At 49.0% G+C, this 57,671-nt stretch carries 53 protein-coding genes (2 of these 53 cut by a window edge); 48 read left to right on the top strand and 5 right to left on the bottom strand.

Annotation, left to right across the window (positions count from 1 at the left end):
* From pnp to EDM55_RS01250, 38 genes are all read left to right on the top strand, one after another.
* Positions 1-1,152: the 3' portion of a polyribonucleotide nucleotidyltransferase gene (pnp, locus tag EDM55_RS01430; RefSeq protein ID WP_122959452.1), read on the top strand. Its footprint begins 996 nt before the window's first position; the window shows 1,152 of its 2,148 coding nt (coding positions 997-2,148); its start codon lies off the left edge, out of view; the stop codon is at positions 1,150-1,152.
* A gap of 135 nt (positions 1,153-1,287) precedes the next feature.
* Positions 1,288-2,265, top strand: coding sequence for a polysaccharide deacetylase family protein (locus EDM55_RS01425; RefSeq protein ID WP_122959451.1), 978 nt, complete (start codon positions 1,288-1,290; stop codon positions 2,263-2,265).
* 113 nt (positions 2,266-2,378) lie between these two features.
* Positions 2,379-3,632, top strand: a complete 1,254-nt coding sequence (locus EDM55_RS01420) for a M16 family metallopeptidase (RefSeq protein WP_092266710.1) — start codon at positions 2,379-2,381, stop codon at positions 3,630-3,632.
* An 84-nt stretch (positions 3,633-3,716) separates the two neighbouring features.
* On the top strand, positions 3,717-3,977 hold the full coding sequence (locus EDM55_RS01415; RefSeq protein WP_092266711.1) for a YlmC/YmxH family sporulation protein: 261 nt from the start codon (positions 3,717-3,719) through the stop codon (positions 3,975-3,977).
* A gap of 137 nt (positions 3,978-4,114) precedes the next feature.
* Positions 4,115-5,014: a dipicolinate synthase subunit DpsA gene (gene dpsA, locus EDM55_RS01410; RefSeq protein ID WP_092266712.1), complete on the top strand. Its 900-nt coding sequence runs from the start codon at positions 4,115-4,117 to the stop codon at positions 5,012-5,014.
* Positions 5,011-5,607, top strand: a complete 597-nt coding sequence (locus EDM55_RS01405) for a dipicolinate synthase subunit B (protein WP_092266713.1) — start codon at positions 5,011-5,013, stop codon at positions 5,605-5,607. Before dpsA ends, EDM55_RS01405 begins: the two co-directional genes overlap by 4 nt.
* A gap of 66 nt (positions 5,608-5,673) precedes the next feature.
* A complete protein-coding gene (locus tag EDM55_RS01400) occupies positions 5,674-6,714 on the top strand; it encodes an aspartate-semialdehyde dehydrogenase (RefSeq protein ID WP_092266714.1) in 1,041 nt (346 codons plus the stop codon).
* Between the two features lie 11 nt (positions 6,715-6,725).
* Positions 6,726-7,952 carry an aspartate kinase gene (gene dapG, locus EDM55_RS01395; protein ID WP_092266715.1) on the top strand — a complete coding sequence of 409 codons (1,227 nt, stop codon included), beginning with the start codon at positions 6,726-6,728 and terminating at the stop codon, positions 7,950-7,952.
* Between the two features lie 32 nt (positions 7,953-7,984).
* Positions 7,985-8,851, top strand: coding sequence for a 4-hydroxy-tetrahydrodipicolinate synthase (gene dapA, locus EDM55_RS01390; protein ID WP_092266716.1), 867 nt, complete (start codon positions 7,985-7,987; stop codon positions 8,849-8,851).
* 227 nt (positions 8,852-9,078) lie between these two features.
* The gene (locus tag EDM55_RS01385) at positions 9,079-10,755 is read left to right on the top strand and encodes a ribonuclease J (RefSeq protein WP_092266717.1); all 1,677 of its coding nucleotides are present in this window, start codon (positions 9,079-9,081) and stop codon (positions 10,753-10,755) included.
* Positions 10,756-10,885: 130 nt separating this feature from the next.
* Complete coding sequence (locus EDM55_RS01380) at positions 10,886-11,713, top strand: ClpP family protease (protein ID WP_092266718.1); 828 nt, start codon at positions 10,886-10,888, stop codon at positions 11,711-11,713.
* The gene (locus EDM55_RS01375) at positions 11,710-11,940 is read left to right on the top strand and encodes a YlzJ-like family protein (protein ID WP_092266719.1); all 231 of its coding nucleotides are present in this window, start codon (positions 11,710-11,712) and stop codon (positions 11,938-11,940) included. The genes EDM55_RS01380 and EDM55_RS01375 overlap by 4 nt, the downstream gene beginning before the upstream one ends.
* Positions 11,941-12,068: 128 nt before the next feature.
* Positions 12,069-14,423: an FtsK/SpoIIIE family DNA translocase gene (locus tag EDM55_RS01370; protein ID WP_122959450.1), complete on the top strand. Its 2,355-nt coding sequence runs from the start codon at positions 12,069-12,071 to the stop codon at positions 14,421-14,423.
* Between the two features lie 223 nt (positions 14,424-14,646).
* Positions 14,647-15,372, top strand: a complete 726-nt coding sequence (locus EDM55_RS01365) for a GntR family transcriptional regulator (protein WP_092266721.1) — start codon at positions 14,647-14,649, stop codon at positions 15,370-15,372.
* A gap of 58 nt (positions 15,373-15,430) precedes the next feature.
* Positions 15,431-16,486 carry a BMP family lipoprotein gene (locus EDM55_RS01360; RefSeq protein WP_092266722.1) on the top strand — a complete coding sequence of 352 codons (1,056 nt, stop codon included), beginning with the start codon at positions 15,431-15,433 and terminating at the stop codon, positions 16,484-16,486.
* Between the two features lie 120 nt (positions 16,487-16,606).
* Positions 16,607-18,121 carry an ABC transporter ATP-binding protein gene (locus EDM55_RS01355; protein WP_174769244.1) on the top strand — a complete coding sequence of 505 codons (1,515 nt, stop codon included), beginning with the start codon at positions 16,607-16,609 and terminating at the stop codon, positions 18,119-18,121.
* Entirely contained in the window at positions 18,114-19,187 is a 1,074-nt protein-coding gene (locus EDM55_RS01350; RefSeq protein WP_122959448.1) for an ABC transporter permease, read from the top strand. The genes EDM55_RS01355 and EDM55_RS01350 overlap by 8 nt, the downstream gene beginning before the upstream one ends.
* On the top strand, positions 19,187-20,146 hold the full coding sequence (locus EDM55_RS01345) for an ABC transporter permease (RefSeq protein WP_092266725.1): 960 nt from the start codon (positions 19,187-19,189) through the stop codon (positions 20,144-20,146). The genes EDM55_RS01350 and EDM55_RS01345 overlap by 1 nt, the downstream gene beginning before the upstream one ends.
* An 80-nt stretch (positions 20,147-20,226) precedes the next feature.
* The gene (locus EDM55_RS01340; RefSeq protein WP_122959447.1) at positions 20,227-21,420 is read left to right on the top strand and encodes a stalk domain-containing protein; all 1,194 of its coding nucleotides are present in this window, start codon (positions 20,227-20,229) and stop codon (positions 21,418-21,420) included.
* Between the two features lie 48 nt (positions 21,421-21,468).
* Positions 21,469-21,624, top strand: a complete 156-nt coding sequence (locus EDM55_RS30085) for a hypothetical protein (RefSeq protein ID WP_170184285.1) — start codon at positions 21,469-21,471, stop codon at positions 21,622-21,624.
* A gap of 155 nt (positions 21,625-21,779) precedes the next feature.
* Positions 21,780-23,075, top strand: coding sequence for an EF-P 5-aminopentanol modification-associated protein YfmF (gene yfmF / locus EDM55_RS01335; RefSeq protein ID WP_122959583.1), 1,296 nt, complete (start codon positions 21,780-21,782; stop codon positions 23,073-23,075).
* A 3-nt stretch (positions 23,076-23,078) separates the two neighbouring features.
* Positions 23,079-24,371: an EF-P 5-aminopentanol modification-associated protein YfmH gene (gene yfmH, locus EDM55_RS01330; RefSeq protein WP_122959446.1), complete on the top strand. Its 1,293-nt coding sequence runs from the start codon at positions 23,079-23,081 to the stop codon at positions 24,369-24,371.
* A 9-nt stretch (positions 24,372-24,380) separates the two neighbouring features.
* Positions 24,381-25,115, top strand: a complete 735-nt coding sequence (gene ymfI / locus EDM55_RS01325; RefSeq protein WP_122959445.1) for an elongation factor P 5-aminopentanone reductase — start codon at positions 24,381-24,383, stop codon at positions 25,113-25,115.
* A 102-nt stretch (positions 25,116-25,217) separates the two neighbouring features.
* Positions 25,218-25,487 carry a DUF3243 domain-containing protein gene (locus EDM55_RS01320; protein ID WP_092266729.1) on the top strand — a complete coding sequence of 90 codons (270 nt, stop codon included), beginning with the start codon at positions 25,218-25,220 and terminating at the stop codon, positions 25,485-25,487.
* Positions 25,488-25,593: 106 nt separating this feature from the next.
* The gene (locus EDM55_RS01315) at positions 25,594-26,373 is read left to right on the top strand and encodes a YmfK family protein (protein ID WP_092266730.1); all 780 of its coding nucleotides are present in this window, start codon (positions 25,594-25,596) and stop codon (positions 26,371-26,373) included.
* Between the two features lie 12 nt (positions 26,374-26,385).
* On the top strand, positions 26,386-27,285 hold the full coding sequence (locus tag EDM55_RS01310; RefSeq protein ID WP_092266731.1) for a helix-turn-helix domain-containing protein: 900 nt from the start codon (positions 26,386-26,388) through the stop codon (positions 27,283-27,285).
* Between the two features lie 111 nt (positions 27,286-27,396).
* Positions 27,397-28,743, top strand: a complete 1,347-nt coding sequence (rimO, locus tag EDM55_RS01305; protein WP_122959444.1) for a 30S ribosomal protein S12 methylthiotransferase RimO — start codon at positions 27,397-27,399, stop codon at positions 28,741-28,743.
* Positions 28,744-29,319, top strand: a complete 576-nt coding sequence (gene pgsA, locus EDM55_RS01300; RefSeq protein ID WP_092266733.1) for a CDP-diacylglycerol--glycerol-3-phosphate 3-phosphatidyltransferase — start codon at positions 28,744-28,746, stop codon at positions 29,317-29,319.
* A 107-nt stretch (positions 29,320-29,426) separates the two neighbouring features.
* Positions 29,427-30,671, top strand: coding sequence for a competence/damage-inducible protein A (locus tag EDM55_RS01295; RefSeq protein ID WP_122959443.1), 1,245 nt, complete (start codon positions 29,427-29,429; stop codon positions 30,669-30,671).
* A gap of 7 nt (positions 30,672-30,678) precedes the next feature.
* Complete coding sequence (locus EDM55_RS01290; RefSeq protein WP_092266735.1) at positions 30,679-32,268, top strand: DEAD/DEAH box helicase; 1,590 nt, start codon at positions 30,679-30,681, stop codon at positions 32,266-32,268.
* 171 nt (positions 32,269-32,439) lie between these two features.
* The gene (gene recA, locus EDM55_RS01285; protein WP_092266736.1) at positions 32,440-33,498 is read left to right on the top strand and encodes a recombinase RecA; all 1,059 of its coding nucleotides are present in this window, start codon (positions 32,440-32,442) and stop codon (positions 33,496-33,498) included.
* A 107-nt stretch (positions 33,499-33,605) separates the two neighbouring features.
* Positions 33,606-34,247: a RecX family transcriptional regulator gene (locus EDM55_RS01280; RefSeq protein WP_122959442.1), complete on the top strand. Its 642-nt coding sequence runs from the start codon at positions 33,606-33,608 to the stop codon at positions 34,245-34,247.
* Between the two features lie 284 nt (positions 34,248-34,531).
* Positions 34,532-36,073 (top strand): ribonuclease Y, encoded by a 1,542-nt coding sequence (gene rny, locus EDM55_RS01275; RefSeq protein WP_122959441.1) that lies wholly within the window; start codon positions 34,532-34,534, stop codon positions 36,071-36,073.
* 148 nt (positions 36,074-36,221) lie between these two features.
* Positions 36,222-37,016, top strand: a complete 795-nt coding sequence (locus tag EDM55_RS01270) for a TIGR00282 family metallophosphoesterase (protein WP_122959440.1) — start codon at positions 36,222-36,224, stop codon at positions 37,014-37,016.
* Positions 37,017-37,133: 117 nt separating this feature from the next.
* Positions 37,134-37,394 carry a stage V sporulation protein SpoVS gene (gene spoVS / locus EDM55_RS01265; RefSeq protein WP_003385776.1) on the top strand — a complete coding sequence of 87 codons (261 nt, stop codon included), beginning with the start codon at positions 37,134-37,136 and terminating at the stop codon, positions 37,392-37,394.
* A 113-nt stretch (positions 37,395-37,507) separates the two neighbouring features.
* Positions 37,508-38,446, top strand: a complete 939-nt coding sequence (locus EDM55_RS01260; protein WP_092266740.1) for a dipeptidase — start codon at positions 37,508-37,510, stop codon at positions 38,444-38,446.
* A gap of 182 nt (positions 38,447-38,628) precedes the next feature.
* Positions 38,629-40,407: a 2-oxoacid:acceptor oxidoreductase subunit alpha gene (locus EDM55_RS01255; protein WP_092266741.1), complete on the top strand. Its 1,779-nt coding sequence runs from the start codon at positions 38,629-38,631 to the stop codon at positions 40,405-40,407.
* The gene (locus tag EDM55_RS01250; RefSeq protein ID WP_092266742.1) at positions 40,379-41,245 is read left to right on the top strand and encodes a 2-oxoacid:ferredoxin oxidoreductase subunit beta; all 867 of its coding nucleotides are present in this window, start codon (positions 40,379-40,381) and stop codon (positions 41,243-41,245) included. The genes EDM55_RS01255 and EDM55_RS01250 overlap by 29 nt, the downstream gene beginning before the upstream one ends.
* Positions 41,246-41,296: 51 nt before the next feature.
* On the opposite strand, the gene EDM55_RS01245 is transcribed toward EDM55_RS01250, so the two are convergent.
* Positions 41,297-42,337: a YkvI family membrane protein gene (locus tag EDM55_RS01245; RefSeq protein WP_122959439.1), complete on the bottom strand. Its 1,041-nt coding sequence runs from the start codon at positions 42,335-42,337 to the stop codon at positions 41,297-41,299.
* 53 nt (positions 42,338-42,390) lie between these two features.
* On the opposite strand from EDM55_RS01245, the gene EDM55_RS01240 reads away from it, so the two are divergent.
* The 3 genes from EDM55_RS01240 (at position 42,391) to EDM55_RS01230 (ending at position 44,991) form a co-directional block, all read left to right on the top strand.
* A complete protein-coding gene (locus tag EDM55_RS01240) occupies positions 42,391-43,140 on the top strand; it encodes an MBL fold metallo-hydrolase (RefSeq protein ID WP_092266744.1) in 750 nt (249 codons plus the stop codon).
* 36 nt (positions 43,141-43,176) lie between these two features.
* A complete protein-coding gene (gene mnmM, locus EDM55_RS01235; RefSeq protein ID WP_092266745.1) occupies positions 43,177-43,737 on the top strand; it encodes a tRNA 5-(aminomethyl)-2-thiouridylate-methyltransferase MnmM in 561 nt (186 codons plus the stop codon).
* Positions 43,738-43,911: 174 nt separating this feature from the next.
* Positions 43,912-44,991, top strand: a complete 1,080-nt coding sequence (locus tag EDM55_RS01230) for a YheC/YheD family endospore coat-associated protein (RefSeq protein ID WP_092266746.1) — start codon at positions 43,912-43,914, stop codon at positions 44,989-44,991.
* A gap of 52 nt (positions 44,992-45,043) precedes the next feature.
* Here EDM55_RS01230 and cbpB read toward each other — a convergent pair whose 3' ends face one another.
* The 4 genes from cbpB to EDM55_RS01210 all read right to left on the bottom strand — a co-directional run bounded on the left by cbpB (position 45,044) and on the right by EDM55_RS01210 (position 49,242).
* Complete coding sequence (gene cbpB / locus EDM55_RS01225; RefSeq protein WP_122959438.1) at positions 45,044-45,520, bottom strand: cyclic-di-AMP-binding protein CbpB; 477 nt, start codon at positions 45,518-45,520, stop codon at positions 45,044-45,046.
* Positions 45,521-45,738: 218 nt separating this feature from the next.
* Entirely contained in the window at positions 45,739-46,881 is a 1,143-nt protein-coding gene (locus EDM55_RS01220; RefSeq protein ID WP_122959437.1) for an acyltransferase, read from the bottom strand.
* A 52-nt stretch (positions 46,882-46,933) separates the two neighbouring features.
* Entirely contained in the window at positions 46,934-47,776 is an 843-nt protein-coding gene (locus EDM55_RS01215) for a lipoate--protein ligase family protein (protein WP_122959436.1), read from the bottom strand.
* A gap of 233 nt (positions 47,777-48,009) precedes the next feature.
* Positions 48,010-49,242, bottom strand: coding sequence for an S-layer homology domain-containing protein (locus EDM55_RS01210; protein ID WP_122959435.1), 1,233 nt, complete (start codon positions 49,240-49,242; stop codon positions 48,010-48,012).
* Between the two features lie 413 nt (positions 49,243-49,655).
* On the opposite strand from EDM55_RS01210, the gene EDM55_RS01205 reads away from it, so the two are divergent.
* The 7 genes from EDM55_RS01205 to mutL all read left to right on the top strand — a co-directional run.
* Positions 49,656-49,877 (top strand): DUF2642 domain-containing protein, encoded by a 222-nt coding sequence (locus EDM55_RS01205; protein WP_092266751.1) that lies wholly within the window; start codon positions 49,656-49,658, stop codon positions 49,875-49,877.
* A gap of 166 nt (positions 49,878-50,043) precedes the next feature.
* Entirely contained in the window at positions 50,044-51,555 is a 1,512-nt protein-coding gene (miaB, locus tag EDM55_RS01200) for a tRNA (N6-isopentenyl adenosine(37)-C2)-methylthiotransferase MiaB (RefSeq protein ID WP_092266752.1), read from the top strand.
* A gap of 4 nt (positions 51,556-51,559) precedes the next feature.
* Positions 51,560-52,003, top strand: a complete 444-nt coding sequence (locus EDM55_RS01195; RefSeq protein ID WP_122922336.1) for a YlbF/YmcA family competence regulator — start codon at positions 51,560-51,562, stop codon at positions 52,001-52,003.
* A gap of 115 nt (positions 52,004-52,118) precedes the next feature.
* A complete protein-coding gene (cotE, locus tag EDM55_RS01190) occupies positions 52,119-52,679 on the top strand; it encodes an outer spore coat protein CotE (protein WP_092266754.1) in 561 nt (186 codons plus the stop codon).
* Positions 52,680-52,802: 123 nt separating this feature from the next.
* Complete coding sequence (locus EDM55_RS01185; RefSeq protein WP_246070791.1) at positions 52,803-54,071, top strand: putative amidoligase domain-containing protein; 1,269 nt, start codon at positions 52,803-52,805, stop codon at positions 54,069-54,071.
* Between the two features lie 77 nt (positions 54,072-54,148).
* Entirely contained in the window at positions 54,149-56,740 is a 2,592-nt protein-coding gene (mutS, locus tag EDM55_RS01180; protein WP_092266755.1) for a DNA mismatch repair protein MutS, read from the top strand.
* Between the two features lie 24 nt (positions 56,741-56,764).
* Positions 56,765-57,671: the 5' end (the start) of a DNA mismatch repair endonuclease MutL gene (gene mutL, locus EDM55_RS01175; RefSeq protein ID WP_122959434.1), read on the top strand. It continues 1,163 nt past the right edge of the window; the window shows 907 of its 2,070 coding nt (coding positions 1-907); its start codon is at positions 56,765-56,767; the stop codon falls past the right edge of the window.

The following is a 57,671-nucleotide window of genomic DNA, read 5'->3' as shown; positions in this document are numbered from 1 at the left end:
GAAGTTGACATTTTGGCACGTACACATGGTTCTGCTATGTTTACACGTGGTCAAACCCAAGCATTGAGTGTGGCTACTCTGGGTGCACTGGGTGATGTTCAAATCCTGGATGGTCTGGGACTGGAAGAATCCAAGCGCTTCATGCACCATTACAATTTCCCGCCGTACAGCGTAGGGGAAGCACGCCCGCTTCGTCCTCCTGGTCGCCGTGAAATTGGTCACGGAGCATTGGGTGAACGTGCGATCGAGCCGATCATTCCTTCCGAGGTGGAGTTCCCATACACGATCCGATTGGTTTCTGAGGTTATCGAATCCAACGGTTCCACATCGCAGGCATCGATTTGCGCAAGCGTTCTTGCCTTGATGGATGCAGGGGTGCCGATCAAAGCTCCAGTAGCAGGTATCGCAATGGGACTGATCATGGGCAAGGACGAAAAATCGTTCTCGATCCTGACAGACATCCAAGGCATGGAAGATCACCTGGGTGATATGGACTTTAAAGTGGCAGGTACCGAAGCAGGGGTTACCGCGATCCAAATGGACATCAAGATTTCCGGTATTAACCGCGAGATTTTGGAAATGGCATTGGAACAGGCACGCATCGGACGACTGCACATCTTAAAGCACATGATGAGCACGATCTCTGCTCCGCGTGAGACTTTGTCTCCATACGCACCGAAAATCATGACGATGACCATCAATCCGGAAAAAATCCGCGATGTCATTGGTCCTCAAGGCCGTGTCATCAACAAAATTATCGAAGAGACTGGTGTCAAAATCGATATTGAGCAAGATGGCCGTGTCTTCATCGCTTCGATCAACCACGAAGCAAACCTGCGAGCCAAACAAATCATCGAAGACCTCGTGCGTGAAGTCGCTGTTGGACAGACTTACCTCGGAACTGTCAAGCGCGTAGAGAAATACGGTGCATTCGTCGAGCTGTTTGCAGGGAAAGAAGGACTGTGCCACATCTCCCAATTGGCAGAAGAGCGAGTAGCCAAAACCGAAGATGTAGTCGCCGTAGGAGATAAGATACAAGTTAAAGTAACGGAGATCGACGACCAAGGTCGTGTCAATCTCTCCCGAAAGGCTGTATTGAAGGAGCAGGGAGCTGCTCAGCAAGCAGACTCTGCACCAGCAACAGCTGAATAAACAACAAGCAAAAGGCTTCGTCACTCGAAGAAATTCGCGTACGGAAGCTTTTTTCTTTTTTCGTCTAACTCCTCCCCCGGATTCATACATTGGACAAAGAGAGACTTGTACGAACGGGAGGAGGCGCGTGCCCCAATGACGGCAGCGAAGAGGAGGTTTGTGTTTACAATCAGCTGCGCAGTTCTGTTTATGCTTCTGCTCAATTACAAGCCCATCCATCGATACATAGATGTGATGAAGAGCCAAAAGGCAATAACGGCGGATGGGCAGCTGGATGAGAGGGAGCGGCTGCGAGGCTTGATCGAGCAGTGGAAAGTCGGAGTGGAAGAGCTGCCCATCGACGCCGTTTACGATAAAAGCTGGAAGTCTGCAATTCCAGGCTACAACGGACGTATTGTAGATGTAGAGGCCTCCATTCATAAAATGACCGCTACGGGTATTGTGAGTCCTGATTCGTTGGTGTACAAAGAGGTCCCGCCTGCAGTTTCACTCGAACAGGTTGGGGTTTTACCTATTTACCGGGGAAATCCGAACAAGCCAGCGATATCGTTTATGATCAACGTAGCGTGGGGAAACGAGTACCTCGATTCCATGCTGAATACGTTAGACAAACACGGAGTGAAGACGACGTTCTTTTTAGATGGCTCCTGGGTAAAACGTTACCCGGAGGAGGCGAAAAAGATCGCCGCGAGAGGACATGAAATAGGGAATCATGCTTATTCGCACCCAGATATGAAAACGTTAGGTACACAGCGGATACAGCAGGAGATCGGCAAAACGCAAGAAGTCATTCAGAAGACGATTGGGGTGAAACCGACGCTCTTTGCACCGCCGTCCGGTTCATTCGATCAGAGGGTTGTGCAAATCGCCCAGTCCTCGTTCCAAATGAAGACGATTTTGTGGACAGCCGACACGGTGGATTGGCAAAAGCCTTCGCCAAGCTGGGTTGTGCGCAAGATCAGCCGGTTGATGGGGAATGGTGTACTCGTGCTCATGCACCCGACAGCAGCTTCGGAAGCGAGTCTCGATCAGCTATTGACGATTGCGAAGCAGAAAGGACTGGTCCCTACCACTGTTTCAGAAGTGATCTCTGCGAACCGTCTCCAGAAGTAAGTAAGCGTGATCATTTCTTGTGGAGACCAGGGAAGTTTGCTATAGTTAGACGTGTTTACAAGATTTCCCCCTAGAAAAGTGGATAGAGAGATGATCAACCGAGGAGGATTTGTGTGATACAACGTCATACGTGTGATAACGGTCTTAGAATCGTGACGGAAAGGATTCCGTCAGTTCGCTCTGTTGCGCTTGGCATCTGGGTCGGGACCGGTTCGAAATATGAAAGCGATGTAAATAACGGCATTTCACACTTTTTGGAGCACATGTTCTTCAAAGGAACGGCAACTCGCTCGGCAAAGGAAATTGCGGAAACCTTTGACGAAATTGGGGGCAATGTGAACGCCTTTACATCTAAAGAGTACACCTGCTACTACGCACGAGTGCTTGATCAGCATGCGCCGATTGCTTTGGACGTGCTCTCTGATATGTATTTCCACTCCGTCTTCGATGCAGAAGAGCTGGAGAAAGAAAAAAATGTAGTGATTGAGGAAATCAGCATGTATGAGGATACGCCAGACGACCTTGTACATGATTTGATCGCAAAAGCTTCCTATGGGAATCATCCACTGGGCTACACTATCTTAGGTACAGAGGATGTCCTGAGAAGCCTGAAGCGGGACGATTTGCAACGATATGTGGATCAACGTTATCTACCGTCGAACACGGTGATCACGGTTGCAGGGAACTTTGAGGACAGCTTGATCGAGGACATTCAAAAGCGCTTCTCTGTATTCCAGCGTTCTTCGACTTTCCCAACCCTTACGACTCCCGATTTCGCAGCCGATGTCATCTTCCAGCAGAAAAAGACAGAGCAGGCACATCTGTGCATTTCGCTTCCAGGTTTTAAAGTAGGGCATAAGGATACCTATTCGCTGATTCTGCTGAATAATGTACTGGGTGGAAGTATGAGCTCCCGCCTCTTCCAGGAAATCCGCGAAGAGCGTGGTCTAGCTTACTCCGTATACTCGTATCATTCTTCCTATAAAGAAGCAGGGACTTTTACTGTATACACGGGTACGGCTCAAGAGCAGGTCGGGCAAGTCTTTGACATCGTCTCCCAAGTGCTTAGAGATGTTGCGGATCACGGGATTACCGATAAAGAGCTCAATAAAGGAAAAGAACAATTAAAAGGAAGCCTCATGCTGAGCTTGGAGAGCACGAACAGCCGCATGAGCAGACTGGGGAAAAATGAACTGCTCCTGGAACGTCACCTCAACTTAGATGAGGTTTTGGCAAAAATCGATTCGGTAACGCACGAAACGGTATTGTCTGTAGCCCAGCAGCTCTTCCGCTCCAAATTGGCGATGGCAATGGTAAGCCCGTTGGAGGGATTCCCTTCCAATATAAAAAACGACATTCTACTATAGAAACAAATTGTACAAGAAAAATCTGGCATAGGCCGGATTTTTTTGCGTATATCAACAAGTAATCAGGACAAAGGGGTGAGCAGCATGCGGCTCAGCGATTTGGGAGGGAAAGAAATCATTGGTCTGGATACAGGCGAAAAAATGGGGGTGATCAGTGACTCAGATCTTGTCATCCACCCGGAGAGTGGACAAATCCAGTCGATTATCCTTCCAGGGGGCAGTTTTTTCGGGTTCGGGAAGAAGCGTGAGGATATTGTCATCCCCTGGAGCTCCATCGTAAAGATCGGACCAGACATGGTCATTATTCAATTAAATCAACAGGAAATACAAGTTTCTCAAAAGTAGGCCACCTGTCACCGAACCAGGGGGAAGAGAATAGGATGGGGGTAGACCGCATCGTTTTTCGTCAACTTTTTCACATGGAAAAACCTTTGCGTTTCGATCATTTAATGCAGTAAAATGTGTGGAAAGGGGAACGCAGCATGCTAACGGGCATACATGTTGCCTTCATCGGCGGAGACGCTCGCCAGTTGGAAGTAATCAAACGTTGCATACAACTGGATGCTAGCGTCACGTTAGTTGGCTTCGACAACCTGGAAAGCAATTTCACAGGGGCAACGAAGAAACCATTAACATGCGATGTGTTGAAAGACGTGGACGCCCTCATCCTTCCAATCGTTGGGACAGATGACCAAGGCTTCGTGGAAAGTATTTTTTGCTCCAAACAATTGCAACTGCAAGATGAGCACGTATCGAGCTTACCTAAGCACTGCGTGGTATACACGGGAATGGCAAAGCCCTATTTAAGAAGACTGCTCGATCCGAAGAAGATTCCACTGGTGGAGCTCTTGGAACGTGATGAAGTCGCAATCTACAACTCCATCCCTACTGTGGAGGGAGCATTGATGATGGCGATTCAAAATACGGACATCACCATTCATGGATCGCAGTCAATTGTGTTGGGACTAGGCAGAACCGGTATATCCATGGCTCGAGGACTGCATGCATTGGGAGCACGCGTCAGAGTGGGGGCTCGGCGTCAGGAACACTTGGCACGCATATATGAGATGGGAATGACTCCCTTCCATATAAGCGAACTTAGGCAACAGGTCACAAATGCTGATTTTATTTTTAATACCGTCCCGCAATTATTGCTCACTGCTGAAGTGATCGCTCAAATGCCCCAGTCGGCGTTTATTCTTGACCTGGCTTCCAAGCCGGGCGGCACAGATTTTCGCTACGCCGAAAGACGAGGCATCAAAGCGCTTCTCGCTCCCGGATTACCTGGAATCGTTGCACCTAAAACCGCAGGACAAATTCTCGCTCAAACTTTGTCTCGTCTCATTGCGGAGCAATCGAAAACCAGGAGGGAATCATCATGAGTAAGCTTCAAGGGAAGACCATCGGATTTGGGTTGTCAGGATCACATTGCACATTTGAGGAAACCATGCCTCAGATCAAGCGGTTCATCGATGCTGGAGCACGTGTGATCCCGATTGTTTCCAATACCATCATGACGACAGATACGCGATTTGGCACATCGGCTAGCTGGCAGCAGCAGCTAAAGGAACTTACAGGAGAAGAGCTGATCTCCACAATTCCCCAGGCTGAACCGTTAGGGCCTTCAAAATTACTGGACGTGATGCTCATTGCACCTTGCACCGGCAGCACAACCAGTCGTTTGGCAAATGCCATTACAGACAGTGCTGTGCTGATGGCAGCAAAAGCGACTATGCGTAATCTGCGCCCACTGGTTATCGCTATTTCAACAAACGATGGTTTGGGATTAAATGCGGCCAATATTGCCAAGCTGTTGGCTGCCAAAAACATCTATTTTGTGCCATTCGGACAGGATGCTCCGGATAAAAAGCCTAATTCGCTTGTCGCTCGCATGGACTTACTGTTGGAGACATGTGAGGCTTCCTTGGAAGGGCGACAATTGCAACCCTTGCTCATCGAACGATTCAACTATTAATTCCAACACTACAGAAAAACAAAAATCAACCAACCTGTTTTCTCGCGATTAGGAGGAGAGTAAGAGATGGCTAACCAACTGACTTTTAATGTCGCTGTAGTAGGCGCAACTGGCGCAGTCGGACAACAAATGATTCGACTTTTAGAAGAGCGCGATTTTCCAATTAAACAGCTGAAGCTGCTTGCTTCTGGGCGTTCCGCCGGTAAGACCGTAACGTTCAAGGGACAAGAAATTGTTCTGGAGGAAGCAACGCCAGAGAGCTTTGTTGGGGTGGACTTCGCTTTGTTTAGTGCAGGTGGAGGAGTAAGTAAGGAATTGGCTCCTCATGCTGTGCGCCACGGAGCTGTTGTCATCGACAACACCAGTGCTTATCGGATGGATCCAGAAGTTCCATTGGTCGTTCCGGAAGTAAACATGGAAGCTGCGCTCGCGAATAAAGGAATCATTGCGAATCCGAATTGCTCCACGATTCAGATGGTTGCTGCTCTGAAACCCTTGTATGATTGTTTTGGCATAGACCGTATTATCGTTTCTACTTATCAAGCGGTTTCCGGCGCCGGACAATCCGCTATCAACGAATTGCAAACCCAAAGCCGTGACATTTTGGATGGCAAAGAGCCAGAATGCAACGTGCTGCCAGTAGGTAAACTGCCTGTTCACCATCAAATTGCGTATAACGCGATTCCGCAAATTGATGTATTTACAGATAACGGTTTTACTTATGAAGAAATGAAAATGGTGAACGAGACCAAAAAAATCTTCGGTGATGATACAGTATTGGTGTCGGCCACATGCGTTCGCATTCCGGTCGTTTACGGACACAGCGAATCTGTCTACGTAGAGCTGAAGCAGGATTTCGATCTGGAAGAAGTAAAATCTCTGCTTGAGAATGCTCCTGGAGTCGTTCTCGTAGACGTACCGGAAGAGCAGCGCTATCCGCTTGCTACCGATGCTACAGGCAAACTGGATATCTTTGTTGGCCGTGTGCGTCGTGATCTCCATCACCCGCGGGGACTGCATATGTGGATCGTTTCTGACAACCTTCTCAAAGGTGCGGCATGGAATACAGTACAAATTGCTGAAGAACTCATCAAAGCAAGAGCATAGGGGAGAGGTTAGTGAAGATTCTCGTCCAAAAGTTCGGTGGTTCTTCCTTGACGACGGAGGATTGCCGAAACCGGGCAATCTACCATATAGAAAAAGCGATCGATGAGGGCTATGCCCTCGTCGTTGTCGTATCGGCGATGGGACGTAAGGGTGATCCTTATGCTACCGATACACTTCTGCAATTGGTTCGCAATAATGGAAACCAATTGCCAAGTCGGGAAATGGATATGCTGATGCATACGGGGGAAATCATTTCGGCTACGGTCATGTGCAGCATGCTAAACGCACGTGGAATCAAAGCCACTATTCTCACGGGCGGTCAAGCGAACATCATTACCAGCGATGATTTCAGCAATGCGCAGATCCTGACAATCGATCCCGCTCGCATCCACAAAGAACTGAAGGCAGGAAATGTCGTCATCGTACCGGGCTTTCAGGGCAGGACGGAAGAGTGGGAGATTACAACGCTGGGACGCGGTGGCAGTGATACGACCGCAACAGCGCTTGGGGTCGCCCTATCGGCGGAAATGGTGGATATTTTCACCGATGTGGAAGGAATCATGACCGCTGATCCACGCATCGTACAGGAAGCACAGCCGCTGGCGATGGTGACGTATACCGAAATTTGCAATATGGCTCATCTGGGAGCAAAAGTGATCCATCCTCGTGCAGTGGAGATTGCGATGCAGGCAAACGTGCCGATTCGCGTACGCTCCACATTTTCGGACGACCCCGGGACATTGGTCACGACCATGCTCGAAATAGGGAAGATGGGTTATACTGTTCACGACCGACTTGTCATGGGGATTGCTCACGTACCCAATATAACGCAAGTGAAGGTGGCAAATCGGGAAGGTCATTACGACACCCAGCTGCAAGTGTTTAAAACCATGGCAACCAACAATATCAGTGTAGATTTCATCAATGTGAATCCTTTAGGCGTTGCCTATACGGTTCACGATGAAATGGGTGAAAAAGCTGCGCGGTTGCTCATGGACTTGGGCTATGAACCACAGCTGTTGCCGCATTGTGCCAAAGTATCGGTCATCGGTGCGGGAATGACTGGAGTCCCTGGTGTCATGGCACAAATAGTAGAAGCGCTGACCCAAGAAGATATTCAAATTCTGCAATCAGCTGATTCCCATACGACGATTTGGGTGCTGGTACACGAAATGGATATGGTCAGAGCAGTTCGAGCACTCCACCAACAATTCAATCTGCACGCACATCATATGTAAGACTGACAAAGAGTAGAGGAGTTGGAAAGGCAGTGGCACGTTTTGGCCGATTGGTAACCGCCATGGTCACACCGTTTAACGAAAAACTGGAAGTTGACTACGGAAAAACGGAACGCCTCATTGACCATCTTCTGGCAACAGGCACTGAAGGGATTGTAGTCAGCGGAACTACAGGCGAGTCACCCACTTTGTCTCGCGCGGAAAAGCTGGATTTGTTCAAGCATGTAGTCTCTTATGCAAAAGGCAAGTGTCATATCATTGCAGGTACGGGCAGTAACGATACCGCATCTTCTGTCGAGTTTACACAAGCTGTACAGTCTGTAGGTGTCGACGCGGTAATGGTTGTGGCGCCGTACTATAGCCGACCCTCACAGGAAGGGCTATACGGGCATTTCAAGACAGTAGCGGAAGCATCAGAGCTGCCAGTTATGCTGTACAACGTACCAGGAAGAACAGCAGTGAACATGGCTGCAGAGACGACATTGCGCCTGGCAGAGCTGCCCAATGTGGTTTGCATCAAGGAAGCCTCTGGCAACCTGTCACAAATGGCGAAGATCATTGAACACGCTCCGGAGGGCTTTGAGCTGTACAGTGGGGATGACAGCTTGACGCTCCCGACGCTTTCGATTGGCGGCGTGGGGATTGTAAGTGTAGCGAGTCATGTTGTAGGCCGCCAAATGACGGAAATGATTCAGTCATTTCTCGAAGGCGACCATACAGCCGCTGCCAGCCTGCACAGAAGGCTAATGCCCGTGTTCGAAGGACTGTTTACCTACCCGAGCCCCGGACCGACGAAGGTGGCTCTGGAGAAGCTGGGTGTCGAGGCCGGCGGAGTGCGTTTGCCTTTGGTTGAGTTAAATGAGCAGGAAAAATCTTTTGTGCATTCCTTGCTTGAATAGCGATTGGAGACATTGTGGTGCCAAGATGGCAGGTGTAGTCTTGGCTGTACTTATACCGGATAGGAATGGCAGCATTCCTATCTGCAGAACAAAGAAAAAGAGCTGTTCCCTCGGGAATGGCTCTTTTTCCTTGTGTTCATGTTTTCACTTCGGGTATAATGATAACAAGTGATTTGGGGCGGTTTAATTGAGTGGACATGACAACTAAATATAGGAGGTTACACGTTTTGGCAAAGTCGAATCACTCTGTTCTCATTTTCGCCCTGGGCGGAGTCGGCGAAATTGGGAAGAACATGTACGTGGTACAAACCGAGGAAGACATCGTAGTGATTGATGCCGGTTTAAAATTCCCTGAAGAGGAAATGCTGGGAATTGATATGGTAATTCCGGATATCTCTTACCTCGAGGAGCATCGCGACAAGGTTCGGGGGATTATTGTAACGCACGGACACGAAGACCATATCGGTGGCCTCAGTTATGTACTGAAGCACCTGAATGTACCAGTCTATGCTACAAAACTTACCCTGGGACTTATTGATGCAAAATTGAAAGAAGCAGGCATCCTAAATGACACCAAGCGCGTTTTGATCAACGGTGAATCGGAGATCGTTCTCGGCAAGGTAAAAGCAACCTTTTTCCGGGTAAATCACAGTATTCCTGACTGTGTCGGGGTTTGCTTGGAAACACCGGAAGGGTATGTGGTCCACACGGGGGACTTCAAATTTGATCAAACGCCGGTTAACAATCAGACAGCCGATCTCGCAAAAATGGCGATGATTGGGGACCGTGGTGTGCTCTGTCTTCTTTCTGACAGTACGAATGCCGAGCGGCCCGGTTTTACCGGATCGGAACGTTCCGTCGGCATCGCGTTAAAAGATGTATTCAGTAAAGCTACTGGACGCATTATCATTTCTACCTTTGCATCCAACGTACATCGAATTCAGCAAGTCGTGGATGCAGCTGTTCAATTCAATCGAAAACTGACGGTTGTCGGTAGAAGTATGCAAAATGTCATCAACATCAGCCGTGATTTAGGTTATCTGCACGTTCCTGAAGGGCTCATTGTTGATACAGATGAAATTAATAAATTGAATGCTGAACAAGTGGCTATTTTGTCAACTGGAAGCCAAGGAGAGCCCATGTCTGCGCTCACTCGAATGGCCCGATCCGCCCATCGGAAAATTGACATCCTTCCAGGTGACACCGTCATTATCGCTGCTACTCCCATTCCTGGGAATGAGAAATATGTGGCGAGAACAATTGATCAACTATCTCGCATCGGTGCCGAAGTCATTTACGGCGGCCATGGACCAAACGGAACCGTCCACGTCTCCGGTCATGGCAGCCAGGAAGAACTGCGTCTGATGCTCAACTTGATGAAGCCGAAGTACTTCATCCCTATTCATGGCGAGTATCGTATGCTGAAGACCCATTCGCTCTTGGCGGAGCAGGTCGGTGTACCAGAGGAAAACATCTTCTTGCTGGACAACGGCGATACGGTAGAAATCTCTGGCGGCAGAGCTCGCTATGGACCTAAGGTGCAAGCGGGGAATGTCCTCATTGACGGTTTGGGTGTAGGGGATGTAGGAAACATCGTACTCAGAGACCGTAAGCTACTCTCGCAAGATGGAATTCTGGTAGTTGTCGTTACACTCAGTAAACAAAATGGCACGATTTTGTCTGGTCCTGATATCATTTCACGCGGATTTGTTTACGTTCGTGAATCCGAGGAATTGCTGGATGAGGCAAATCGCATAGTGACCCAAACACTTGTCAAATGCATGGAAGAAAACGTAAATGAGTGGTCATCACTTAAAAATAATGTCAAGGAAGCATTAGGGCGTTATTTGTACGAACAAACGCGTCGTCGTCCGATGATCCTGCCCATTATCATGGAAGTGTAAGAAAACAGAATTACGGAGCCGAGAACCCTCGATGTATAGGGGATCTCGGCTTTTTTCATTTTGCTGCCAAAGGTGCATTATTTTCCCTCACCCAAACCATACTACAGAAGAAAGTGAGGGAGGATCATTCATGTCAAAGCAACAATTTACCGATTATTTGAATCGGCCGCCTTTTGCAAGTGCCATGACGAAAATGCAAAGTTCTCCGCCGCCATCTCCTGTGGAGGAGCAAGAGCCGAATCCCACCCCGCCTGCAGAAGCGCCAGGGCCTGAAGATCCTAAGAAAAAACTGCTTGACTCCATCACGCAGTTGGGGCAAACGAACGTCCCACAGCTGGAAAGCAATATCTATTGTATGAGTATTATCGGGCAAGTAGAAGGTCACATCCAATTACCACCACAAAATAAGACAACCAAATATGAGCATCTCATCCCGCAGCTTGTCGCAGCCGAACAAAACAGCAAGATTGAGGGTGTGCTTGTCATTCTTAACACGGTAGGCGGTGATGTGGAGGCGGGCTTGGCGATTGCCGAGATGGTGTCTTCGCTCTCAAAGCCGGTGGTAACCTTGGTGCTCGGTGGCGGACACAGCATCGGTGTGCCGATCGCAGTAGCGGGTACATACTCATTTATTGCCGAAACGGCAACGATGACGATTCATCCTATTCGCTTGACGGGGCTCGTGATCAGCGTGCCGCAAACCTTTGAGTATCTGGATAAAATGCAAGATCGCGTAGTCAGCTTCATCGCCCGGCACTCCAAAATCTCTGAGCAGCAATTCCGCGAATTAATGACACGAACAGGCGAACTGACCCGTGATATCGGGACCAATGTCATTGGCGCAGATGCAGTCAAGTACGGACTGATTGATGAAGTAGGTGGGCTTGGCAGCGCATTAAAAAAGCTCAATGAGCTGATGGAAAACGCACGTAAAGGCAAAGATGAGGTGCTGCAATGATCCTGCATTCCGTGATGCCTTCCGAAACGGTATTTGCCAACATGGATCTGGTCGAGAAGCAAGAGCTCAAGGAAGTAACATTCGGGCATGCCACGATGCTGGTGGAGCAGACAGGTCCTTTCGAAGGAAAGATCGTCAGGCTCATTAGTCCAGACCCGCAGGACTACCTGAAACCTCACTTTGCACCAGGCCAGACTGTTCAATTCCAGCCAGAGTGGAACTCCTAAGAAGTCCTGTATTTCTATGAATTTCCTGTGTTATACTAGATGTGTACGAACAGCAGCCGAACAGCGGACGGCTGCCTTTTTACCATTTGGTGTACATATCAGAAATATAGGAAAAGGAGGCGTGCCATCTGAGTAGAAGAAAAAGGGAGCAGTCGCAAGCGGCATTGGCCTCGGTCGTCAAAATAGAACTGCTCGGGCTGATCATTATTGTCCTATCTTTGATCGGGCTGTTGGAAAGCGGATGGCTGGGGAAAAACATCCTCGCATTCCTCTTCCGTTTCATAGCTGGGTCTTGGGATTTTCTCATTCCAGTTCTTCTGATTGGAATGGCGCTCCACATGATGTTTACGAGGAAGGCGCCACGGTTGACCTATCGCGTGCTAGGCATCGTTCTGATCGCCATGGCAATTTGCACATGGGATCATATGATTCTCTACAAGCAAGTCACGGCGGACGGTAAGTTTGCAGAGCAGAGCATCCTCCGCATCACGTGGGACAGGCTGTGGCTGGATCATAATCAGAAGGTATCCACTACCGGCGTTGGCGGAGGGATGCTGGGGGGGATCGTCTTTGCGATCAGCAATGGGCTGGTAGGAACAATCGGTACCGGGTTGATTATTGTTTTTCTGTTTTTGGTCGGCATTATGTTCTTATTCAACCTGTCGTACGTGAATATTCTCATGTTCCTGCGCGACAAAATGGCACAAATGTACGGAAAAGCAAAGGATACCGTAAAGGATTCGGTCCAGCTCCTGCAGGAGGAAAGTGACAAGCGCAAGCAAGAAGCGAAGGAAGCGCGAGAGGCACGAAAGGTGAAACAGGATGCCGAGACAGATGCTGCGATCGTGGTTCCCATCATTCACGATAAGCCTCAAGGAATGTCAGAGGATGGCTCCACAGCGATCGCACCAGTCATTAAGGATTTCACAGATCGAATCGCGATGGAGGAAGAGGGAGAAGCAGATCCACAACCAAGTCGCGCAGCGAGCAAGAAAACAGCAAAGCAGGAAATTACTTTCTCCCTGGAAGGGGAGGAAGAGATATTTGGCACACTGGAAACAGACGAGTCACAGCCTGCAGTGCCTTATGAGCTGCCAAGTCTGCAAATGCTTTCCCGTCCCAAGGCAAGCGGGGCAGGAAAAGAGGTGGACCACACTTCCAATGCGAACAAGCTCGTCCAAACCTTGAAAAGCTTTGGCGTGAGTGCGACTGTCTCCGAAGTGCATCGGGGACCGGCCGTAACGCGTTATGAAGTGCAGCCAGCAGTAGGCGTAAAAGTCAGCCGGATTGTCAGCTTGACGGACGACCTGGCACTGGCATTGGCGGCAAAGGATATTCGGATTGAAGCTCCCATTCCAGGAAAATCAGCGATCGGGATTGAAGTGCCGAATTCGGAGGTCGCCGTCGTGTCCCTGCGCGAGGTGCTCGAGTCATCCGAGTATCAGGATGCACCTGGGAAGCTCACGGTGGCGCTGGGAAGAGATATTTCAGGCGAACCGATCGTGGCAGACCTGACAAAAATGCCTCACTTGCTGGTAGCTGGTGCGACCGGTAGTGGTAAATCCGTATGTATCAACGGGTTGATTATGAGCATTCTGTTCAAGGCAAAGCCGGAGGAAGTCAAGCTCATGATGGTTGACCCCAAAATGGTTGAGCTCAACGTCTACAATGGCATCCCGCACTTGCTGGCTCCGGTAGTTACGGACCCGCGCCGGGCTTCTGTTGCCTTGAAAAAGGTAGTAGCAGAGATGGAACGCCGCTACAATCTGTTTGCCAAAACGGGCAGCCGAAATATTGAGATGTACAATGCGCAGGTAGAAGGGGCTCCGCTGCCGTACATTGTCGTAATCGTCGATGAGTTGGCCGACTTGATGATGGTCGCTCCGGGAGAAGTCGAGGACGCGATCTGCCGACTGGCCCAAATGGCGCGTGCATCCGGCATACATCTGATCATTGCTACACAGCGTCCTTCGGTAGACGTGATTACAGGGGTCATCAAGGCGAACATTCCGTCCCGCATTGCTTTTGGTGTTTCTTCGATGGCGGATTCCCGAACCATTTTGGACATGGGGGGAGCAGAAAAGCTGTTGGGCAGAGGAGATATGCTCTCACTGCCGATGGGTGCTTCCAAACCGGTACGTGTGCAAGGGGCGTTCGTATCCGATAAGGAAGTGGAGGAAGTCGTTCGCTTCGTGAAAGAGCAACAAGAGGTGCGCTATAACGAGGAAATGATTCCGGGTGACGTGCAGGAAGAGCAGCAGCCTGTGGTTGATGATGAACTGTACGACCAGGCTGTGCAAATAGTCTCGGAAGCGCAGACTGCCTCCGCATCGCTGCTGCAGCGTCGATTGCGTGTGGGATATACTCGTGCAGCACGGCTGATTGACATGATGGAGGCACAAGGTGTGGTGGGGCCTTATGAAGGCAGTAAACCACGGGAAGTCAGACTTCCAAGGCCATCCATCGAAAGTAATATCTCTTGATAGGCGAATAGGCTTGGGTACGTATTCAGAATAATGGGCGTGTAGTCGCACAAATCTTTATGTTTCTGCACATTTATTCATAAATATTTGGCTTGCATGATACACGCCCCTAGGTTAAAATTTTTACGAGATTGAAGGAAATTGTTGTATCGTTTCCCATACGAATCAGAGGTCTGACGTCCTACCTGTTGGGATGGCTAATGGACAGCAGGAGTGAATGACAATGAGCATCAAAGGCAATGTTCGATCGCTTTGTCTCTTGGTAATGGACAAAATCAAGGGAGATATCGAGTCAGGGGACTTGCGCCCAGGTGAACGACTCCCTTCCGAGGCAGAACTGTCAAAACAGTTAGGCGTTAGCAGGGCGACTCTTCGAGAAGCACTGCGTCTTCTAGAAGAAGAGAAGATTGTCATTCGTCGGCATGGAGTTGGCACCTTTATCAATGCAAAACCTGTTTTTTCAGGCGGAATTGGGGAACTCTTTAGTGTGACGGATGCGATTGAGCGTCAGGGGTATGCAGCGGGCACGATGATCTTGAAAACATCCTTTGGCGAGTCTGCTGAAGAAGAGCGGAAAAAACTGTCACTGAATCCGGGCGAAGGCGTGCTGATTGTGGAGCGCATTCGTACGGCTGATGGGGAGCCTGTGGTCTATTGTGTTGACCGCATTCCCGCACACCTGGTTCCAGAAGGCTACACAGCTGTAGGAGAGTCTATCTTTAAATGGCTCGAGAGTGCGACGGGGCTTCGTATCGCTTATGCTGTAGCTGAGATTGAACCTATGGGCTACAATGAAAAGGTTTCCAATCTGCTACATTGTGACAAGTCTACACCGCTTCTCTTGCTCAAACAGATTCATTACGACGAAAGCGAGCGGCCTGTTCTCTACTCCCATAACTACTTCAGGGCCGACAAGATTCACTTTCACGTCGTACGGAGACGGTTGTAACCGTGGGGGCGACCTCACTCAACAATTTCATTCGACTAAAAACAGGGGGTATTCTCAGATGAAGAAAGTTCTTTCTGTGCTGTCTGTGACAGCTCTCAGCCTGTCTCTCGTTCTGGCTGGGTGTGGTAGCAAACCAGAAGCACAACCACAAGGTCAAGCAGGTGGGGCAACTGGCGGAGCAGCAGGTGGTGCAGCACCAACCGTAAAAATCGGTATGGTAACCGACGTTGGCGGGGTAAACGACAACTCCTTCAACCAAAGCGCATGGGAAGGTCTGCAAAAACTGCAAACTGACCTGAACCTGCCGAAAGACAACATAAACTATCTTCAATCCACTAGCGATGCTGATTATGTACCAAACCTGACTCAATTTGTTAAAGACAAATGGGATCTGACTTGGGGTATCGGCTTCCTGATGGGAGACCACCTGAAAAAAGTGGCAGATGAAAACAAAGATGCAAAACTCGCGATCATTGACGCAGAAGTAGACGCTCCAAACGTGGAATCCGTTCTATTTAAAGAGCATGAAGGTTCCTTCTTGGCTGGGGTAGTTGCTGCGAAAATGACCAAAACCAAAACAGTTGGTTTTGTAGGCGGAGTTGAGATCCCAGTAATCAAGCGTTTCGAACTCGGCTTTGAAGCTGGGGTAAAAGCAGTAGATCCAAGCGTAAAAGTATTGAAAGTATACACAGGTGCATTTGACAAACCAGACCTCGGCAAATCCACTGCATCCCAAATGTACGGTCAAGGCGCTGATATCATCTTCCACGCTTCCGGCGGAACTGGTGACGGTGTGTTTAACGAAGCAAAAGACCGCAAAGCAAAAGGCGAAAATGTATGGGTAATCGGTGTTGACAAAGACCAATCCCTGACTTTCGGTGATGAAGTTACTTTGACTTCCATGGTTAAACGTGTCGACGAGGCAGTTTACCGCGTTTCCAAAGACCTGATCGACGGTAAATTCCAAGGCGGTATCAAATGGCTGGGTCTGGCTGAAGACGGCGTTGGTCTCGCATCCACTTCCAACAAAAACGTTCCTGAAGACGTTTTGAAGCTGGTTGATGAGTACAAGCAAAAAATCGTTAAAGGCGAAATCACAGTACCTGAAAAATAATTACATTGAAGCTGCAAACGGACAAGGCTAGTTCGAGCAACTAGCCTTGTTCTTTACCTTCAAACTAGACCCACAAAAACGGGGGGAACATGGTTGAATCCGGTAAAGAGTGTTGTTGAGATGCGAGGAATTACCAAACGTTTCCCAGGAATCATTGCGAACGATAGCATCACGCTGTCTGTTAAGCAAGGGGAAATCCACGCCCTTCTCGGGGAGAATGGGGCAGGCAAGTCTACACTAATGAATATTTTATTTGGTCTTTATCAACCTGATGAAGGCGAAATCCTTATCAATGAAACACCGGTAAAAATCACAAACCCCAATAAAGCAAACGAGCTTGGCATTGGAATGGTGCATCAGCATTTCATGTTGGTTGAAACTTTCACGGTAACAGAAAACATTGTATTAGGAAATGAACCGAAAAACGGGTTGAAGATAGATATCAAAACCGCCGAAAGGGCTGTGGAGCAGCTATCCAATCAATATGGATTAAAAGTAGACCCACGAGCCAAGATCCAGGACATTTCCGTAGGGATGCAGCAGCGGGTCGAGATTTTGAAAACGCTGTATCGGGGTGCAGATATCCTGATTTTCGATGAACCGACTGCCGTTTTGACTCCTCAGGAAATCAATGAGCTGATCGAAATCATGCATAATTTGGTCAAAGAAGGAAAGACCATTATTCTCATTACACACAAGCTGAAAGAAATCATGGCCGTGTGTGATGCGTGTACAATCATTCGCAGAGGGAAAGTCATTGACTCTGTTCTGGTCAAAGAGACGAATCCGGATGAATTGGCAGCAAAGATGGTAGGTCGCGAGGTCAACTTCCGAGTAGACAAGCAGGCGGCGCAACCAAAAGAGACTATTCTGGCAATAGAAAACTTGACTGCTCTCGGAAATCGTGGGGTCAACGCCCTGAACAATCTCAGTTTGGAAGTTCGGGCGGGAGAGATTCTCGGCATTGCTGGGGTTGATGGCAATGGTCAAAGTGAGCTGATCGAAGTTTTGACCGGACTTCGGAGGGCTTCAAGCGGTCGTGTACTTCTGAATGGGAAAGAAATAACGAATCAGACACCGCGCAGTATTTCGGAATCAGGCTTGTCTCACATTCCAGAAGACAGACATAAGCGCGGATTGATCCTGGATTTCACTATGAGCGAGAACATGGTAATGGAAACGTACTTCCATCCGACTTTTAACAAGAATGGGTTTCTCGATTATGGCGCCATTGACAAGCACGCGGCAAAACTCATTGAAGAATTTGACGTTCGTACACCGAGCATTTACACACCTGCGCGTGCCCTGTCTGGTGGGAACCAGCAAAAGGCGATTATCGCTCGCGAGGTTGACAAAAATCCAGATATTTTGATTGCTGCCCAGCCAACACGCGGTTTGGACGTTGGCGCGATCGAGTTCATTCATCGCCGTTTGATCGAACAACGTGACAAAGGAAAGGCAGTTTTGCTGCTCTCGCTTGAGCTGGATGAGGTCATCAATGTTTCCGATCGCATTGCCGTTATTTATGAAGGAAACATCGTAGGGATCGTCGATGCGAAAGCGACAACGGAGCAAGAGCTTGGCCTGTTGATGTCCGGCGGAAAACGGATGCAAGGAGGGGGAAACGATGAATAGAGTCATTGCCGTTTTTACAAAAGAGTCGTTTCTCGTCCCGCTTGTTGCGATTATTCTGGGACTGCTGACGGGTGCGATCGCAATGCTGGCAGGGGGATTCAATCCGATCAAGGCTTACATGTCGCTCCTTGAAAAAGTATTCGGTAACGCTTATAACTTTGGGGAAACGATCCGTCAGATTACCCCATTGATTTTTACGGGGCTTTCCGTGGCGTTTGCCTTTCGTACCGGATTGTTCAATATCGGTGCAGAGGGACAATTTATCGTCGGGATGATCGCATCCACAGCGGTGGGTGTTTCCTTGGATCTGCCTGCTTACATCCATGCTCCTCTCGCGATTATTGCAGGGGCTGTTGCGGGTGGCTTGTGGGGCTCCATTGCAGGTTATTTGAAAGCGGCCCGCGGCGTAAATGAAGTCATTACAAGCATCATGCTGAACTGGGTAGCTCTTTACCTGGCAAACTGGGTCATGAATGCGTTTTTTGTACCATCTGGGCAGCAACGCTCAGAGATGATCCACGACTCAGCAATCATTACGATTGGCTGGCTGTCCACGATGTTTGACAGTGCACGTTTGCACTGGGGAACCTTGATTGCGGTGCTTGCTGCCATTTTCTTTTACGTAATCCTTTGGAAAACGAAATCCGGCTACGAACTGCGTGCAGTTGGGTTGAACCCGCATGCGTCTGAGTACGCAGGTATGAACGTCAATCGCAACGTCGTGAAAGCGATGTTCATTGGCGGGATGTTTGCTGGGATTGGTGGAGCTTGCGAGATACTGGGTGTATTTCACTATCAAGCCATCATGACAGCTCAACCAGGATATGGCTTCGACGGTATCGCCGTTGCCCTGATTGGTGGTAACACACCTCTTGGCGTCGTACTAGGAGCTATTCTGTTTGGTATTCTGACATTCGGGGCAGCAGGTATGAAGTTCGGAGCGGGTGTACCAGTTGAACTGATTCGTGTCGTGATCGCATCTGTCATTTTCTTCGTGGCAGCGCACGGCATCGTGAAGATTTTTGTGAAGCCTATCATGAAGAAGAAAAAGGAAGGTGGAAACTGATGGATTGGGGATTAATTGCAAGTAACCTCGTTCATGATACCATCGTGTTTTCCACTGCCTTGATTTTTGCGTCGTTGGGTGGCCTTTACTCAGAGCGATCGGGTGTTGTGAACATCGCTTTGGAGGGGATGATGATTATCGGGGCGTTTACCGGTGCTGTCATCACCTATGCCTTTCAGGACTCCTTTGCAGGGGGAGCCCCTTGGATTGGATTTTTAGCTGCAGGGATTGCCGGTGCAATTTTTGCACTCCCTCATGCTGTGGCATCCGTGACCTTCAAAGCTGACCAAACGGTGAGTGGGGTAGCGCTCAACTTCCTAGCAGCGGGATTGTCCGTTTATTTGACAAAGATCATCTTTAACGGAGCAGGTCAAACGACTACGCTGTCCAGCGTTTTTGGCAAGTGGAGCATTCCTGTACTGCACGATATTCCTTACTTGGGGCATGCCATTTTTGAAGCGTATCCGACGAGCTACTTGGCGTTTATCATGGTGTTTTTCACATGGTATCTCGTATTTAAGACGCCATTTGGTCTGCGGTTGCGTGCAGTGGGTGAACATCCACGGGCGGCAGATACGGTCGGGATCAATGTGAAAAAGATGCGCTACATGGCTGTCATGATTAGCGGAGCTTTGGCTGCTTGGGGAGGAGCGACAATCTCTCTGACAACTACCTCCAACTTTTCCCACAACACTGTATCGGGCCAAGGTTTTATTGCGATTGCGGCGTTGATTTTCGGGAAGTGGCATCCAGCCGGTGCGATGGGAGCAGCGCTGTTCTTTGGTGTGGCTCAGGCGATCAAGTCGCTGGTGCAAATCTTTGGATTGACGAAGTACGTGCCAACGGAGTTTATCTTCATGCTGCCGTACGTATTGACAATCCTCGTGATGGCAGGACTGGTTGGCCGATCCAATGCGCCTGCGGCACTGGGTAAACCATACGATACAGGCTCTCGTTAGTTGACATAATTTGCGTCTAGAACCTTGTTCTATCCCTGTGAGATAATGCTCCATGTAGCATTGCGCGGGGAGGGATTTAGATGAACCGCTGTTTACATAAAAACAGCATTCGTCTGTGGACAAAGGTTCTAGGTGCTTTTTTTATTTGTCTAGGACTGGGTATAACTGTTCCAGATACAGCGGGACCTGCTTTTGCAGCAGAGCCCGGACCTGTCATTTCGCTGGTGATTGACGGGAAAGGAATAAGCACAGACGTACAGCCGATCCGTCAAAATGGTCGGATGCTTGTACCGATTCGAGTGATCGCAGAAAAAACGGGTGCAAATGTAACCTATGAAGCGGATACACGTCAGGTGACTGTTACCGAAAAAGGCAAGCGAGTGGTCTTGCTTCTAGACAGTCGGACAGCGTATGTCGATGGGAAACGGGTTACACTCGATGCTCCTCCTATGGTCGTCAATAAGCGAACAGTAGTCCCGATCCGCTTTGTCAGTGAGGCCATGGGGTATCAGGTTTATTGGGATAACAAGTCGCAAGTGGCGATGATTCAAACAAAACCTGTCGAGGATACGGCAGCAGTGATTGGATATGCAAAGAATCCTTACGTCGTGCAGGCAGGGGACACAATAATCGAAATTGCAAATAGTCACGACACCACCGTAGAAGAGGTGAAAAAGAACAACTATTTGTCTACGGACTTTTTGACCATTAAGCAACTGCTGTTTTTGCCGGAAGGTTCGAGCAAAGCTGCCCATCCGTTATCAAAAGAAGTAGGCGACAGTCGGCTGCTCGATGAAAAGTACTACTTTCCTTTTTCAGAGGCAAGCTGGTACGAGCCTTATGGGGACAGCTTCGGTTCTGATCGGGAATGGACAGAGAGCAACAACGGGAGTGTACGTAATCACGAGGGCATCGACATCATGGCCCCTAAGGGAACACCCGTATATTCGGTATCAAACGGGACAATCAATCGAGTAGGCTGGAATACGTATGGGGGATGGCGAGTCAATATTACGGATGAAGACGGTCGTTTCCGGATGTATTATGCACACTTGAGCGCATACGTTCCTGGCTTAAAGGTCGGGGGCACCGTGCGAGCGGGCCAGCTCATTGGATTTGTGGGGGATACTGGGTACGGTGGACCGGGCATAGCTGGGATGTTTGATTCACATCTCCACTTCGGACTTTATCAAAACAGCAACGGAAAAGCAGTCGATCCTTATTACTATTTGCGCTACTGGGAACAAAATAAATTGGAGGATTCCATCTCATAACGGGACAAACTAACAGCGTAATCCTTTTTTAGATGAGGAGGGCTCTGCATGTGGGTTTGCCCGTATTGTGGGGGAAATCACGGACTTCCCTTTCATGATGAACATCTGGATGGTATGCTTTGTCTTTCCGATGATTGCGGACGATTTGTAGAAGAGGCGTCCATCGAGGACGAGCGGACGGAATGGGACTATAGTGATTTGTAAGGAAAAGGAGCGATGGTGCTCCTTTTTCTTTTTTGTTGCATAAATTGCAAAATAGGACAATAAAATGCACTTCGCGATGAAGTTTCGCATGCTTGATGGCCTGTCAATTGGTTACAATAGAGGAGAGTACGCTGATGGAGAAGGGAGATAGAGCAATGGCTGCGAACATAACAGATATCGCGTTTCAAAGTACCCAGATTCATGGGATGAATGTACATATTTTGCCAACGGGCAAATTCAAAACCACAACGATTATGACCATGATCGAACAGGCTTTATCGGAGGAGACGGTAACCAAAACGGCGTTGCTTGCTATGGTCATGAAGCGGGCGAGTGCTCGTTTTCCTGAGACGAAGCTGCTGCGTGCTCACCTCGATTTTCTGTATGGAGCGATCTTTGATGTAGACGTTACGAAAAAGGGAGAACGGCAAATCCTGCAGATTTACATGGAAGTGCCGAATGAAAAGTATTTGTCCAAGGAGGATTCGCTCCTGGAGCAAGCGATCCAGTTCGTGGGCGATATGTTGACCAGACCTCATGTAGAGAACGGCGCATTCTTGGAAAAGTACGTCGCACAGGAAAAAGAAACGCTTCGCAAGCGCGTGGAAAGCCTGATTGATGACAAAATGAAGTATGCGAACCAGCGGATCACCGAGGAAATGTGCAAGGGAGAGCCTTTTTCCTTGCTGATCCAGGGCAGAGTGAAGGATCTTCCTGCCATTACAGGGCAAGAGCTCTACACCTATTTCAAGCAAATCACCACAACAAACCCCATTAACATGTTTGTCGTAGGAGACGTTGCGCCAAAAGAGGTGGAGCAAGCGATCCAGAAGCATATTCCGCTGGAAAGATCACAGGTTGGGGCGCTCGAGATCAGTCAAGCTGCCGTAAAGGTGGCCGACGAGCGGGAAGTAATCGACCGCTTGGATGTCAACCAGGCCAAGTTGAACATCGGCTGCCGCACGCATATCACCTATATAGACGAAGACTATCCGGCCTTGCTCTTATACAATGGCGTTCTTGGCGGTTTCCCTCACTCCAAGCTGTTTGTAAATGTACGGGAAAAGGAGAGCCTTGCCTACTATGCGGTCTCTCGTCTGGAAAGCCATAAAGGGATCATGATGATCATGTCAGGGATCGATGTAAACAAATATCAACGGGCTGTAGAGATTATCAAGCAGCAGATGGACTCTATGCGCCAGGGGAAAATCTCAGAAGAAGAAATGAGTCAGACAAGAGCGACCCTGTCCAACCAGTTCCGCGAGCTGCTCGACAGTGCGCGTGGAATGATCGAGTTTACTTACAACGGGCTGGTTAGCGGACGCAAGCGTCGTTTGGACGAATTGCTCAAAGGGATTGAAACCACAACGATTGAAGATATCAAAAAAGTAGCGGAGAAAGTGGAAATCGATACGATTTATCTGCTGCGCGACAAGAAGGGAGAGGCGTAAGCGATGCAGACCACCAAATTTGAACAGGTCAACGAAACCGTTTACAACGAGACATTGCCAAACGGGCTCCAGGTCTATCTTGTGCCAAAGCAGGGCTTTAGTAAGACCTATGCCGTTTTTACGACGAGATATGGCTCCATCGATAGTCACTTCCGCACCAGAAATGGTGAGGAAATCAACGTTCCGGATGGCATTGCCCATTTTCTCGAACACAAGATGTTTGAGAAAAAAGATCGCGATGTCATGCATGAGTTCAGTAAAAACGGAGCATCGTGCAATGCGTTCACAAGCTTTAATCGGACGGCGTATCTCTTCTCCTGCACGGACAAATTGGATGACAACCTGAATCTGCTCTTGGACTACGTGCAGGAGCCGTATTTTACGGATGCCAGCGTAGAGAAAGAGAAAGGGATCATCGGTCAGGAAATTACCATGTACGACGACAATCCTGACTGGAAAGTCTACATGAATCTCCTGAAAGCAATGTACAAGGACTATCCGATCAATATTGAAATAGCGGGGACGATCGAAACGATTTCCCACATCACCAAAGAATACTTGTATCAATGCTACGAAACGTTTTATCATCCAGCCAACATGCTGCTGCTTGTAGTGGGGTCCTTTGAGCCAGAAGCGATCATGAAGCTGATTCGAGACAACCAATCGTCGAAAGAGTTTTCACCTGCACCACAGATCACACGGCTCTTTCCGACAGAGCAGCCAGAGCCTGCCCAAGCAAAGATTGAGGCATCCTTGGCGGTCGGTTTGCCGAAGTGCATGATTGGCATTAAGGAAAGAGAGCAGGGCTTGACGAAGGAAGCCTTGTTAAAACGGGATTTGACTACCAAACTGTTATTGGACATTGCGTTTGGCACCAGCTCCGCTGTGTACGAAAGACTGTACGACAGCGAGCTGATTACGGAAAGCTTTGATTTTGACTACAGCAGCGAACAGGATTATGCGTATACCATCATGGGCGGCGATACGCCAGATCCTGAAAAGCTGGTGCAGACAATCCAGGCAGAGATAGAGCAGCTGAAGCAAAAAGGAATCGACCAGGATGACTTCGAAAGAGCCAAGCGGAAGAAGATCGGAAATTTCTTGCGTTCGCTCAATTCGGTTGAGTTTATCGCGAATCAGTTTACGAGCTTCAAGTTTAATGGCAATGATCTCTTTACCGTCGTGCCGACGCTTGAGTCGATCACACGCGAAGATGTGGAAAAACGCTTGCACGAGCATTTTGTCGATGGACAGATGGCTGTGTCTATTGTACGGTCCGCTTCGCCACAGGAGTAGTGAAATCACATGAATCAACAGACGCCATGGGCGTTAGTGACGGGAGCTTCCGGTGAGCTCGGGCAGGCGATCGCTGCTTGTCTGGCTCATGCGGGAGTCCCGCTTTATTTGCATTACTATCAATCGGAGCACAAGCTGAATGGAATCGTTCAGCTTTGCCAGCAGCTTGGCATCCCTTTTGTCAAAGTGCAGGCAGATTTGCGTGACCCGCATCAAATTACGGTCATGTTTCAGCAGATGGCGATTGCGCCACTGCTCATTGTCAACAACGCTTCTGCGGATCATGTCGGGCTTTTTTCCGATGTCTCGGTTGCTCAGTTCGATGAGCTGGTGGCTGCCAATGTGCGTTCCGCTTTTCTCGTTACTCAAGCCGCACTGTCAGCCATGCTTCGTGAAAGGTATGGGCGTATCGTAAATATATCCTCCATATGGGGCATGACGGGCGGTTCCTGTGAAGTCCTGTATTCTCTGACAAAAGGCGCTGTTAATACATTTACGAAGGCTCTGGCAAAAGAGCTGGCGCCCAATGGAATTACGGTCAATGCAGTGGCTCCGGGTGCTATTTCTGGAGGCATGATGGAGCGCTTCTCCCCGGATGAGCTGGAAATGATCGCAGAAGAAATTCCAGCGAATCGACTGGGTCAGCCAGCGGAAGTAGCGGCTGTAGTCCGCTTTCTGCTGTCTAGGGAAGCGAGCTATGTAACAGGTCAGATCATCAGTCCGAATGGCGGCTGGTACACGTAAGCGGTAAGTATTTTATGGTCTGCATAATTCGTGAGTATGAGTGGAATTCTACATCTGTGTGGGCAGCAACCTGTTCACAACGTACTTAAGGAGGGAATTCCTATGTCAGTTCTTGACAATTTTCGCGACTGGAAAGAGTTTCTCGGTGATCGCGTAGAGCAAGCGAAGCAAGCAGGTATGGAAAGTGATACCCTGCAAAATGTTGCTTACCAAATCGGCGGCTATCTCTCGGAACAAGTGGATCCGAAGAACGACCAGGAGCGTCTGCTCAAGCAGCTTTGGGATGCTGGAGACCAACAGCAACAGCAAGCTCTGGCGTCTTTGATGGTAAAGCTTGTACAAAATCCAGAAAACATTAATCGTGGCAGTTAACCTTTAAATCCCCTATTTTGGGGATTTTTCTTTTCCCGGATTGTCGATTGATGGGAAAGTGATATACTACATAAGAAGAGAATCTGTATGTCGGAGAGGAATGCATATGGAAGCAATAAAAGAATGGTATATGGAGTATGAGATCGCTCGCAACCGACCTGGTTTGCTTGGGGACGTCGCTTCTATTCTGGGGATGTTGAACATTAACATCGTGACCATCAATGGTGTAGATACTATGCGAAGAGGCATGCTACTGCTGACGGACGACGATGAAAAAATTGAGGTATTGCGCAACGTTGTACAAAAAATGGACAACATAACCATAACGAGGCTGCGTCCGCCAACCATGCTTGACCGCTTGGCTGTTCGTCATGGTCGATATATCGAGCGCGACAGCGAGGACAAAAAAACGTTTCGCTTTGTTCGCGAAGAACTGGGTCTGCTGGTTGACTTTATGTCGGAAATTTTGAAAAGAGAAGGCCATCAATTGATTGGGATTCGGGGAATGCCTCGCGTTGGAAAGACAGAATCTATGATCGCAGCCAGCGTCTCCGCAAACAAGAGATGGACGTTTATTTCCTCTACTCTTCTGCGGCAAACGGTAAGAAGTTCTCTTGCCATTGATGAAATGTCTACCGATCATGTATATTTGATAGATGGCATTGTGTCGACGCTTCGTTCTACGGAAAAGCACTACACTTTGCTTCGGGAAATCATGAATTTCCCAGCCGCGAAAATTATTGAGCACCCGGATATTTTTGTGAGAGAGTCGGAGTATGAGCTGTCCGATTTCCATTACATTATTGAGCTTCGCCATCATCCGGACGAGGAAATTACCTACGAATTAATCAATAATCGCGGCTTTGATAATTTTGAAATGAATTAAGGAGGGGCAGCTGTGTCTGAGCTTGGTCAAGTACTACAAAGGGCCCGCGAAGAAAAAGGAATCACGCTCGACGACATCCAACGTATCACAAAGATACAGAGACGTTATCTGGAAGCCATTGAGAGGGGTCATTTTCACGTACTTCCTGGCCACTTTTACGCGCGTGCGTTCATAAAGAGTTACGCGGAAGCTGTTGGTCTCGATCCGAATCACATCATGAGTCACTTCCAGTCCGATTTGCCTGCCCAGCCACCTACCGAACAGGTAGAAAGACTGCGCCGCAGACGAGTCGCATCGACCAACAGTCCATTGCAGGCTGGCAGATGGGTAACCAAGACACTTCTCGTGTTGTTCATCGCCTTGATCATTGGCGTCATCTACATAGCTGCAGTGAATAACGGTGGCACAATGACACAGCCAGTCCCAGGTGGCACGGTCAACCCTGGTGCGGAGATCGTCACTCCTGGCAATGGTGGCGGTGGAGCAGCTACTTCGCCGATCGCTCAAACACCACAACCCCCAAGCAATGTCACACCGACCACGGATCCAGGAACGGTCACAACAGACCCCGTCACGGAAACTCCCAAGACGACGATTACATTCGAGTCTCAGCAAGGTTCCATGTACAATTACGCTGTTCAAGGTGAAGAGAAAATGACGGTCAAGCTGAAGGTAAAGGATGACCGCAGTTGGTTTGGCGTTTCAGAAGGGAAGGGCAAGAAGTACGTAGAAGAAGGCGAAATGAAAAAGGGCGAAGAAAAGACGATCGAGCTGGGTAAATCCGCTTATGTGCGTCTGGGTAAGCCTATGATGGTAGAGTTGACGGTGAATGGAGTCGTCGTGGATACCTCCAAAATGAAATCCATGCCGTCGAATATCACACTGAAAATGAAAGAGACTGCAGCTCAGTAGGCAAGCAAATGCTTGCCTTTCATTCTTTTGTCTCTTTTGACACTTCCTTTACGCTTATATTATACTGTATAGGTGTAATATGGGCTGGTGTGACCAATTGGAGGAAAAATGATGGCAGAGAAGGTAGGCTCGCGAGAAAAAGTAGCGATTGTAACATTGGGCTGTGAGAAGAATCTCGTGGATTCGGACATGATGGCCCATCTGATAGATGAAAAAGGCTATGAACTGGTTGATAATCCTGAGGAAGCAACCGTAGTCATCGTCAATACCTGTGGTTTCATTGATGCAGCCAAGGAAGAATCGGTGAACAAGATTCTCGAAATGGGTGAATTGAAGGAATCAGGCAAGCTCAAATCGCTTGTAGTGGCAGGCTGTCTTACTCAGCGCTACAAAGAGGATATCTTGAACGAGATTCCTGAAGTAGACGGCATTGTCGGCACAGGCGATTTTATGTCGATTACAGGGATCATCGAAGAGTCATTAGCCGGGAAGCGCCCGATTTTTGTGGGCAATCCCATTTTCACCTATGAAGATGTAGTGAAGAGGAAAGTGAAGGAAGGCACCTACTCTGCATACATTAAGATTGCAGAGGGCTGCGACAATGCTTGTACTTTTTGCAGTATTCCTTTGATGCGCGGAGGATTTCGCAGTCGGACCATCGAATCCATTCTAGATGAGGCTCGTCATCTAGCTGCACAAGGGATCGTCGAGATTAGCTTGATTGCGCAGGATTCCACCAACTACGGTACAGACATCTACGATGGAAAACTCATGCTTCCAGAACTGTTGAACCGCTTGTCTGAGGTGGACGGAATCCAGTGGATCCGTCTTCATTATGCGTATCCTGGATTTTTTACGGATGAGTTGATTCACACATTCGCAACAAATCCAAAAGTGTGCAAATATGTGGATATGCCTCTGCAGCACTCGGAGGATCACATTCTGAAAAGGATGCGCCGTCCTGGCCGCCAGACAGATATTCGAAAACTGGTCGCGAAAATTCGTGAGCAAGTACCGGATGTTGCTCTGCGCACATCGTTGATCGTTGGTTTTCCAGGTGAAACGGAAGAAGACTTTGCCCGTCTGAGCGAGTTTGTCAAAGATATTCGTTTTGATCGACTGGGTGTATTTACTTATTCGAACGAAGACGATACACCTGCGTCCAGATTGCCTGACCATGTGGACGAGGACGTCAAAGAAAAGCGCGCCAACCAGCTGATGGAAATCCAGCGGGAAGTGGCGGGCGATCGGAACAGTCGCTTTGTTGGGCAGGTTCTGGATGTCTTGATCGAACGGTATGAAGGTCGTAATGACATTTACGTGGGGCGTACGCAATACGATGCTCCAGAAATTGACGGTGAAGTGTTCGTCTCCGGCTTTAAGGGGGAACTGGGCTCAATCGCAAAGGTCAAGATCACGCACTCCTTTGAATACGATTTAGCTGGGGAGGTAGTCTAGGTGAATCTCGCCAACCGCATCACCCTCGCCAGGATTTTCCTGGTGCCAGTACTTATGTTTTTTTTGCTGGTGCGTTACAACATCGGGACTTTTACGATTGGCAGCCTGACGATGACGTATAACGAGCTGATTGCGGCTTTGGTGTTTATCCTAGCAGCCAGTACGGACGGACTCGACGGATACATTGCCCGTAAACGGAAAATCGTAACGAACTTTGGCAAGTTCTTGGACCCACTCGCCGATAAGCTGCTCATCTCGGCTGCATTGATTTCGTTGGTAGAAATGCAACGGCTAGAAGCGTGGATTGCCATTGTCATCATCAGCAGAGAGTTTGCGGTGACAGGTCTGCGATTGATCGCAGCAGCTGAAGGGCAGGTTATCGCTGCCAGTGCGCTGGGTAAAATAAAGACATGGGTACAGATTGTTGCGATTACAGCGGTTATGATTCGCAATTTCCCATTCGAATTCCTCGGCATTCCGTTCGATGAAGTAGCCACATGGGCAATGGTGATCATCACGATTTACTCCGGGTACGACTACTTTGCGAAGAATCGCAACGTTATCCAATACTCGTAATGCGGGTATTGGTCTCTTTTTTCACAAGGCTCTTCTCCAATACGGTTGTCGATGATAGACTGTTAGTTCAGAGGCTTTTCTATTCTGGGTAAGAATGGGTGAGGAAGATGAGAGCGGAGATTATCGCGGTAGGGACGGAGCTGCTTCTAGGGCAAATCGCCAACACAAACGCACAGTTTCTTTCTCAAAAGCTGGCGCAGATTGGTGTCGGAGTCTATTTTCATACGGTAGTGGGAGATAATTCGGAGCGGCTGCAGCAAGTTATTCGCATGGCAGCAGAACGCTCCGATCTGGTTATCTTCTCTGGAGGGCTTGGACCGACACAGGACGATCTGACCAAAGAGACAGTAGCTGCATACGTTGGTGTAGATTTGGTTACGGATGCAAACGCCATGAAGTATATCGAGGATTTCTTTACACAACGTGGCATTGTCATGACGGAGAACAACAGAAAGCAGGCTCTCGTTTTGGCTGGGAGCCATGTCCTTCCCAACGATTTCGGAATGGCGCCGGGTATGGCGATCCGTCATGACAGTACTACGTTCGTATTGCTTCCTGGTCCGCCAAGCGAATTGTATCCGATGGTTGATCGCTATGTAATGCCCTATCTGATCGATTTGCTGCCTGAAAAACAGGTGTTTCACTCGCGCGTATTCCGTTTTTACGGGATTGGGGAATCAGCTTTGGAAGAACGCCTGCTGGACTTGATTGAAAAGCAGGACAACCCGACCATCGCTCCGTATGCCAAGGAGTTTGAAGTGACTCTGCGCGTTACAGCGAGAGCGACGACAGCTGAAGCAGGGGAAGCGCTCATATTGCCTGTTGAAAAAGAGATCAGGGATCGTGTGGGACAGTACATTTACGGCACGGGGGAGGATTCCTCCCTGCATGAGGTGCTGGTAAATGAACTTAGGAAAAGAGGGGAGAGCATTGCTTGTGCGGAAAGCTGCACAGGTGGTACCGTTGCTTCTTTGATTACCTCTGTTCCGGGGAGTTCCTCTGTCTTTCACGGTGGGATTGTCTGCTACACCAACGAAGTGAAGAATCAAGTGCTTGGAGTATCAGAAGAAGTGCTGGCAACAGAGGGAGCCGTCAGTGAACAAACGGCGAAGCTGCTGGCAGAAAATGTACGTGAAAAGCTGGGAACCACTTATGGGGTCTCGGTAACGGGCGTAGCTGGTCCGGATTCCTCGGAAGGAAAGCCTGTCGGGCTGGTCTACGTAGGAATTGCGGCGGAAGGCTTGCCTACGGTGGTGAAAGAGCTGCGACTGGCGGGAAGAAGGCAGGCTATCGTTGGCCGCGCTGCCAAATTCGCGCTGTTCTACGCGCTTCAAATGCAAAAAGAAAGGTGACGTATTCATGACGATTTTTTCAGATTTTCCTTTACATAAATCCATTCTTCAAGCCATCCACGATATGGGCTTTGAAGAGCCATCGCCGATCCAGGCGGCTTGCATTCCGAAAGTGCTCGAGGGAGGCGACCTGATTGGTCAAGCTCAAACGGGTACAGGTAAAACGGCAGCATTCGGGATTCCTTTGATTGAGAAAGTGACTCCGGCGAACCGTGTTCAGGCGATTATCCTGACACCTACCCGCGAGCTGGCGATTCAAGTAGCAGGTGAGCTTCTGCGCATTTCCAAGTACAATAAAGTGCGCACACTCCCAATCTACGGTGGTCAATCCATCGGTCATCAAATTCGCGCACTGCGCCAAGGCGTTCAAGTAGTTGTAGGTACGCCAGGACGCGTCATGGACCATCTGCGCCGCAAAACGCTGAAGCTGGATCATGTACATACCCTCGTTCTGGATGAAGCAGACGAGATGCTGGACATGGGCTTTATCGAGGATATCGAAACCATCATCACCCAGATGCCAGAAGAGCGTCAGACACTGTTGTTCTCCGCTACGATGCCATCTGAAATCAAGCGTTTGGCGACCCGTTATATGAAACAGCCGCAAACAATCGCAGTGAGCCGTGAAGAAGTGACAGCTCCTCTGATTGAGCAAGTGTATTACAAAGTGTTTGACCGCAATAAAGTAGAGAGCCTCTGTCGTATTCTGGACAGTGAAGATGTCGAGCTCGGCATTATCTTCTGCCGTACCAAGCGTGGGGTAGATGAGTTGACAGAAGTGCTGCAATCCCGTGGTTACCTGGCTGACGGTCTGCATGGCGACTTGTCCCAAGCGCAGCGTGACAAAGTCATGAATGCATTCCGCGAAGGCTCTATCGAGTTCCTGATTGCTACAGACGTAGCCGCGCGCGGTATTGACGTTGGCAACGTATCTCACGTAATCAACTACGATATTCCACAGGATTCCGAGAGCTACGTTCACCGCATTGGCCGTACAGGTCGTGCAGGCCGTAAAGGAATCGCGATGACACTGGTTACTCCGCGTGAAGTCAGACAAATGATGTTCATCCAAAAGCAGACGAAAGCGCAAGTGCTTTCCCGCAACGTTCCTTCCCTCGAAGAAGTGGCGGAGCGCAAGCAAGAGCAGCTGCGTGAGCAATTGACCAGTCTCTTGGAGAGCGACGCGATTGCTGATATGTATCAAAAAGTAGCGGATTCTCTGGTGGGTCAATACCCAGCCGAGAAAGTAGCTGCTGCAGCCCTGCACCTTGCATTCCACAGCGAAGCGGGACAAACGCAGGAAGCAGAAGCATACAACTTTGGTGAAACCGGTGCTGCCAAAGGTATGGTACGCTTCTTCCTGAATGTGGGACGCAATGCGAACATGAAACCGCAAGATCTCGTACGCGAGATTTCCGAATCCGTAGGAATCCCTGGAAAAGCGGTTGGCCGTATCGACATCTTTGAGAACTTCACGTTTGTAGAAGTGCCAGAAGAAGTAGCGGCGTTCGTTTATGAGTCCCTGCGTCAGACTCGCATCAACGGAAAACGGATCAACCTGGAGCCAGCGAAGCCACGTGGAGCCAAGCGTTCCTAGTAGCTCGCAGCTATTTGGTAAAAGACAGTCATTTTGCCTCGTCGAAGGGCAAATGGCTGTCTTTTTATGATGCGAATATTTGTTCGTAAAAAACACTTGGCAAACCATTCTGTCTCGAGGTATGATGGAAACAAGCAAAACAGAAGCGAAATGTGAAAGGGTGTGTACCATTTGTCAGATCGTCGCGCAGCTTTGGAAAGTGCTTTGCGTCAAATAGAAAAACAGTTCGGAAAAGGATCCATTATGAAGTTGGGAGAAGTATCCAACGTTCAAATTTCCACTACCTCCAGTGGTGCGCTTGCTCTTGATATTGCACTTGGGGTTGGCGGCTTCCCACGTGGCCGTATTGTTGAAATCTACGGTCCAGAGTCTTCCGGTAAAACAACCGTAGCACTCCACGCGATTGCCGAAGTACAAAAGCAGGGTGGACAAGCTGCGTTTATCGATGCGGAGCACGCATTGGATCCTGTATACGCTGCTAAGCTGGGAGTCAATATCGATGAGCTCCTGCTGTCTCAGCCTGACACAGGTGAGCAAGCACTGGAAATCGCAGAAGCATTGGTGCGCTCTGGCGCTGTAGATATTATCGTAGTAGACTCAGTAGCTGCATTGGTACCGAAAGCAGAGATCGAGGGCGAGATGGGAGATTCCCACGTTGGTTTGCAGGCACGTCTGATGTCTCAGGCTCTGCGCAAACTGTCCGGTGCGATCAACAAGTCCAAAACGATTGCCATCTTCATTAACCAGCTGCGTGAAAAAGTGGGCGTCATGTTCGGTAACCCGGAGACAACTCCAGGTGGACGTGCCCTCAAGTTCTACGCGAGCGTGCGTCTGGATGTGCGTAAAGCTGAGTCCATCAAGGTAGGCAACGATATCCTTGGTAGCAAAACGAAAATCAAGGTCGTAAAAAATAAAGTAGCTCCTCCGTTCAAGGTAGCGGAAGTAGACATCATGTACGGTGAAGGTATCTCCAGAGAGGGCAGCATCCTCGACATTGGCTCGGAAATCGATGTGGTACAGAAGAGCGGGGCTTGGTACTCCTTTAACGAAGAGCGTCTCGGCCAAGGCCGTGAAAATTCAAAGATCTACTTGAAAGAAAATCCACATGTTGCTGCTCAAATCGAAACAAAAGTGCGTGAGTATTTCAGTCTCAATCCAGGTTCCATTCCGGAAGCGGAAGCAGTCATCGATCCTGAGCAAGAGGAAGAACCAGCTTTTGATTTAGAGTAAGCAAGTGATTCAGAAACAGCCTGTCCATGCGACAGGCTGTTTTGTTCACGTAACAGAAAGAGTAGCTAGAGCAGCACTTGGGAGAAGTGGAGAAGGGAGGGACAGCGATGAAAAGTGGCACGATTACTGCCGTTCATCGGGACAACAAGCAGAAGCAGCGCTACCATATAGATTTAAATGAGGAGTATGCATTCTCTGTACATGAGGATATATTGGTAAAGTACAATCTTTTTAAAGGGACAGAGGTCGACGAGGCCTTTTTTCATGAAGTGCTGGTAGCGGAGGAAAAGCATCGTGCCTATCTGGGAGCTTTGCGTTACCTAGGATTTCGTCCACGGACAAAAAGTCAGCTGAACTCCTACTTGGTTGAAAAGGGCTTTCTACCTTCTATAGCAGAGGAAGTTTGCGAGCGGTGCCAGGAGCAAGGGTACATAGACGACGAGGCATTTGCCCGCCAGTGGGTGGACGAGAGGCTGCGCTTAAAGCCGAGAAGTCCCTATATGCTGCGCATGGAGCTACAGCAAAGGGGAGTAGAGCGAGGGATCGTGGAGGATGCCGTACGAGCCGTTTCTCGTGAAGATGAGCTCATTGCGGCCAGAGCACTGATAGAAAAGAAAGCAAAGAGACTCGAGGGAGCACCGAATCCCGACGAAGAGAGGAAATTGCTGTCGACGCTGATGAGAAAAGGGTTTTCACATGGCGTCATTCAACAGATTCGAGGCGAATTGCGTCAACGCATAGAGGAATAGGATGCCCCTTTTTGCATGATCTTGACAATTCTTGTTCACAAATAATAAAATAGATTTGTATTTACTTGGTGTATCATAACTTTTTGCTGGTTTTCTTACTCGTTGCCTGTGGAAACAACTGAAGACCCGTGCGACGAGTGCGGATTCAGCGGACCGAGTCGAATCGGTCTTGTTTTTTAGTCGAATGTCCGATAGTTGAACAAAACGACAGCGGCACTCCATGAAAAACGAATGCTTGGAAAGCGGGGAGATGTCTTACAATAAGGAGGTGAAATGAAAAACCTATGGATCCTATTCTAACTGTAGTCATTGTGCTCATCGCTCTGCTCATCGGTGCGGGTGCCGGCTACTTCACACGCAAATCCATTGCGGAAGCGAAGATCTCTAGCGCGGAAGAAGCTGCTAGACAGATCGTAGAAGAAGCGAAACGGGACGCCGAAGCCGTAAAGAAAGAAAAGGTACTCGAAGCCAAAGACGAAGTTTTCAAGCTTCGATCGGAAGCGGAAACCGAACTGCGCGAGCGGCGCAACGAGATACAACGTCAGGAACGTCGAATCCTGCAAAAAGAAGAATCGTTGGACCGCAAGATGGAGCAGCTGGAACGCAAAGAAGAAGAACTCTCTGAGCGTGACCGCGCCATCGCAGAACTGCAAAGCAAGGTAGAGCACTTATATAAAGAACAAGTTTCTGAGTTGGAACGTATTTCCGGTCTGACGCAGGATGAGGCGAAAAATATCATTCTGACAGATGTTGAAAATACGGTTCGCCATGAAATGGCTGTGATGATCAAAGAGATTGAAACACAGGCCAAAGAAGAGGCGGATAAGAAAGCTCGCGAAATCATTACGACCTCCATTCAGCGTTGTGCGGCTGATCACGTTGCAGAGACGACTGTATCTGTCGTGACCCTGCCAAACGACGAGATGAAAGGCCGGATCATCGGTCGTGAAGGACGAAACATTCGTGCGCTGGAAACGTTGACGGGTATTGACCTCATCATTGATGATACTCCGGAAGCTGTGATCCTGTCTGGTTTTGATCCGATTCGTCGGGAAATCGCGAAGACGGCTCTGGACAAGCTGGTTGCTGACGGGCGCATCCACCCAGCCCGCATTGAGGAAATGGTGGAGAAAGCGCGTCGGGAAGTGGACGAGCGAATCCGTGAGTATGGTGAACAGGCAACGTTTGAAACAGGCGTACACGGTTTGCACCCAGATCTGATCAAGATCCTTGGTCGTTTGCGTTATCGTACGAGCTATGGACAAAACGTACTGAAGCACTCGATGGAAGTGGCTCATCTGGCTGGATTGATGGCAGCCGAGCTGAAAGAGGACTTTAAACTGGCGAAACGCGCAGGTCTTCTTCACGATATCGGTAAAGCGATCGACCATGAGGTGGAAGGCTCCCACGTGGAAATCGGTGTGGAATTGGCCAAGAAGTACAATGAGCATCAAGTAGTTGTGAACAGTATTGCATCGCACCATGGCGATACAGAGCCAACCTCCGTTATTGCTATGTTGGTAGGAGCTGCGGATGCATTGTCTGCTGCTCGCCCAGGCGCTCGTCGTGAGACACTGGAAACCTATATCAGACGTTTAGAGAAACTGGAAGAGATCTCTGAGTCGTTCGATGGCGTAGAGAAGTCTTATGCGATTCAAGCAGGACGCGAAATCCGCGTAATGGTTCAGCCTGAAAAGATTGATGATGCAGAAGCAACACGCTTGGCACGTGATATCACGAAACGAATCGAAAATGAACTTGACTATCCGGGTCACATCAAAGTAACGGTAATCCGTGAAACACGGGCAGTTGAGTATGCAAAGTAAAGTGGCGATTATGCCACTTTACTTTTTTTCTAAGGAACGAAAACCGACATAGAGCGTTTAGAAATTCGTGATCGTGCTATAGGACTCGGCACTTGCAAAATTTCTAATCTCGCTGCGGTTGTGTATACTAGCATTGAGGTGATTGAGTATGAAGTTATTGTTTATCGGGGATATCATGGGTTCGCCCGGCAGAGATATGGTGAAGACCTACCTGCCTCTGTTAAAGAGAAAATACCAGCCCACTTTCATTGTCGCAAATGGGGAAAACGCCGCGCATGGAAGAGGGATCACGGAAAAGATTACGAAAGAGTTGTTCGAGTTTGGCGTTCATGCCATTACGCTCGGTAATCATACATGGGATCAAAAAGAGATATTCGATTTTATTGATGACGAACCGCGAATGATTCGACCAGCCAACTTCCCCGAAGGTGCTCCCGGGAAAGGGATAACGTATATAAAGCAATCAGAGGGAGAACTGGCCGTTATCAACTTACAGGGCCGGACGTTCCTGCCGCCACTGGATTGTCCTTTTAAAATGGCTGACAAACTGGTGGAGCAAGCGAGAAAACGTACCAAATACATTTTTGTGGACTTTCATGCAGAAGTCACCTCCGAAAAGCAAGCGATGGCTTGGTACCTGGATGGGAGAGTCAGTGCAGTCGTAGGTACTCACACGCACGTTCAAACCGCTGACGAGCGTGTTTTGCCACAGGGAACAGGTTTTCTGTGTGATGTCGGAATGTGTGGACCCAGCAACGGTATTCTCGGGATGGAAAGAGAAGCAGTCATTAAGAAGTTCCTGACGCAGCTGCCTGTTCGCTTTGAAGTAGCTCCAGATCCAGCGCAATTAAACGCTGTGATCATCACACTTGATAAAGCTACAGGTAACGCGAAAAAATTGGAGCGAATCCGAATTGACGCCGACCATCCGTTTATGGAATAATATGAACAAGATTAGAATTTTTTGAATCTTTCATGACAGTTAGCAGGAATTTTTAGGGGTTATGCGAATATCATTCTAATGATGACAGGATTCCTATCAGACGGGAGGTTCAAAAGGATGGAAGTATTAAAAGTTTCAGCAAAGTCTAACCCCAATTCCGTTGCTGGTGCCCTTGCCGGCGTTCTTCGTGAACGCGGGGCGGCTGAAATTCAAGCCATTGGTGCTGGGGCGCTTAATCAAGCAGTGAAGGCAGTAGCTATCGCACGAGGGTTCGTAGCGCCGAGTGGAGTTGACCTCATTTGTATTCCAGCCTTTACCGACATCGTGATTGATGGAGAAGAACGTACTGCAATCAAACTTATCGTAGAACCCAGATAACAAAACTGAACACCGTTTGGCCCGCCTGTTTGTTCGACGAATGAACAGGTTTTTTCGTTTGTTTACATAGCAATACAGGCTTGCAGACACGATGCTAAGGAGAGAGAGCGAAGATGAAAATTTTCGATGCGCACTGCGATGTATTGGGGAAACTATGGCAGAATCCACAGATTGATTATTATCAGGGAGACAAGCAGTTGCATGTAGGTTTTCCCGATCTCGAGAAAGGGAATGTAGATATACAGGTGCTTGCCTGTTTTGTTCCGACGCATGTGCCTTTTGGAAGGCGCTTTCATACCGTACTAGAAATGATTGATGTTTTTTATGAGCGGGTAGCAAGTGAGCAGTTTCGCATGATTACCACCAAGGCGGATTTGCAGGATTGCGTATTAAAGGGACGTAAAGGGGCTATTCTGTTTGTAGAAGGAGCACATGCACTGGAAGAGAGTCTCGTTCAGCTGCGGACGTGGTATCGTCTGGGTGTACGCGGAATGACTTTGACGTGGAATCACGGCAATGCTGTGGCGGATGGCAGCGGCGAACCAAATCCAGGAGGCGTAACTGCCTTCGGGAGACAAGTCGTGGCAGAGATGAATCGCTTAGGAATGATCATCGATGTATCCCACCTCTCGGATCCCGGATTCTGGGATATCATGGAGCTATCCCAGGCACCCGTTATCGCGTCACATTCCAATTCACGAAAGCTCTGCAACCATCCTCGCAATCTGACGGATGAGCAGATCAAAGCCTTGATTGCCAAGGATGGCGTCATGGGTCTCACATTCGTTGACTTCTTTACAGTAGAGGAAAAACGAAAGGTATGGATTGACGACATCTTGAGACACCTCGATCACGTTTGTGCACTCGGTGGAGTAGATCATGTGGCGTTTGGCTCTGATTTTGACGGCATTTCGCAGACATACGGGGACCTGACATGCGCGGGTGATTATCCACTTTTACTAGAAGCTTTGCTAAAACGTTATAAAGAAGAAGAAGTAATGAAATTTGTGCAAGGAAACTGGTTGCGTGTTTTCGGAAACGTGCTACAATGATAAATGAAGATATATTAATGAACCAAGTTCAACATTAAAATTCAGGTCAAAAGTAAGTTGAGTAAAAGCACTTGCAATTTTACATGGACAGGACTACAATTACTACTGTCTATGCACAAAATTGTCACATCTTATGTAAGATGGGCAGCTTTTCTCACAGTCACTGAAAGGGTGGAATCTGAATGATTAGTCAACTTTCTTGGAAAGTTGGAGGACAGCAAGGGGAGGGCATCGAGAGTACTGGTGAGATCTTCTCGATGGCGATGAACCGGATGGGTTACCATCTGTACAGCTATCGTCACTTCTCTTCCCGTATTAAGGGTGGACACACGAACAACAAAATCCGCGTGAGCACTACGCCTATGCGCGCGATTTCCGACGATCTGGACATCCTCGTAGCTTTCGACCAGGAGACGATCGATTTCAATGCGCACGAGCTGCGCGAAGGCGGCATCATCATCGCGGATGCCAAATTCAATCCAAAATTGCCAGACGGTTTGAAGGAAGTTCGCTTCTTGACCGTACCACTTACTGAAATTGCAGATGAACTGGGAACTTCCCTGATGAAAAACATGGTGTCGATCGGTGCTTCCAGCGCAATCCTGGGTATCCCAGTAGAAAGCTACCGCGTCATCGTTGAAGATATGTTCCTCCGCAAAGGCGAAAAAGTGGTTGAGAAGAACATGGACGCTATTCGCCGCGGTTTCGAGTATGTAAGCGAATTAACAGGTGGTCAACTGCCTGAGTTCCAACTCGATAAAGCAGATCCACAAAAACAATTGTTTCTGATCGGTAACGATGCGATCGCTCTCGGTGCAGTAGCTGCAGGATGCCGTTTCATGCCTGCTTACCCAATTACTCCTGCTTCCGAAGTAATGGAATACCTCATTAAAAAGCTGCCTAAACTGGGTGGTACGGTTATCCAAACAGAAGACGAAATCGCTGCGATCACCATGGCAATCGGTGCTAACTTCGCTGGTGCACGTTCCTTGACCGCATCTGCAGGTCCTGGTCTGTCCCTGATGATGGAAGCAATCGGTCTGGCTGGTATTACCGAGACTCCAGTTGTTATCGTAGATACGCAACGTGGTGGTCCATCTACTGGTATGCCAACCAAAATCGAGCAATCCGACGTAAACGCAATGATCTATGGTACTCATGGTGACATTCCGAAAGTCGTAATCGCTCCTAGCACAGTGGAAGAATGCTTCTATGATACAGTTGAAGCTTTCAACCTGGCTGAAGAATATCAACTCCCAGTTATCGTGGTAACTGACTTGACTCTGTCCTTGGGTAAACAAACCGTTGTACCTTTCGACTACAACCAAGTTGAAATCCGCCGCGGTAAACTGCTCGCTGGACAAGAATTGCCTGAGAAAGAGCAAAACGACCTGTTCAAACGTTATGAAGTAACCGAAGACGGCGTTTCTCCTCGTGTTATTCCTGGCCAAAAATACGGTTTGCACCACGTTACCGGTGTAGAGCATGACCAAACTGGTCGTCCTTCCGAGAACGCAGCTAACCGTAAAGCTCAAATGGAAAAACGTATGCGCAAGCTGGACGGCGTGCTGAAAAACTTCAAAAATGCTGTAACCGCTGACGCACCTCATGCAGATGCTGATGTTCTGGTTGTTGGTATTAACTCCACAATCGGTACAATCCAAGAAGCAAAAGTTCGTCTGGAGCAAGAGGGTGTGAAGGTTAACCATGCCCAAATTCGCCTGTTGCACCCATTCCCGGCTGAGGAAATGGCAGCACTTGTAGCAAAAGCGAAAAAGGTTGTTGTCGTAGAACACAACATCCAAGGACAAGTTACAAACCTTCTCAAACAGCACGTAGGCAACGCAGAGAAGATCGAATCCGTGCTGAAATATGACGGAAATCCGTTCTTGCCAAAAGAAATTTATGCTGAAGTGAAGGAGCTGGTAAAACATGGCGACTATGAAAGAGTTTCGAAATAACGTTAAGCCAAACTGGTGCCCAGGCTGTGGTGACTTCTCCATTCAAGCAGCGATTCAACGTGCTGCAGCGAATGTAGGCTTGGAGCCTGAAAATCTGGCACTTATCTCTGGTATCGGTTGTTCCGGTCGTATTTCCGGTTACATCAACTGCTATGGTCTCCACGGTATTCACGGACGTTCCTTGCCAATCGCACAAGGTGTGAAAATGGCGAACCGTGAGCTGACTGTACTTGCTGCAGGTGGCGACGGTGACGGTTTCGCAATCGGTATGGGTCACACTGTACATGCTATCCGTCGTAACATGAACATCACGTACATCGTAATGGATAACCAAATCTATGGTCTGACAAAAGGTCAAACCTCTCCGCGTTCCGCGACTGGTTTCGTGACCAAGTCTACACCAGGCGGTTCCATCGAGTCTTCCATTTCTCCAGTGGAACTGGCGTTGTCCGTTGGCGCAACCTTTGTTGCCCAATCGTTCTCCAGCGATCTGAAAGGCTTGACTGAGCTGATCGAAAAAGGTATCCAACACGAAGGCTTCTCCCTGATCAACGTATTCAGCCCTTGTGTAACTTACAACAAAGTGAACACTTACGATTGGTTCAAAGAGAACATCGTACCAGTTGATACAATCGAAGGCTACGATCCTCATGACCGAATCAAAGCAATGTCCACTTCTATGCAATACAAAGGTCTGATCACTGGTCTGATCTACCAAAACACCGAGCAAAAATCTTATGAGTCCCTCGTAAAAGGATTCAAAGAAGAAGGCTTGGCAAACCAAGACATTCGCTTGTCTGAAGAAGACTTCGCGAAACTGGTTGCAGAATTTGCATAAGGTTTCGATGAAAAACCTCTCCTTTCCGGGAGAGGTTTTTTTGTGTTCTTGTTAAGGAAGTGTTTTGCCGCGCCATTGTCGGTAAAAAAGCATCACGAGGAAAAAGACGACGAGCTGTCCAAATAGCGGGTAGAGGAAGCGGAGAAGGGAGCTGAAGCCAACAAAGCTGATGAAATAGCTGATCGCGAGGATTCCTAGAAGAATAGTCGGTCCTCGCAGACGAGTCACAAGTCGAAGCTGTTCCGCCAGACCGAAGACGTTGGCAACGAGAGTAGAGAAAATTTCCGCGTATACCAGCAAGGAAAAGAGTAGAGGAATGCCGCGCCCTACACCTTGCAGCAAGGCAATCATCGGCATTTCCGCGTGTTGTATGCCCGGCATTCTCGATGACAAAGAAGCAAAAGCGAGAATGAGCAAGAGGCCAATTCCAAGCCCCCCAATGACCCCACCTGCCACTAGCGGCTTCTCACTTGAACTTTGACGTCCAATCGGTACAAGTACTGCTTGTGTAAGTGTTACGTTTAAGGCAACATAATAAAAGGGAGAGCTTAACCAGGCAAATGGCCGAGTCGATTCTGCGATCATAATTGGGTCTGCCCATGGTTTCGTGTAAAGAAATACGAGAAAGGTGAAAGCGATCAGAGTCGGTACGAAAATACTGTTTACTCGATGAATGGCAAAAAGCCCTTTGCGGGTGGCGAAGAAAATCATCAGCATACTGATCCAGATGCCGACCTGCGAAGGAAGCTGAAACGATTCCCAGAAGATCGCTCCTGTCGCGGCAAGCATGACAGATGTCGTTCCAAACAATACGGTTAATAGCAAGCTGTTAAAGACCGTTCCAAATGGATGCCCAAATAAATACGTACTCACATCCTGGTAGGAATTGGCCTGAATTCGGTAGGAAATCAACATAACACGTATACCAGCCCATATGAAAAGGGCGGTCGCGAGCAAGATTCCAACCAGGCCTTGTGTTCCATATTGAACAAAGAATTCTACGATTTCCCTGCCAGAGGCAAAACCGGCTCCCACGACGGTCCCGATGTACGTAAAAGCGATCTGCCATGCGGTTCTCCATGATCCTTGCATCTCAGACCTCCTGTCCCACCTTATTCCATCCTATGAATAGGAGTGATCCGAATATGCGCGTTACTGTCTTGGGTTATCAATCTCCTTATCCCGGACCTGGAGGGGCTACCCCTGGGTACCTCGTTGAAACCGACCAGCTGCGAATTCTGCTTGACTGCGGAAGCGGTGTGCTGGCCAATCTCGGGAGGCATTACCCGATCTATGAGCTGGATGCGTTGTTCCTCTCTCATTATCATCACGATCATGTTGCCGATTTGGGTGTGCTTCAATATGGATTGATGGTTCATCAGCTGTTTGGAGAAAGGGACCCTCAAAAGCCTTTGCCTATCTACGCACCGAATACGCCTGTCCAAAATGTACAGTCGCTGACATACCGGGCAGCCACAGCATTTCAGCCAATTGACGAGCAAGCATCTGTGACGCTGGGAGATCTTCACGTGCGATTTTTGAGAACCGATCATGGCGATGGTGACCCGTGCTACGCTATGCGTCTGGAGTGTGGAGGAAAGGTTCTTGTCTATGGGGCAGACAGTGGTCCTGGCACGCCGTGGGGAGCGTTTCTCGAAGAAGCGAATTTGTTTATAGGGGAAGGTACCTATTTGGACCACAATTTGCCACAAAAACCGAACGGACATTTATCCGTACGGCAGGCAGCGGAGGTAGCAGAAAGTCACCGCTGCGGTTCACTCTTGCTCACCCATCTCTACCATGGGTATGATCCTGCGGAGGTCCGCCGTCAAGCGGCAGGCTATACAGCAGGGAACTGCCAAGTTGCAGAGATCGGGTTGCAGATTCATTTGTAGTTTAAGCGGAAACCACATAGTAAGGAGAATGCCAACATGTTTCCAAATGTATTGGAGGTAGCGCGAGCATTGATAAAAGAGAGGGTTCGCGCAGGAGAAACGGTCATTGATGCAACGATGGGAAACGGCAATGACACGTTGTTTCTCGCCCAGCTCGTTCAAGAGAGCGGCAGAGTCATCGCTTTTGATATTCAGCCGTTGGCGATGGAAAAAACGAAAGAGCGCCTGGTTCGCGAGGGAGTAGCTGATCGCGTAGAAATGCGGCTTGTCAGTCACGAAGAGATTCAGTCTTTGCAAGAGCAAGTAGGAGCCATCATGTTCAATCTGGGATATCTGCCAGGTGGGGATAAGGAAATCACGACGCAAGCGGCAAGTACGATTCGGGCCATCGAATCTGGTCTGAAGCTGCTGCGTCCCGGTGGCATCATGACAGTCATGATCTATTGGGGACACTCCGCAGGACAGGTGGAAAAGGACGCAGTTGAATCCTTTTGTCAAACGCTGAGTCAGATGGACTATTTGGTGTTGAAATACCAGTACATAAACCAACAGAATCAGGCGCCTTTCTTGCTCGCGGTTGAGCGTAGGGGAGAATAGGAAAAGTTAGGCTCTTTTCCCGGGCAAGCGCAGATTGCGACAGAGAAATCAAGGGAACCAAGAATTCTGTCAGAATCAGCGATGCCAACGAAGGCTAGTCGCGTGAAAAATAGGCACGCCCCAAGGGTTCAAGGCACATACCTTATGTTGAGGAACGCAGCAAGGGGGATCTATGTGAAGAGAATCGGCATTATGTTGGATTGGGGCATCATGCAGAAAGGAATCAAAGGAGACAAGTCATACGAGCGTTTGCCTTATTATGTCGAAATCGGAAAAGAACTGGACATGGAACCAGTCTTCTTTCATCCGTTTCATGTGCTGGCTGGAGATGAAAAAGTACATGGGTATTTTTGGAATGGGAATCGGCTAGTCCCCCGTCTGGTTCAGATCCCACGTGTCATTCACAATCGAGTCCTAACTGGCGATGGCCGCGCACGGGCAGTGATTCAGCGGTTAAGTCGAAAGAAGACCGTTTTTAATGGCCTGGTTGTGCGGGATAAACGCAAGGTTCATCAGATGCTGTGGAAAAATCCGAGCATCCGCAAATATTTACCCCACACCGTACCTTACTCGGCGGAGCAGCTCCGTGTGTTTCTGGAGAAATACCGAATCGTTTATGTAAAGCCGTCCATCGGTTCAGTAGGGATCGGTGTGGCGCGCATTGAAAAGCACGGAAACGAGTATCATTTTATTGCCTCGAAGAAAAGAAGCACGATGGCGTTGCCAAAGCTATTGCGCACTGTCCGCAAATGGGTGGCAGGAAGGCGATTTCTCATTCAGCAAGGCATTCATTTGGCGAGATATGAAGGAAAGACCTTTGACATTCGAGTATCGGTCCAGAAAAATGGAGAACGGGAATGGACAGTTAGCGGAATGGTCGCAAAGGTTGCCAACCAGAAAAACAAGCTGAGCAACCTGTCTCGTGGAGGCAGGGCCGTTCCATTAACCACCGCGATCGCAGCGACATTTACCGCAGATGAACAGCTAGAGACGATGGAGCGCATCACGGAGGCCGCTATCGAGATTGCCAAACAGTACGGCCAGCATTTTCCCTCTCTGGCGGACTTAGGCATGGATATGGGGATTGATGACAAAGGGAATCCGTTTCTGATCGAGGTAAACGTCAGAGATCAGCGTTACTCCTTTTACAAAGCGGGGGAGAAGGCCATGTTCAAGAGGACATACCGGCACCCCATGGAATACGCGCACACCTTGATCCATGAAGGGAAGAAAGGGAAGCAGCAGCTTGCTTGATAAAACAGGAACTAAAAAAGAACGGGAGCAAATGCATCCGTTCTTTTTGCTGTTATTCTGCAGGAGAGGTCGGCTGATGGTCGGCCAGTGTCGTGAAGGGCAGGTTGCGGAAATGGCGATAAGCGAGTGCCAAGATCGATTTCCGTGTAAGGATACCTTGGAAATAGTGCTCATCATCTTCAATGCAGATAAACGGGTGATTGATGGAGACCTCCAAAGCCTTTAGAAAATCATCCGTGTACTTCAACCGGGCGATCTTGGTTTCCATGACTTCATCTACCGTATGTTCGGACATTTTTTCCGTTTCAAATCGTTCTAAACCTAATGCTTTATTCATGATCATGTTTGTGCTGATTAAACCGTGCAAACGATACTGGAGATCCAATACGGGAATAGCGGAATAGCCTGACTTGATGAGCACGAGCAAGGCATGCTCAAGAGAGTTGCCCAATTGTACGTGAGCGACTTTTGTGGAAGCAATGATGAGATCTTTAATGGGTGTATGTAACAATGGGATATCCTGGTTCATCTGGATCCACCACCTCTTCTTTTGTCTATGGCAGTAACGCTGCCAGTGGTTCTCTTCTATGATACCGTAAGCAGCTTGCCAGTGGTAGGGCTGAAAAAAGAAAAAGCCCGGCAGTTTTGCCGGGTAATGAATCGAGGTGTGGAACAATTGTCCCTATTAGTAGTATGCAAGATCACTTGCCTTTTTACATTAGGAGTTTGAAGGAAAGGGGGCTAGTTCTACGCCTTGTGAGCTTCCACACGGTAGACGGCCTTGGATTTTGGTTTCGGTCTACCTCCGCGTGTCCAGTGAGAGATCAATGTGTGCTCGTACAAGAAGATGCACAAGGGCGGTGTAATGACGAACATCGCCAGCATCAGGATCGGAGTCGACCAATCCAGACGGAAAATCACGTAGCTCTCCAGCAAGAACAGGATCAAGGGATGGACAATGTAGATGGCCATATTTTGCTTTGCTAAGCGGGATAGCCACGCTCCAAGAGTAGGCAAAGACCCAAGATAGCGGGAAAGCGAGTAAAAGGCAACCAAGAAGCTCAGTGTGTAGATCAAGTACAGAGGATCAAAGATGTTGAGACTCTCTGCATAGCTCTTGGAGCCATTTAGATACTTCGTCATGATCACTGCACCCGATACAATGGTTACGACGTAGGCAACCAAGCGTAGGCGGGTAGTCCAGGCACGCCATTCCTCCACATGCAGACCCGCATAAGCGCCGAGTGCAAACGTGAAAATGTACATGTAGAAGTAGTTTTGCCCGGCAACATAGCTGTGCTGGATCAGTCCGAGAAATGCGTTGGCGGACCAGTCAATCGCCCACAAGGAATCGACAAAGAGGGCCTGATACAGCATGTAAAGACCGATTTGTCCTAGGAACAGCACGCCGAGCATTTTCAAGGATAAATAGCGTTCTATCCATGGCTTCGTCAAGAAAAACAGCAGGTTTAGCTGCAAATACAACGGAATATAGTACAGGTGGTAAAAGGAGCTGCCTGTAAACAAGCTGTGAAAGAACGGACCCGCCAATTCAACGGGATTTATCGTCTGCAGCTGAAAACCAGTAAAAATCGCTGTCCAAATGATGTAAGGAAGAACAATGACACGCCAGCGCTTTCGCCAAAAGGCTGCCCAGTCCATCTGCTTTTTTTGGTGCCAGTAAAACAGGAGCATCCCCGTTGCAAAGATAAACAAGGATCGTCCAAAGCGCAATAAAATCAAGGATATCGCTTCAATGTCACCATTCCAAGGGTAATCGGTTTGATTCTCAACGAAAAATCCCAGGATGTGAATGATCAAGACCGTACATGCCCCGAAAACAAAAAGGGCATTCAGATCCTGAAACGTCCCCTTTCGATTGGTATTCATATGACCTCCAGTATTCTCACCGAAAGCATCTAAAATCAGTTGAATCGAGCCATTATTTTGGCAACACCCAATCTGATGCAGTCAGTTCTTTTGCTGTAAACGAAAACAAATGCAAACGCTGCGAGAGATGCTCATGGGCGTCCTGATGCAGATCGTTTTGCAAAGTAAACGGAGTAGGGGTTACAGGCCACTCCGTACGAATCGTGGAAAGCAGGCGTGCCTTCACATCTTCTACGGATACGAGCTTCCCAGTCAAACCGGCGATGCTGCCTACCGTCGACCCATCGATGCGCGGAATGGGCTTGTGGTTCTCCATTTCGTCTAATCCAGCAATTTGATAAAAACGTTCCATCCATTCGCCACGTGGTCTTTCATCTACATTAATGCAAAGCTGTAGAATCGAGCCAAACCGCGTCCGACGTTGGGCCATTCCACCAATTTTTTTTCCTTTGAGTGAGAAATCGTATTCCCCCGCACAGTAAGAGCCGGCTACTTCGCCAAATTGAAGGGTTCCAAAATCGCGCAGCCCCACTTGCAGCAGCTGGGCAACGAAAGAAAAGAACGAATCAATCGAGATCGTCGTATCCGGCAATAAACAGGCAACATTCAGTACACCTGCATCCAATGGCACACAGGCCCCTCCAGAAGAGCGCAGCACACAGCCAAAGCCTTCCTTGCCAAATTGGCGCAAAGCCTTCTCCAGGTGCGGTAATTTCGCGTCTCGACGCCCCAGATACAGCGCTTGATCATATACCCAAAGGTGAATGACACCAGATGCGTTCGGATCGCGCAAACTCGCAGCCAACGCTTCATCTCGAACTAGCGGTTCAAGTGGACTTTCCTGATAAGTCCCGGAATCCATCCAGTGAAACGGCTGATTGACAGAAATGGACATAAGAAACCCCTCATCGAACAAGAATAGCTACCATTATACAACTGAACGGAGTACATTTCTAGGTTTTGACGCCCTTTTTTTATCGTGGTAAAAGATGCTTTCGATAAAGATTATGTAAAAAATCGGTAAAGAACGGACGAGCTTCGGAGTGACTGGAGCTGCTGTGAAATGATTCATGGTGAAAAAATGCCCGACACCATCGAGCTCTAGTGTCGGGCGGGGCACTCATGAAATTACTTCACTTCTTTAAAGGAGAAGTTGTCGAGGTACGTCAGTTTGCTTGGTGTCTCCTTCGTTGCGGCGCGCTGCAGGTACAGACCGATCTTCGTGCCTTCCTGGTTTACCTGCTGCTGTCCGAATAGGAATTGTCCGTTCATGTAAATCGAGACAGAAGAGCCGTTCACGACTACCTTCAATCGGTTGCTCGACTTCAGTTTGTAGGAGCCAGAAGCGATCCAATCGATGTTCTCATTGTTCACATCGTTTACTTTGCCAAGAACGACACGATCTTTTTGCACGAAGACGACGTTTGCTTTGCCGTCTTTGCCGTTAAAGAACAGGCCGCCCAATCCTTGTGTACCGGAGACGTTGACGTCTGCTGTAAGTTCGTAATGGGTCACTTTGTTCGACTCTTCCCATTTGACAGGGAGGAAGAAGTGATCGAGATTTTTATCCGTTGTAATGGCTGTTAGCTGTTTGTTGATAACACCCCATGTGCCTTTTGCATTGTCGGTATCCCATTTTTTCATGCTGGTGTCAGAGAAATCATCTGTGATGCTAATGGGTGTCGGCTTTGGTTCCTCTGGCGTAGGGAAAACCACCTTGACTTCATCGTCGTCATTGCGATCGATCAGAGCACGGTAGAGCAGGGATGCCGCTTCCGCACGGGTAATCGGATCTTGCGGACGGAAGTAATTGTTGGAACCTTGCATCAGATTGGTCTGAATGGCGATGGCGATGTAGTTGCGTAGGGCTGGAGAAATATCGTCATCATCGCGGAATTTTTTCAGCTGGTTCAGATCCGCTTTGTATTTTTTGTCGTAGCCAAGCAGGCGAACCAGGGCAACGGCGATATCTTCACGAACGGCAACGTCATTTGGTTTGTACGTGTAAGTGGAACCGGACTTGTATCCAGTCAGATAAGGCTTGGCGTACTCTACATAGTAGAACGCCCAGTGGGATTTCGGAACATCCTTAAAGGTTTGCGAAATGGAGCGCTTGTCAATGTCAACATCCGCGGCGGCAATCATGATTTTTGCAAACTCTGCACGAGTTACCTTGTTGTTTGGACGGAATGTTCGGTCGTCGTACCCGGCGATAATCCCTTTTTCAGCCATCTCCGTAATTTCCTTGTATGCCCAGTGACTGCGCGGGACATCGGAAAAAGAGGAGTTAGCTGCACTCACAAAGGGAACGACAGTCAAGAACATCATCACCGATAAAAATAGGGCTAGTGCTCTTTTCATGTTGAACCTCCTCAAATTGGATTGTGTTTTTGCGTCTGGCTGTTATTCTGACGCGGGGTGGGTAGGGAATGTTGCAAGAGATAAAAAGTTTTTTGGGAAAAATGGGTAAAAGGTCTTTGGAGAGTGGCTGGAAAACAGGAGGAGCTTCCTAGAATAATGGTCCTGCAAGGTCTTTCGGAGTAAAATGGAGAAATCGCCACTAGCAAACGTACAGACGAGCTCTGTTTGATTGGTATAGGATAAAACAAGCAGGTTTATAGCTACATCGCGTAGGAGGATATATCGTTTCAGGAACACTTACTCGTGTGGGGAACGATTACTTGTACCTGGCACCGAACTAGGTTCCTTTTGCAAACATACTCTATATAGAAGAGGTATCGTAGCCTTAGTCTAAACAGAAGAGGTGAAGCGCTTTGGCCAGTATTTCCCCCAACAATCAGCTTCCATTTCCAGGCTCCCCTTTGTATCAATTGCTGACGAAGCACATCGGAGAAAACATTACAGTCTTCACGATGAATGGAGAAATCACGGGAGAGCTGTCGGGAGTAAATACGGGGTACATCACCGTCACAAAGGATACGTTCTCCGAAGTGCACATCGTCTTCGGGACCGTGATCAGCTTCTCGTTTCACTAAAAGAGCACTTGCCCAGTGCTCTTTTTTGCTGCTCTTTACATGGCTTTCGATTGAAAAGGGCCATTGTTCCGATTTCGCCTCATTATGCATTAGCGATGTATCGCCCAAAATGCTATAATTCTGTATTGGTGACTACTGACAATTATTCTAGTTGAGGTGATACATGATGAAGGATACGAAAGAGGCGACTGGGGACTTAAAATCCGCTAAGTCCCCGAAGACCACGGCAGACTTTGCAAAATTCTTTCAAGCCCCTTCCTTAAAGGATGCGAAGCAGCGGGGTAAAGAAGAAATACAGGTACACTACGACTTTACGATCGCGGAAGACATGCGGGAAATCGGGAAAGGCAAGAGCTATCATGTGCGCACCTATGGCTGCCAAATGAACGAGCACGATTCCGAGACGATCTCCGGAATTTTGGAGCAGATGGGCTACACGGCTTCCGAGGAAATCGAAAATGCCGATGTCATTCTGTTCAATACCTGTGCGATCCGGGAAAATGCGGAGGACAAGGTATTCGGTGAGCTGGGGCACATGAAGCGCCTGAAGAACAACAACCCGAACCTCATTCTCGGCGTATGCGGCTGTATGTCGCAAGAAGAGAAGGTCGTAAACAAAATCCTCAAGAGCTACCAGCAAGTCGACCTGATCTTCGGGACACACAATATCCATCGCCTGCCTGAGCTCATGCGCGATGCCATGTTCAGCAAGGAAATGGTGATCGAGGTATGGTCCAAAGAAGGCGATATCGTCGAAAACATGCCAAAAATCCGTGAAGGCAACACGAAGGCATGGGTCAACATCATGTACGGCTGTGATAAGTTCTGTACGTACTGTATCGTACCGTACACTCGCGGCAAAGAGCGCAGCCGCCGTCCCGAAGACGTCATCGCAGAAGTGCGGGATCTGGCACGACAAGGCTTTAAGGAAATCATGCTGCTGGGGCAAAATGTGAACGCGTACGGAAAGGACTTCGAAGATATCCAATACGGTTTCGGCGATCTCCTGGACGAAATCCGCAAGATTGATATCCCGCGTATCCGTTTTACCACAAGCCACCCGAGAGATTTCGACGATCATTTGATCGAGGTATTGGCAAAAGGCGGCAATCTGGTTGAGCAGATTCACTTGCCAGTGCAATCGGGCTCGAGTGAGGTTCTGAAACGGATGGCTCGCAAGTACACGCGCGAACACTACCTGGAGCTCGTGCGCAAAATCAAAGCGGCTATCCCGAATGTATCCCTTTCGTCGGATATCATCGTTGGCTTCCCGGGAGAAACCGATGAGCAATTCGAAGAGACCATTTCTATGGTAGAAGAGGTCCGCTACGATTTTGCGTATACCTTCATTTACTCTCCACGGGAAGGCACTCCTGCTGCGGTCATGGAGGATAACGTACCGATGGAAGTGAAGAAAGCCCGCCTGTACCGTCTAAACGAGGTGCTGGCGAAAATCGGTCTGGAGCAAAATAAAAAGCTGCAGGACCAAGTGCTGGAGGTTCTAGTTGAGGGCGAGTCGAAAACCAACGCTGAGGTGTTGGCTGGTCGCACACGCACCAATAAGCTGGTTCACTTCAAAGGCGATCATTCTTTGATTGGACAATATGTGCATGTAAAAATTACAGATGCGAAAACGTGGACACTCCACGGAGAAATCGTTACTACAGTCGAGGTGTAAAGAGATGGAACAAACCAACGTATATACACAAAAAGAAATTTTAGACAAAGCACGTGAACTGGCAGCGATGATCTCACGTACAAATGAAGTAGACTTTTTCAAACGAGCAGAATTGCAAATCAAGCACAATGAGCGCGTACAAGAGCTGATCGATTCCTTGAAGCAAAAGCAGAAGCAAATGGTGATGTTTGAGTCCATCAACAAGCCTGAGCTGGTGAAAAAGGTGGAAGAAGAGTTCAATGCGATGCAGGATGAGCTCGATTCGATTCCGATCGTCACCGAGTTCAAGCAATCGCAAGTGGATGTAAACGACTTGCTGCAAATGGTAACCAACGTGATCACAAACACGGTCTCGGAGCGAATCATTTTGGATACCGGCGGCAATCCGCTGACGGGAGAAACCGGCGGCGGTCCTGAGAAAAAACACGATGGCGGCTGCTGCTCCTAATCCGAACGGCGATGAGCTTTCCAACGACTTTCTCTAAAATAAGGTGGGTGTTTGCACCCTAGCCGAATGCCCTGCATACAAATGTACAGAAACGTTGTATGGAGGAGGTAACGAAATGTCGGGTACAGACAAAGATCTACAGTGCCGGGAACTCATCGCGAAAGCTGTCTGCGGTAAAGGCCATAAATTCTCTACTACCACCCACACCATCATACCGTCGCAAACTCCTTCGACGATCCTCGGATGCTGGATTATAAACACGAACTTCCAGGCAGAGAAAGTCGGAGACGCGGTTGAAGTATCTGGTACGTATGACGTCAACCTGTGGTTCTCGTTTGCAAATAACACGCAAACCGAAGTCAAGCGGGAAACTGTCAAGTTCTCCGTACTCGTTCCGCTAACGTTCTTCGACAAAAACTGCAGAGGCGATCTTGAAATCGTCGCTCGAGCCGTGGAACAACCGAAGTGCGTAAAAGCAGAGTTGAGTCCTGGAGGAACGATCACAGTCAAGGTTGAAAGCGAGTTTGCGGTAGAGATCATTGGTGAAACGAAAGTCTGCGTTGTTGTCTGCAATAACTGCGATGAAAAAGACTTCCATGTACTTGGTGACTACGAAGAAAACAGCGACGAATTCGATGACTTTGATTCCGCCACATTGCTCGATGAGCTTGACTAAAGAGGAGATCCTTATCTCCTCTTTTTTCTTTTTCTATAGGAAGAAACGCAAGGTAGCTTCGAGACTCACTCTTTTCTGGGCGCATACATAGGATAATGCAGAAGAACGAGGGGGAGTGATGGCATGCCTGCACGCAAGCATCAGGGAGAACAAGTGCTGCCACAGATGACAGCGAATGCCAAGGAAGCCGTCGAATTCTTGAAGCGTCCGGAAGTTGGTCGATGGCTGCTGCGTCTGGCAGGTATTCCCGTAACAACAGGCAAAAGCTCCCTGCCAGGCTGGCGCACCTATCAGGTCTGCCTGTATCAGGAGCATGTGCTGGATATGGTTCGCAGTTCGGAGAGTCCGCACTGGCTATTGCAAAAGCTTGCTGATCCCGAGCTGGAAACAGTCGTTCTCCCCTCGGCGGAACCCGAGATCAATCTCGTAAAGAGTGTTGCTGCGCGAAGTCTGTATGCTGCAGGAATTGATGCGGGTCAAGTGACGATCATGGCCGCATCGGCTCATCGTGCGAAAGTCGTCCGCGTTGACCCGGATTGGCCATTGAAATCCGTGGATCTATTCGTTGAGAAAGCGGAGAAGTGGTGGAATTCAAAAATGGCAGCGCAACCCCAAGAGCTTTCGGCAATGGGGGCGGACCCCGAGTTTGCTTTGCGCAAGCCTGAAGGTAGTATGGCGCTTGCCTCCGACTTTCTAAAGGTAAATGGAATCGTCGGCTGTGATACGACAAGATACAGGGAAGAGCTAGCCATGCATCAGCATCCTGTGGCAGAGCTGCGGCCTGCTCCATCTGAAGATCCGGATGAGCTGTTCTTTCATGTGCACGACGCCTTAAAGCTGGCTGGCAAAAAAATAAACAATCGACATATTGAATGGCTAGCTGGGGGAATGCCTTTTCCAGGCTATCCAATTGGCGGGCATATTCACTTTGGCGGCCTGACTCCGACCTTTTCCCTGCGCCGAAAGCTCGACGCTTATTTAGCGATTCCGCTGGTTCTGATCGAGGACAGTGGATGTCGCCAACGGAGGAAGCGGTACGGATTTCTGGGAGATGTTCGGGAGAAAGAATACGGCTTTGAGTATCGTACATTGCCAAGCTGGCTGGTGCACCCGGATGTGACCAGGGGATTGCTGCATCTGGCGCATTTGGTCGTGTCGTGCCAGCATGAGCTGAAGGCAGCTCCGCATCTTCAGCTTCCAGTCATTAAAGCATACTATCGCGGGGATAAAAACTACCTGATCGAATACGTGCTTAAAATTTGGAAGGAGCTAAAAACGCTGCCCGGGTACACGCTTTCCCGAACCCATCTGGATCGCTATTTTACGTATTTGCTCTCCACAGAATTCTGGCCGGCAACGGAAGACTTGCGCAAGTCTTGGGGGTTTGTCTAGGTGCCCGACACAGTTCAACATTGGATGGAAAACATGATATAATAGCAGACGAGATTGGTAGCTAGGAGAAGAAAACAATGACTGCATATACACCGATGATTCAACAGTATCTGGCGATCAAAAAAGATTATCCGGATACTTTCTTATTTTTTCGCTTAGGCGACTTTTATGAACTGTTCTTTGATGATGCTGTTTTGGCTTCCCGCGAGCTGGAGATTACACTTACAGGTCGTGAAGGCGGCGGTACAGAGCGTATTCCGATGTGTGGCGTACCTCATCATGCGGCCGACACCTATATTGCCGAGCTGTTGAAAAAGGGCTATAAAATTGCGGTTTGCGAACAAGTAGAGGACCCGAAGGAAGCAAAGGGCGTGGTCAGACGAGAAGTGACTCGTGTGGTCACGCCTGGAACGATGATGGAGGGCAAGTGGCTGACGGACAAGGAAAACAACTACATGGCCGCTGTCGCAGAGCTGGACGGACGTACGGGAATCGCTGCGTGCGATATGAGTACGGGAGAGATGTATGTGACGTCGCTTGTGGGTCATGGCGAGTCCGTGATCGACGAAGCGCTGCAGTATCGTCCAAAAGAACTGGTTTTTTGCGGCCTGGCTACGATCCCCAAGACAGCCCTGCCCCATACTGTACTGGATAGAAACGAGATCGATGCCTTTGCGGTAGATGTCCAGTACCAGGAGCAGGCAAAAGAGCTTGACGCCGTGATGCGTACAGCAGTCAACGCCCTGCTAGGTTACATAGGCACGACGCAAAAACGCAGTCTTGCTCACATGCGGCTGATCAAACGCTACGATGCCAGACAGTACTTGCAGATGGACGGCTTTTCTCGGCGCAATCTGGAGCTGACCGAAACCATCCGGGACAAGTCCAAAAAAGGATCGTTGCTTTGGCTGCTGGATCGTACGGAGACGGCGATGGGAGGCCGGCTGTTGCGAAGATGGATCGAGAGGCCACTCCTTCGAGCGAACGAGCTGCAGGCACGACTGGACGCAGTGGAAGCTTTGAAAGGCGATTTGCTGCTTCGCTCCGATGTCCGAAGCTGCCTGGACAGGGTATATGATCTGGAGCGTCTCGCAGGACGCATTTCCTATGGAAACGCCAATGCCCGCGACCTCATTCAGCTGCGCTATTCACTCGAAGCTGTTCCAGAGCTGAAGCTTCTATTGAAGGAAACGAAGTCACCGGTGCTTGCGGATTTGGCAGCTGGAATGGATAATTGTGCAGATATCGTTCAATTCCTGCAAAGTGCATTGGTCGATGATCCCCCCATTTCCGTACGTGAAGGTGGGATGATCCGAACCGGCTACGATGAATACTTGGACAAGCTTCATTCGGCAAGTCGAGACGGAAAAACGTGGATTGCACAGCTGGAACAGGGGGAGCGCGAAGCTACCGGAATTCGTTCCTTGAAGGTGGGCTTTAATAAAGTCTTTGGGTACTACATCGAAGTTTCCAAATCCAATATTGCCAATGTTCCTGCGGGACGCTATGAGCGCAAGCAGACGCTGGCAAATGCGGAGCGGTATATCACACCTGAGCTGAAAGAACGAGAGGCATTGATTCTTGAAGCGGAAGAAAAGATGATCGAGCTGGAATATCAATTGTTTTCCGCGGTTCGATCCGAGGTGGCACAGCACATTCCGCGCTTGCAAGGGCTGGCTGAACGAATCGCCTCCGTCGATGTTCTGCAGTCATTTGCCACTGTCAGTGACGAGCGTGGTTACGTGCGCCCCGAGCTGACGGAGACGGGTGAGTACGTCATTACCGAAGGACGACATCCCGTTGTTGAAGCCGTGCTGGAGCGGGAGAAGTACGTTGCCAATGACGCGCGAATGGATCAGCAGCAGCGGCAGGTTCTTTTGATTACAGGTCCCAATATGGCGGGGAAGAGCACGTACATGCGGCAAATTGCGCTGATTACCGTGATGGCGCAGGTCGGTTGCTTCGTACCAGCCAAGTCAGCCAAGCTGGCACTCGTAGATCAGATCTTTACCCGCATTGGCGCAGCTGATGATCTGGCAGGCGGACACAGTACGTTCATGGTCGAAATGCTGGAGACGAAGCATGCTCTGCAAAAGGCGACGTCCCAAAGTCTGATTTTGCTCGATGAGATCGGTCGAGGCACTTCTACCTACGATGGTATGGCGCTGGCGCAAGCAGTGATCGAGTACATCTGCCAAAAGATCGGGGCAAAAACGCTGTTTTCCACGCATTATCACGAATTGACGAGTCTGGAAGAGACCATGAGCGGGGTCGTAAACGTGCACGCTCGCTGCGAGGAACGAGATGGCAAGCTTCTGTTCCTGCACAAAATTGAGGAAGGTCGAGCCGATAAAAGCTACGGGATTCATGTGGCAGAGCTGGCGGAGATGCCTGTTTGGGTCATCGAGCGGGCGCGGAGCATTCTCACGGGATTGGAAGCTGGCAGTACAAGTGCAGCGGCAGCGGATATGCAAATGTCGCTCGACATGCTCTGGACAGCACCTGCACCTGTGCCAGCTGCGGTAGTCAAGGAAGAGCCGACCCCCCTGCTCACTGCAGAAGAAGAAGCGATCCTGGCAGATCTTCGTGAGCTGGACCTGAATCAGACAACCCCGATGGACGCCATGCTGAAGCTGTTTGCTTGGAAGCAACAGCTGAAAAAAGGATAGGAAACAGGCGGAAAGGAGGAGCCCATGGGAAAAATTCAAGTGCTGGATGAACATCTGGCGAACATGATCGCAGCTGGCGAGGTAGTAGAGCGTCCAGCTTCCGTCGTAAAGGAATTGGTTGAGAATGCGATTGATGCGCAGGCGACAACCATCGAGGTCCATATCGAGGAAGGCGGGCTGGAGTTGATCCGCATCGTCGATAATGGTCAGGGAATGGATCGGGAGGATTGCCGTCTCGCATTTGAACGCCATGCGACAAGCAAAATCCAATCTGCACGTGACTTGTTTCGGATCCGTACGCTCGGTTTTCGCGGGGAGGCTTTGCCCAGTATCGCGGCAGTATCCCGCATGGAGCTCACCAGCAGCCTTTCCAGCAGTCAGGTCGGAACACGCGTGATCAATGAGGGTGGGCATCTCGGTGAGCTTACCGATGTGGCATCAGTAAAAGGAACGGAAATTTGTGTACGCAGCCTGTTTTTCAATACACCTGCGCGCTTGAAATACATGAAGTCGATTGCTACAGAAGTCGGGCATATTTCCGACTACGTCAATCGTCTCGCATTGACCCATCCGCAGATCGCTTTTACTTTGACTCATAATGGCAAGAGCTTGCTGCAAACATCTGGCGATGGCAAGCTTTTGCATGTAATGGCCGCGATCTACGGGGTACAGGTCGCCAAGCTGCTGTTGCCCGTCTCGGGGGAAACGCTCGATTTTCGCTGGAGCGGCTTTGTCTCCAAAACGGAAGTGACACGGGCGAATCGTTCGTACCTGTCTACACTAGTGAATGGAAGATACGTTCGCAGCTTCGCATTGAACAATGCGATTATGCGCGGCTACCATACGCTTTTACCGATAGGCAGGTTTCCCATCGTCACTCTCCAGATCGAGATGGATCCTACGCTTGTGGATGTCAATGTGCATCCTGCAA

Origin of the sequence: Brevibacillus centrosporus, assembly GCF_003710815.1 — a bacterium.
GTDB lineage: Bacteria > Bacillota > Bacilli > Brevibacillales > Brevibacillaceae > Brevibacillus > Brevibacillus centrosporus.
This window is presented reverse-complemented; position numbering and strand designations above follow the sequence as displayed.

What these genes read in the sequence shown, in the direction of transcription:
- EDM55_RS01425 (WP_122959451.1), top strand. Translation starts at nt 1,288, where the DNA reads ATGACGGCAGCGAAGAGGAGGTTTGTGTTTACAATCAGCTGCGCAGTT.
- EDM55_RS01415 (WP_092266711.1), top strand. Translation starts at nt 3,717, where the DNA reads ATGCGGCTCAGCGATTTGGGAGGGAAAGAAATCATTGGTCTGGATACA.
- dpsA (WP_092266712.1), top strand. Translation starts at nt 4,115, where the DNA reads ATGCTAACGGGCATACATGTTGCCTTCATCGGCGGAGACGCTCGCCAG.
- EDM55_RS01405 (WP_092266713.1), top strand. Translation starts at nt 5,011, where the DNA reads ATGAGTAAGCTTCAAGGGAAGACCATCGGATTTGGGTTGTCAGGATCA.
- EDM55_RS01400 (WP_092266714.1), top strand. Translation starts at nt 5,674, where the DNA reads ATGGCTAACCAACTGACTTTTAATGTCGCTGTAGTAGGCGCAACTGGC.
- EDM55_RS01380 (WP_092266718.1), top strand. Translation starts at nt 10,886, where the DNA reads ATGTCAAAGCAACAATTTACCGATTATTTGAATCGGCCGCCTTTTGCA.
- EDM55_RS01375 (WP_092266719.1), top strand. Translation starts at nt 11,710, where the DNA reads ATGATCCTGCATTCCGTGATGCCTTCCGAAACGGTATTTGCCAACATG.
- EDM55_RS01365 (WP_092266721.1), top strand. Translation starts at nt 14,647, where the DNA reads ATGAGCATCAAAGGCAATGTTCGATCGCTTTGTCTCTTGGTAATGGAC.
- EDM55_RS01360 (WP_092266722.1), top strand. Translation starts at nt 15,431, where the DNA reads ATGAAGAAAGTTCTTTCTGTGCTGTCTGTGACAGCTCTCAGCCTGTCT.
- EDM55_RS01355 (WP_174769244.1), top strand. Translation starts at nt 16,607, where the DNA reads ATGCGAGGAATTACCAAACGTTTCCCAGGAATCATTGCGAACGATAGC.
- EDM55_RS01350 (WP_122959448.1), top strand. Translation starts at nt 18,114, where the DNA reads ATGAATAGAGTCATTGCCGTTTTTACAAAAGAGTCGTTTCTCGTCCCG.
- EDM55_RS01345 (WP_092266725.1), top strand. Translation starts at nt 19,187, where the DNA reads ATGGATTGGGGATTAATTGCAAGTAACCTCGTTCATGATACCATCGTG.
- EDM55_RS01340 (WP_122959447.1), top strand. Translation starts at nt 20,227, where the DNA reads ATGAACCGCTGTTTACATAAAAACAGCATTCGTCTGTGGACAAAGGTT.
- EDM55_RS30085 (WP_170184285.1), top strand. Translation starts at nt 21,469, where the DNA reads ATGTGGGTTTGCCCGTATTGTGGGGGAAATCACGGACTTCCCTTTCAT.
- yfmF (WP_122959583.1), top strand. Translation starts at nt 21,780, where the DNA reads ATGGCTGCGAACATAACAGATATCGCGTTTCAAAGTACCCAGATTCAT.
- yfmH (WP_122959446.1), top strand. Translation starts at nt 23,079, where the DNA reads ATGCAGACCACCAAATTTGAACAGGTCAACGAAACCGTTTACAACGAG.
- ymfI (WP_122959445.1), top strand. Translation starts at nt 24,381, where the DNA reads ATGAATCAACAGACGCCATGGGCGTTAGTGACGGGAGCTTCCGGTGAG.
- EDM55_RS01320 (WP_092266729.1), top strand. Translation starts at nt 25,218, where the DNA reads ATGTCAGTTCTTGACAATTTTCGCGACTGGAAAGAGTTTCTCGGTGAT.
- EDM55_RS01315 (WP_092266730.1), top strand. Translation starts at nt 25,594, where the DNA reads ATGGAAGCAATAAAAGAATGGTATATGGAGTATGAGATCGCTCGCAAC.
- rimO (WP_122959444.1), top strand. Translation starts at nt 27,397, where the DNA reads ATGGCAGAGAAGGTAGGCTCGCGAGAAAAAGTAGCGATTGTAACATTG.
- EDM55_RS01295 (WP_122959443.1), top strand. Translation starts at nt 29,427, where the DNA reads ATGAGAGCGGAGATTATCGCGGTAGGGACGGAGCTGCTTCTAGGGCAA.
- EDM55_RS01290 (WP_092266735.1), top strand. Translation starts at nt 30,679, where the DNA reads ATGACGATTTTTTCAGATTTTCCTTTACATAAATCCATTCTTCAAGCC.
- EDM55_RS01280 (WP_122959442.1), top strand. Translation starts at nt 33,606, where the DNA reads ATGAAAAGTGGCACGATTACTGCCGTTCATCGGGACAACAAGCAGAAG.
- rny (WP_122959441.1), top strand. Translation starts at nt 34,532, where the DNA reads ATGGATCCTATTCTAACTGTAGTCATTGTGCTCATCGCTCTGCTCATC.
- EDM55_RS01270 (WP_122959440.1), top strand. Translation starts at nt 36,222, where the DNA reads ATGAAGTTATTGTTTATCGGGGATATCATGGGTTCGCCCGGCAGAGAT.
- spoVS (WP_003385776.1), top strand. Translation starts at nt 37,134, where the DNA reads ATGGAAGTATTAAAAGTTTCAGCAAAGTCTAACCCCAATTCCGTTGCT.
- EDM55_RS01260 (WP_092266740.1), top strand. Translation starts at nt 37,508, where the DNA reads ATGAAAATTTTCGATGCGCACTGCGATGTATTGGGGAAACTATGGCAG.
- EDM55_RS01255 (WP_092266741.1), top strand. Translation starts at nt 38,629, where the DNA reads ATGATTAGTCAACTTTCTTGGAAAGTTGGAGGACAGCAAGGGGAGGGC.
- EDM55_RS01250 (WP_092266742.1), top strand. Translation starts at nt 40,379, where the DNA reads ATGGCGACTATGAAAGAGTTTCGAAATAACGTTAAGCCAAACTGGTGC.
- EDM55_RS01245 (WP_122959439.1), bottom strand. Translation starts at nt 42,337, where the DNA reads ATGCAAGGATCATGGAGAACCGCATGGCAGATCGCTTTTACGTACATC.
- EDM55_RS01240 (WP_092266744.1), top strand. Translation starts at nt 42,391, where the DNA reads ATGCGCGTTACTGTCTTGGGTTATCAATCTCCTTATCCCGGACCTGGA.
- mnmM (WP_092266745.1), top strand. Translation starts at nt 43,177, where the DNA reads ATGTTTCCAAATGTATTGGAGGTAGCGCGAGCATTGATAAAAGAGAGG.
- cbpB (WP_122959438.1), bottom strand. Translation starts at nt 45,520, where the DNA reads ATGAACCAGGATATCCCATTGTTACATACACCCATTAAAGATCTCATC.
- EDM55_RS01220 (WP_122959437.1), bottom strand. Translation starts at nt 46,881, where the DNA reads ATGAATACCAATCGAAAGGGGACGTTTCAGGATCTGAATGCCCTTTTT.
- EDM55_RS01215 (WP_122959436.1), bottom strand. Translation starts at nt 47,776, where the DNA reads ATGTCCATTTCTGTCAATCAGCCGTTTCACTGGATGGATTCCGGGACT.
- EDM55_RS01210 (WP_122959435.1), bottom strand. Translation starts at nt 49,242, where the DNA reads ATGAAAAGAGCACTAGCCCTATTTTTATCGGTGATGATGTTCTTGACT.
- miaB (WP_092266752.1), top strand. Translation starts at nt 50,044, where the DNA reads ATGAAGGATACGAAAGAGGCGACTGGGGACTTAAAATCCGCTAAGTCC.
- EDM55_RS01195 (WP_122922336.1), top strand. Translation starts at nt 51,560, where the DNA reads ATGGAACAAACCAACGTATATACACAAAAAGAAATTTTAGACAAAGCA.
- cotE (WP_092266754.1), top strand. Translation starts at nt 52,119, where the DNA reads ATGTCGGGTACAGACAAAGATCTACAGTGCCGGGAACTCATCGCGAAA.
- EDM55_RS01185 (WP_246070791.1), top strand. Translation starts at nt 52,803, where the DNA reads ATGCCTGCACGCAAGCATCAGGGAGAACAAGTGCTGCCACAGATGACA.
- mutS (WP_092266755.1), top strand. Translation starts at nt 54,149, where the DNA reads ATGACTGCATATACACCGATGATTCAACAGTATCTGGCGATCAAAAAA.